Source organism: Streptomyces sp. UNOC14_S4, assembly GCF_020740835.1.
Lineage (GTDB): Bacteria > Actinomycetota > Actinomycetes > Streptomycetales > Streptomycetaceae > Streptomyces.
Map to the genome: position 1 here is coordinate 1 of NZ_JAINFC010000008.1, position 41,107 is coordinate 41,107.

Annotated in this window: 30 protein-coding genes, 1 tRNA gene and 3 pseudogenes; 22 read left to right on the forward strand and 12 right to left on the reverse strand. The window is 71.0% G+C overall.

Features of this window, described 5'->3' with window-relative positions; genetic code table 11:
- The first annotated feature begins 64 nt into the window (after window positions 1-64).
- Window positions 65-562, forward strand: a complete 498-nt coding sequence (locus tag K6I34_RS01575) for a sensor histidine kinase (protein ID WP_229322154.1) — start codon at window positions 65-67, stop codon at window positions 560-562.
- 65 nt (window positions 563-627) lie between these two features.
- Here K6I34_RS01575 and K6I34_RS01580 read toward each other — a convergent pair whose 3' ends face one another.
- The 3 genes from K6I34_RS01580 to K6I34_RS01590 form a co-directional block, all read right to left on the reverse strand.
- Window positions 628-1,263: a DNA-binding response regulator gene (locus tag K6I34_RS01580; protein ID WP_229322155.1), complete on the reverse strand. Its 636-nt coding sequence runs from the start codon at window positions 1,261-1,263 to the stop codon at window positions 628-630.
- A gap of 188 nt (window positions 1,264-1,451) precedes the next feature.
- Window positions 1,452-1,808, reverse strand: coding sequence for a toxin-antitoxin system YwqK family antitoxin (locus tag K6I34_RS01585; RefSeq protein WP_229322156.1), 357 nt, complete (start codon window positions 1,806-1,808; stop codon window positions 1,452-1,454).
- Window positions 1,809-1,952: 144 nt separating this feature from the next.
- Complete coding sequence (locus tag K6I34_RS01590; RefSeq protein WP_229322157.1) at window positions 1,953-4,343, reverse strand: glycoside hydrolase family 65 protein; 2,391 nt, start codon at window positions 4,341-4,343, stop codon at window positions 1,953-1,955.
- Between the two features lie 191 nt (window positions 4,344-4,534).
- Between K6I34_RS01590 and K6I34_RS01595 the strand changes: the two genes are divergently transcribed.
- From K6I34_RS01595 to hypE, 12 genes and pseudogenes are all read left to right on the forward strand, one after another.
- Window positions 4,535-5,050 carry a hydrogenase maturation protease gene (locus K6I34_RS01595; RefSeq protein WP_229322158.1) on the forward strand — a complete coding sequence of 172 codons (516 nt, stop codon included), beginning with the start codon at window positions 4,535-4,537 and terminating at the stop codon, window positions 5,048-5,050.
- Between the two features lie 71 nt (window positions 5,051-5,121).
- Window positions 5,122-7,437 carry a carbamoyltransferase HypF gene (hypF, locus tag K6I34_RS01600; RefSeq protein WP_229322181.1) on the forward strand — a complete coding sequence of 772 codons (2,316 nt, stop codon included), beginning with the start codon at window positions 5,122-5,124 and terminating at the stop codon, window positions 7,435-7,437.
- Window positions 7,438-7,442: 5 nt separating this feature from the next.
- Window positions 7,443-7,715: a HypC/HybG/HupF family hydrogenase formation chaperone gene (locus K6I34_RS01605; protein ID WP_229322182.1), complete on the forward strand. Its 273-nt coding sequence runs from the start codon at window positions 7,443-7,445 to the stop codon at window positions 7,713-7,715.
- 110 nt (window positions 7,716-7,825) lie between these two features.
- The gene (locus K6I34_RS01610; RefSeq protein WP_229322159.1) at window positions 7,826-10,528 is read left to right on the forward strand and encodes a bifunctional GNAT family N-acetyltransferase/acetate--CoA ligase family protein; all 2,703 of its coding nucleotides are present in this window, start codon (window positions 7,826-7,828) and stop codon (window positions 10,526-10,528) included.
- Between the two features lie 80 nt (window positions 10,529-10,608).
- Window positions 10,609-10,779: pseudogene (locus tag K6I34_RS38165) on the forward strand (BON domain-containing protein); the annotation flags it as partial.
- A gap of 108 nt (window positions 10,780-10,887) precedes the next feature.
- Entirely contained in the window at window positions 10,888-12,060 is a 1,173-nt protein-coding gene (locus K6I34_RS01620) for a 4Fe-4S dicluster domain-containing protein (protein WP_229322183.1), read from the forward strand.
- Entirely contained in the window at window positions 12,057-12,512 is a 456-nt protein-coding gene (locus K6I34_RS01625; protein ID WP_229322160.1) for a Crp/Fnr family transcriptional regulator, read from the forward strand. Before K6I34_RS01620 ends, K6I34_RS01625 begins: the two co-directional genes overlap by 4 nt.
- Window positions 12,509-13,315, forward strand: coding sequence for an FAD/NAD(P)-binding protein (locus K6I34_RS01630; protein WP_229322161.1), 807 nt, complete (start codon window positions 12,509-12,511; stop codon window positions 13,313-13,315). The genes K6I34_RS01625 and K6I34_RS01630 overlap by 4 nt, the downstream gene beginning before the upstream one ends.
- A 2-nt stretch (window positions 13,316-13,317) precedes the next feature.
- Window positions 13,318-14,139 carry an oxidoreductase gene (locus K6I34_RS01635; protein ID WP_229322162.1) on the forward strand — a complete coding sequence of 274 codons (822 nt, stop codon included), beginning with the start codon at window positions 13,318-13,320 and terminating at the stop codon, window positions 14,137-14,139.
- Window positions 14,136-15,458, forward strand: a complete 1,323-nt coding sequence (locus K6I34_RS01640) for a Ni/Fe hydrogenase subunit alpha (protein WP_229322163.1) — start codon at window positions 14,136-14,138, stop codon at window positions 15,456-15,458. The genes K6I34_RS01635 and K6I34_RS01640 overlap by 4 nt, the downstream gene beginning before the upstream one ends.
- A 10-nt stretch (window positions 15,459-15,468) precedes the next feature.
- Entirely contained in the window at window positions 15,469-16,596 is a 1,128-nt protein-coding gene (hypD, locus tag K6I34_RS01645; protein ID WP_229322164.1) for a hydrogenase formation protein HypD, read from the forward strand.
- Window positions 16,593-17,633 carry a hydrogenase expression/formation protein HypE gene (gene hypE / locus K6I34_RS01650; RefSeq protein ID WP_229322165.1) on the forward strand — a complete coding sequence of 347 codons (1,041 nt, stop codon included), beginning with the start codon at window positions 16,593-16,595 and terminating at the stop codon, window positions 17,631-17,633. Before hypD ends, hypE begins: the two co-directional genes overlap by 4 nt.
- Window positions 17,634-17,936: 303 nt before the next feature.
- Here the strand turns inward: hypE and K6I34_RS01655 are convergent, their stop codons facing one another.
- The 6 genes from K6I34_RS01655 to K6I34_RS01680 all read right to left on the reverse strand — a co-directional run bounded on the left by K6I34_RS01655 (window position 17,937) and on the right by K6I34_RS01680 (window position 31,101).
- Window positions 17,937-19,115, reverse strand: a complete 1,179-nt coding sequence (locus K6I34_RS01655) for an NAD(P)/FAD-dependent oxidoreductase (protein WP_229322166.1) — start codon at window positions 19,113-19,115, stop codon at window positions 17,937-17,939.
- Complete coding sequence (locus K6I34_RS01660; RefSeq protein WP_229322167.1) at window positions 19,112-26,329, reverse strand: non-ribosomal peptide synthetase; 7,218 nt, start codon at window positions 26,327-26,329, stop codon at window positions 19,112-19,114. The genes K6I34_RS01655 and K6I34_RS01660 overlap by 4 nt, the downstream gene beginning before the upstream one ends.
- A gap of 77 nt (window positions 26,330-26,406) precedes the next feature.
- On the reverse strand, window positions 26,407-27,507 hold the full coding sequence (locus K6I34_RS01665) for an SIS domain-containing protein (protein WP_229322168.1): 1,101 nt from the start codon (window positions 27,505-27,507) through the stop codon (window positions 26,407-26,409).
- Window positions 27,508-27,591: 84 nt separating this feature from the next.
- A complete protein-coding gene (locus tag K6I34_RS01670; protein WP_229322169.1) occupies window positions 27,592-28,338 on the reverse strand; it encodes an SDR family NAD(P)-dependent oxidoreductase in 747 nt (248 codons plus the stop codon).
- A gap of 517 nt (window positions 28,339-28,855) precedes the next feature.
- On the reverse strand, window positions 28,856-29,908 hold the full coding sequence (locus K6I34_RS01675) for an acetylserotonin O-methyltransferase (RefSeq protein ID WP_229322170.1): 1,053 nt from the start codon (window positions 29,906-29,908) through the stop codon (window positions 28,856-28,858).
- An 815-nt stretch (window positions 29,909-30,723) separates the two neighbouring features.
- Window positions 30,724-31,101, reverse strand: coding sequence for a nuclear transport factor 2 family protein (locus K6I34_RS01680; protein WP_229322171.1), 378 nt, complete (start codon window positions 31,099-31,101; stop codon window positions 30,724-30,726).
- Between the two features lie 258 nt (window positions 31,102-31,359).
- Here K6I34_RS01680 and K6I34_RS01685 point away from each other — a divergent pair, with 258 nt between their 5' ends.
- Window positions 31,360-32,085 (forward strand): dienelactone hydrolase family protein, encoded by a 726-nt coding sequence (locus tag K6I34_RS01685; protein WP_229322172.1) that lies wholly within the window; start codon window positions 31,360-31,362, stop codon window positions 32,083-32,085.
- A 200-nt stretch (window positions 32,086-32,285) separates the two neighbouring features.
- Here K6I34_RS01685 and K6I34_RS01690 read toward each other — a convergent pair whose 3' ends face one another.
- On the reverse strand, window positions 32,286-33,566 hold the full coding sequence (locus K6I34_RS01690) for a cytochrome P450 (RefSeq protein ID WP_308293950.1): 1,281 nt from the start codon (window positions 33,564-33,566) through the stop codon (window positions 32,286-32,288).
- 143 nt (window positions 33,567-33,709) lie between these two features.
- Window positions 33,710-33,862, reverse strand: a pseudogene (locus tag K6I34_RS01695) (DUF6193 family natural product biosynthesis protein); the annotation flags it as partial.
- 20 nt (window positions 33,863-33,882) lie between these two features.
- Here K6I34_RS01695 and K6I34_RS01700 point away from each other — a divergent pair.
- The 8 genes and pseudogenes from K6I34_RS01700 to K6I34_RS01735 form a co-directional block, all read left to right on the forward strand.
- Window positions 33,883-34,296 (forward strand): annotated as a pseudogene (locus K6I34_RS01700) (transposase); the annotation flags it as partial.
- Window positions 34,293-34,787 (forward strand): NUDIX hydrolase, encoded by a 495-nt coding sequence (locus tag K6I34_RS01705; protein WP_229322174.1) that lies wholly within the window; start codon window positions 34,293-34,295, stop codon window positions 34,785-34,787. The pseudogene K6I34_RS01700 and the gene K6I34_RS01705, both read left to right, overlap by 4 nt.
- 647 nt (window positions 34,788-35,434) lie before the next feature.
- Window positions 35,435-36,676, forward strand: a complete 1,242-nt coding sequence (locus K6I34_RS01710) for a helix-turn-helix domain-containing protein (protein WP_229322175.1) — start codon at window positions 35,435-35,437, stop codon at window positions 36,674-36,676.
- A 166-nt stretch (window positions 36,677-36,842) separates the two neighbouring features.
- Window positions 36,843-37,478, forward strand: a complete 636-nt coding sequence (locus K6I34_RS01715; protein ID WP_229322176.1) for a hypothetical protein — start codon at window positions 36,843-36,845, stop codon at window positions 37,476-37,478.
- 199 nt (window positions 37,479-37,677) lie between these two features.
- Window positions 37,678-37,947 carry a hypothetical protein gene (locus tag K6I34_RS01720; RefSeq protein ID WP_229322177.1) on the forward strand — a complete coding sequence of 90 codons (270 nt, stop codon included), beginning with the start codon at window positions 37,678-37,680 and terminating at the stop codon, window positions 37,945-37,947.
- Window positions 37,944-38,222, forward strand: a complete 279-nt coding sequence (locus K6I34_RS01725) for a hypothetical protein (protein ID WP_229322178.1) — start codon at window positions 37,944-37,946, stop codon at window positions 38,220-38,222. The genes K6I34_RS01720 and K6I34_RS01725 overlap by 4 nt, the downstream gene beginning before the upstream one ends.
- A gap of 318 nt (window positions 38,223-38,540) precedes the next feature.
- Entirely contained in the window at window positions 38,541-39,422 is an 882-nt protein-coding gene (locus K6I34_RS01730; RefSeq protein WP_229322179.1) for a radical SAM protein, read from the forward strand.
- 10 nt (window positions 39,423-39,432) lie between these two features.
- Window positions 39,433-40,563 (forward strand): methyltransferase domain-containing protein, encoded by a 1,131-nt coding sequence (locus K6I34_RS01735; protein ID WP_229322180.1) that lies wholly within the window; start codon window positions 39,433-39,435, stop codon window positions 40,561-40,563.
- Window positions 40,564-40,748: 185 nt separating this feature from the next.
- Here K6I34_RS01735 and K6I34_RS01740 read toward each other — a convergent pair.
- Window positions 40,749-40,822 (reverse strand) — tRNA-Pro (locus tag K6I34_RS01740).
- Between the last annotated feature and the right edge of the window lie 285 nt (window positions 40,823-41,107).

The window sequence follows — 41,107 nt, forward strand, 5'->3', positions numbered from 1 at the left end:
GAGGTGAGCGAGAGCATCCGGTATCCGTGGGCGACGCAGCGCATGTCGGCAGGCCCTCGCCGACATGCGCTGCGTCGCCCACGGATACCGGATGCTCTCGCTCACCTCCGAACTCGGCTCGGCCGCCCGGGTGCTGGAGTCCGCGGACATCGCCGTACGGATCCACGACGGCCGTCCGTCCCAGCGGGAGGAGACCGGCACCGTCCTGGCCACGGTGGTCCGGGAGGGGGTCACCAACATCCTGCGGCACAGCGCGGCACGCGAGTGCCGCATCACCGTCGTCCCGTCGGGAGAGCGGCTGGTGCTGACCCTGTGGAGCGACGGTGCGCCGACGGACGTACGACGCCGTATGGCCCGCCGGCGGGACGGCGGACTGGGCAACCTCGCCAGGCGGCTGGAGGAGGCGGGAGGAGTCTTCCACGCGGGCCCCGAGGGCCGGGGCCGGTTCCTCATCCGCGCGGAATGCCCGGCACCGCGCGCTCCCGGGGGACAACCCCCGACCCCCCGGCCGAAGGTCCAGGCCAGGCGCGCCCCCCGGACCGGCATCACCAAGGGAACATGAAAAGGGCACACGGGGGGAATGCGAGGAGAACGCGAAGGGAACGCGAGCCGACCGGCCCGGGACCCTCAGCGGATCCAGCCCTTCTCCTTCGCGATCCGGACGGCGTCCAGCCGATTCCGTGCGGTGAGTTTGGTGACGGCGGACGTCAGATAGTTCCGCACGGTGCCGGTCGACAAGTGCATGGCACGCGCTATTTCCTGGGCGGAATTGCCGTCGGCGGCGAGCTGCAGGACATCGGTCTCGCGCGCCGTCAGCGGGCAGTCCCTGTCGGGCCGGACGGCCGGCCCGTCGTCGTTCTCCCAGGCGACGGGAGGTATCCGGGAGTCGATCACCCGCCGCCCCGACACCACCGCCCGGATCGCGGCGGCGAGCTCGGCGGGCGGCGCGTCCTTGGGCAGGAAGCCCCTGACGTGGGCGTCGAGCGCCTTGCGGACGGTGCCCCGCTCCTCCAGGGCGGTCAGGATGACGACCTTGCAGTCGGGGGCCACCTCGTGCAACCGCCGGGCGGCGTCGAGGCCGTTGGCACCCGGCAGATGAATGTCGAGGACGGCGACATCCGGCCGCAGGGTCAGCACCGTGGGAATGATCCCTCTGCCGTCCGCGACCTCGGCGACCACCTCGAAGTCCGGTTCGAGACCGAGCAGCGCGACCAGCGCCCCCCGGACCATGTGCATGTCCTCAGCCAGCAGGATCCGGATCACCGTTCCCCCGTGATGCTCGTGCCCTTGGGCCGTGCTCCTCTTCCTCGAACGTGACCCGTTCGCCGCGAGTTCCAGCCTATGATTCCGGCACTCGAACAGGTATCGCTTTCTCGCCATGTTCCCCTGCGCACCCGCACGTTGCGGCCATCGCCTCGACCCGGCGGCCTGAGCGCCTCGGGACGCCCGGATCAGCCGGATCGGCGGGTCGCTTTGTCCAAGGTGATCTCACCGGCGGCGTTCCAGCGCTTTCTCGTCATCACCCGACCGTGCTCGTCCAGGACGACCAGCTCCGACAGGTGGCCGTTGGCGTGCCAGTACCGCCACTCGCCCACGGCGGCGCCCATCCTGGTGACGCCCTCGGTCCGCTTGGTCCCGTCCGGCCACCACCCCCGCTGCGGCCCGTGTTCGATGCCGTCGGCGTAGCTGAAGAGCATTATTAGTTGCCCGTTGTCCGCGTACTTCTCGACCTCGCCGGTGAAGAGCGCGTCCTCGTAACAGGTGCGCCCGTGCTCGTCCAGGTACGCCTGATCGTCGCTGATTCGCATCGTCCGCTCCGTCATGGGGTTCATGGGGGTCATGGCTGTCACGGCCCATGGTGCGAGGCCCGGCCCCTTCGCCGCCACCGCATTGCCGGCCCCTGGTCCGGCTCAGCGCATCGGGTTGCCCTGACCGGCTCCCTGCCGCTCCCTTCACCGCCGCAGCGTCAAAGTGACGGTCTTCCCCCGCGGGATCGTGGCCGAACGGCCGTGCAGCACGATCCTGAGCGCGGACTCCTCCGAGTCCGGCACGCTGATCGTCAGCCGGTCACCGCACAGGCGTACGCCGATCCCCCAGTGCCCGCGGTAGCGGATCGTGAAGCCGAACTCGGAGAGCTGGGGGAGTTCCACCGGGTCGAGCCAGAGGGCGTCCTCGCGGGTCTCCAGGCCGGTGAGGCCGCGCTGTACGAGGTCCAGGGTGCCGGCCATGGCCGCGAGGTGGACGCCTTCCGCGGTGGTGCCTCCCTGGACGTCCGCGACGTCCTCCTCGAGCGCTTCCCGGCAGTACCGCCAGGCGTCGGCGCGCCGGGCCCGGGCCAGTACCCAGCCGTGGACCAGACCGCTGAGGGTGGAGCCATGGCTGGTGCGCCGGAGGTAGTAGTCGACGGTGCGGCGCCAGGTCTCGTCGGTGAGTTCGTACCCCAGCCGCTCGAAGAGCGCGGAAAGCTCGGCGGGCGAGAAGAGGTAACCGAGCATCAGCACGTCCGCCTGCTTCGACGCCTGGTAGCGGTTGACCGAGTCGCCCTCGGCCTCCAGGACGCGGTCCAGCCGCCTGATGTCGCCGTACCGTTCGCGGTAGGCGGTCCAGTCCAGCTCGGCCAGTTCCCCGTAGCCCTCGAACTGGCTGATGACGCCCTGGTGAAAGGGCACGTGCAGGCGGCGGGAGACCTCCTCCCAGTGCGTGAGCTCCTCGACGTCCAGGCTCTCGCGCTCGAAGAGCTCCTGGCGGAGCCGGTCGGGCAGGCCCCGGACCAGGTCCAGCGCGCGGGTGAGGACCCACGCGGCGGTGACGTTCGTGTAGGCGTTGTCGTCGATGCCGGGTTCCCCGGCCTCCGGATAGGCGTCGTGGTATTCGTCGGGGCCGACGACTCCGCGGATCCGATATCGGCCGTTCGAGGCGTCGAAGACAGCGCCGCCGGTCCAGAAGCGGGCGATCTGCAGCAGCATGTCCGCGCCCTTGGTGTGCAGATACTTCGCGTCGCCGGTCGCCTGGCAGTACTGCCACACGTTGTAGGCGACGGCGGAGCCGACGTGGTGCTGGAGCCGGGAGCGGTCCGCGACCCAGCGGCCGGAGCGCGGGTTGAGGTGCAGCGTCTGGGTCTCGTCACGGCCGTCGCTGCCGCTCTGCCACGGGTATCTCGCCCCGGCCCGGCCCTCCTGCCGCGCGGCCAGGAGCGCCTTCGGCAGGCGCCGGTGGCGGTAGTTGAGCAGGGCCCGCGACACCTCCGGGAAGTGCAGGTTCAGGTACGGCAGGACGAACAGCTCGTCCCAGAAGACGTGGCCCCGGTACGCCTCGCCGTGCAGCCCCCGCGCCGGCACCCCCACGTCCAGGCCCGTCGTGTGCGGGGAGAGCGTCTGCAGCACGTGGAAGACGTGCAGACGCAGGACGCGCCCCGCCTCCCCCGGCACCCAGATGTCCGCCCGCCGCCACAGGTGTTCCCAGGCGACGGTGTGCGACCGCAGGAGCTCGGTGAAGTCCGGGGCCACCGCGACCCGTTCGCATGCCGCGGTGAAAGGGTCGCTGATCGCACGGTCACGGGAGGTGTGCAGCGCGACTGTCTTGTCCACGGTGACGGACCGGCCGTCGGACACGGCGAGCGCGAGGCGGTGGACGGCAAGACGGTCCACCGCGTCCTGTGACACGGACGTCGGCGCGCCTCCGGTGACCGTGGTGCGCTGGGCCATGGCGATGCCGATGTCCGACGTCCTGGTGCGGCAGCGCAGCCAGACCGTGTCCGGCTCGGCCGTACCGGTGTGGAACCCCGTGAGGTGGCGGCCGTCGAGGTCCCGGTAGCGGGCCACGTTGGCGTTGACGACGTCCCCGTCGAGACCGGACTCCACCTCGATCCGCCCGGACCAGCCCTCCGGGGTGAAGACGGTCCGCAGGGCTCCGATGTGCGGGTCGCGCATATGGACCAGCCGTCGCTGCTCCACCCTCAGCACCCGGCCGTCGGGCACCCGGTACCGGAACGTCCGGGTCAGCATCCCGCCGCGCAGATGGAGGACCAGCCGGTGATCGAGGACATCGCCGTCGTCCATCGTGAACCACGGCGTGCTGTCGGCCCCGGGCAGCCGGAAGCGCAGGAGCAGCCAGTTCGGGAGGTTGACGACGTCCTCGTTCTCGACCTCACGGCCGGCCACGGCCGAGACCAGCCGGTCGTAGCAGCCGGCCGCGTACGTGCCCGGGTAGTGGCCGTGCCCGGCCGGGCTCTCGGGCGCCGCGCCGCGGGTGGCGAAGTAGCCGTTGCCGAGCGTGCACAGCGCTTCGCGCAGCCCCTCGGTGGGCGGGTCGTAGCCTGCGTACTCCCAGGTCCAATCCGGCATGGCCGTCCTCGCTTCCAGTCCTCCCGTTCAGGAGACCAGATACCGCCGCCGGCCGGAGACGCCAGTCACCCAGGCGGGTCCGTGATACCCCGTCCGGACGCGCCCCTGCCCGCTCTGCCCGCTCACGGATCGTGCGGACGGCCCGTTCCGGAGATCATCGGAAGCGGGACGCCCAGGCAGGGAGTGACGACATGGCGGTCTCCACCCGCATCGCGGTCATCGGAGTCGGCAACGAGTTCCGGCGGGACGACGGCGTGGGCCCCGCGGTCGTCGCCCGGCTGCAGGCACACGCCGCGGACCGGCCGCTGCCGGCCGGAACCACGCTGTCGTCGAGCGACGGCGACCCGGGCCGCCTGATCGGGCTGTGGGAGAGCGCGGAGCTGGCCGTGGTCGTGGACGCCGCTCACGCGCATCCGGGACACCCCGGGCGGGTGCACCGGCTGGAGCTGGACAAGCACGAGACCTGGCAACCGGGAGCAGCCAGCACGCACGGGCTCGGACTCGGCGAAGCCGTCGAGCTGTCCCGATCGCTGGGCCGGATGCCCCGGCACATGATCGTGTACGCGGTCGAGGGCTCCGACAGCTCACTGGGGACAGGGCTCACCGAGGCCGTCGCCGCGGCGGTGGAACCGCTGGCGGAGCGTATCGAAGCGGACATCGCGCGGCACCGCGACGCCGCCGCCCGAGGCGAGGTCCCGGGCCGGTGAGCGGGCCGGTGAGCAGGCAGGTGAACGGGCAGGTCGCCCCGCGGGCGCAGCCGCCGGGCCCGGGGGATGCGATCGAAGGCGAGCGGGTCGCACGCGTGTTCACGGTGTACGGCAGGGTTCAGGGCGTGGGATTCCGCCCCTTCGTCCACCGTGTCGCCACGCGCCTGGGACTCGACGGGTGGGTTCTCAACGCCGGAGGCCATGTCGAGCTGTCCGTGGCCGGGTCGCCGCGGGCGCTGAGCACCCTGCTCAGGGCGCTGCGGGATGACGCCCCGCCCCTCGCCCGCGTGCGCCGCGTGGGAACGGCGGCGCTCGCGGAACCGTCCCCCGCCCCTGGCTCAGGGTTCACCGTGCGCGGCAGCTCGGACGCTCCGGGCCGGAGCGTGCCACGGGAGATCCCTCCGGACGCCGCCACGTGCGACGCCTGTGTGAGGGAGCTGTTCGACCCGGCTGACCGGCGTTTCCGCTATCCGTTCGTCAACTGCGCCGACTGCGGCCCCCGCGCGACCGTCATCGAGGACCTTCCGTACGACCGCGAGCGGACCACCATGCGGCACTTCGCGCTGTGCGCGCCCTGTGCCGCCGAATACGCGGACCCCGGCGACCGTCGGTTCCACGCCGAACCGGTCGCCTGTCCCGCCTGCGGGCCCCAGCTGTCCTGGGACGGGCTCTCCGACGAGGCAGCACTCCGCGCGGCCGTGACCGCGACAGGCGAAGGCGCCGTCATCGCCGTCAAGGGCCTCGGCGGCTACCAGCTGGTGTGCGATGCCACGAACGCCGATGCCGTCGCCCGGCTGCGCGAGCGCAAGCGGCGGCCGGCCAAGCCGTTCGCCGTGATGGTGCGCGACGTCGAGGCCGTCCACCGGCTGGCTCGTCTTCCGTCCGGCGCACGCACCACGCTGACATCACTGACATCACCCGCCCGGCCTGTCGTGCTGCTCACCGCCCGTCGCCGTTCCGGCGTCGTGCCCGCCGTCCACCCGGGCACCGACCACATCGGCCTGTTCCTTCCCACCACCGGCCTGCACCACCTGCTGCTGCACGACCTCGGCAGACCGCTCGTCGTCACCAGCGGCAACCGCTCCGGCGAACCCATCGCGATCGACGACGCGGCGGCCAGGAACGCCCTGGCCGACGTCACCGACGGCTTCCTCTCCCACGACCGGCCGATCCGCGCGCGCTACGACGACTCGGTGGTGCGCCCGGCGGGGCGTGCCGTCCTCACGGTGCGCCGTGCCCGCGGGCTCGCGCCCGCGCCGCTGCCGCTTCCCACAGCGGCCGCGGTGCCGCTCGTGGCGGCCGGCGCGCAGCTCAAGCACACCTTCGCCCTCGCGGAAGGGACGAGAGTTCTCCTCGGGCCGCACACCGGGGATCTGGAGGACGCGGGCACACTCGAAGCCTTCGAGGCGGCGTACGCCGACCTGGTCCGGCTGACCGGCATCGAGCCGCGCGCCGTGGCCCACGACCTGCACCCCGGCTACCTGTCCACCCAGTGGGCCCGGGCCCTCCCGGTGGAACGGCGGATCGCCGTGCAGCACCACCACGCGCACGTCGCGGCCTGCGCTGCCGAGCACGGGGTGCGCGGGCCGTTCATCGGGGTCGCCTACGACGGGCTGGGGTTCGGTGACGACGGGACTCTGTGGGGCGGGGAGATCCTCGTCGCCGATCTGGCCCGGTACCGGCGGGTGGGCCGGTTCGCCACGGCGCCGCTGCCCGGGGGCGCGGCGGCCGTGCGCCGGCCTGCGCGCATGGCAATGGGTTACCTCTACGGCGCCGAGCCGCTGGGCACGCTGCCCCCACCCGCCTCACTGATCCGTTCGTTCACGCAGCGCTTCGATCCGCGCGAGGTGCGCGCGGTCAGGACGATGGTCGAGCGCGGCGTCAACTGCCCACGGGCGTCCAGTGCGGGCCGGCTCTTCGACGCCGCGGCAAGCCTGCTCGGCTTCGGCGACGACGCGACGTACGAGGGCCAAGCGGCCGTCGCCCTCGAAACGGCCGCGGGAAACACGCGCGTCGAAGCGCTGCCTTGGCGACTGGTTCCGGTCGGCGGCGTGTGGGTGTACGACCCCGTGCCCACCCTCGTCGCCCTCCTCGAAAGAGCCGTCAGCGGCGAGCGGGCCAGCTGGCTCGCGGCCGCATTCCACAAGACGGTCGCCGAGGCGACCGGCGCCCTCGTGGAACGGGCCGTCCAGGCAGGAGCGCCGCGCACGGTGTGCCTGTCCGGCGGCTGCTTCCAGAACGTCCGCCTACTCACGGACATCACAACTCTGCTGCGTTCGCAAGGACTTCGCGTCCACGTCGGCAGTGCCGTACCCGTCAACGACGGCGGTATCAGCTACGGACAGGCGGCGGTCGCCGCCGTCCGCATCGGTGTCGAAGGAGAGTGAGCGCGATGTGTCTGGGCATTCCGGGCAAGGTCCTGGAGATCCACGACCGGGCCGGGCTGAGGGTGGCCACGGTCGACTTCGGCGGGGTCCGCCGCGAGGCGTGCCTCGCCTATACGCCCGAGGCGGAGGTCGGCATGTACGTCGTCGTCCACGTCGGATTCGCGATCACCACGGTCGACGAGGCCGAGGCGCAGCGCACCCTGGGCGTGCTGCGGGCCATGGCCGACGCCGTGGAGGGCGAGCTCGGCGAGCCGCTCCCGGTCACCGGACCCGAGTAGCCGGTGGCTCCTCGGGCTGGGCCGGTCGGCCCCACCTCGTGCCCGGTCGGCCCATCCGTCCGAGCCGGCCCCGGCCGACGCTGGAGGTGACCGAGAGAGGTGGCGGGAGGATGGAGAACACCCTGGAGCGGCCCTCACCGCCCGTGCACGCCCTGCTGACGGACGGTGCGACCGTGCGGGTCCGGCAGGCGGTGCCGGAGGATCACGCGGCCGTCCTGCGGATGTACCGGCGGATGTCTCCCGAGAGCCTGCGCCTGCGGTTCTTCTCGACGGGCTCCCGCAACGAGCAGCGAGCGGCCGACCGGGTGTGCACCGGCGGGCGGCCGGGCGAACGGGCGCTGCTCGCGGAAGCGGGCGGCGGCGAGATCGCGGGCATCGCCGAGTACCACGCCGACCCCGCGCTTCCGGCCCGGGCCGAGGTCGCCCTGGCCGTTGCCGACGAGTGGCACCACCGTGGCGTCGGCACCCTGCTGCTGGAGCACCTGGTGGATGCCGCCCGCTCGGACGGGCTGGAAGCCTTGACCGCTGAGGCGCTCAGCGAGAACTATCCGGTCCTCAGGGTCTTCGCGGATCTCGGCCTGCCGCTCACCCGGCGTTTCGACGGCCCGGAGGTCCACGTCACGGTCCGGCTGTCGCGGGACGAGGACTATCTGGCCGCCCTGGATGCCCGGGGCCGGACCGCCGACGTCGCCAGCATGGAGCCGCTGCTGCGCCCGAGGTCCGTGGTCGTCATCGGCGCGGGCCGCCGGCCGGGCTCGGTGGGGCGGGCGATCCTGCGCAACCTCCGCGCCGGCGGATTCACCGGCCGCGTACACGCCGTCAATCCGCACGCGCAGGTCATCGAGCGTCTCCCCTGCCACGCGGCCGTCTCGGACCTGCCCGGACCACCCGAGCTGGCCGTCGTCGCGGTGCCCTGCGCCGCGGTGCCGTCCGTCGCCGAGGAGTGCGGCCGGTGCGGCGTACGGGCGCTGCTCGTCGTGACCTCGGGGCTCGATGCCTCCCAGGCGGCGGCCCTGCGGGCGGCCTGCCGCCGGTACGGGATGCGGCTGGTCGGCCCCAACTGCCTCGGTCTGGCCAACACCGAGCAGGGCATCCGGCTGGACGCGACCTTCGCGGCCCGCGGCCCGCTGCCCGGCACGGCAGGCGTCGCCGCGCAGTCGGGCGGCGTGGGCATCGCCCTGCTCGGCGGCCTGTCCCGGCTCGGCATCGGCGTCTCCTCCTTCGTCTCGCTCGGCGACAAGTACGACGTCAGCGGCAACGACCTCCTCCAGTGGTGGGAGGGCGACGGGCGCACCGGCCTCGCCGTCCTGCATCTGGAGTCCTTCGGCAACCCCCGGGCCTTCTCCCGCACCGCCCGCCGGGTCGGCCACCGGATGCCGGTGCTCACCGTGGACGCCGGGCGCTCGGAAGCCGGCCGCCGCGCCGCGGCCTCGCACACGGCCGCGGCCGCCACGCCCACGATGACCCGGCAGGCGCTCTTCACCCAGGCGGGCATCATCGCCACCCGGAGCCTCGGTGAACTGCTCGATGCCATGGCGCTGTTGCACTCCCAGCCGCTGCCGACCGGCGACTCGGTGGTCGTGGTCACCAATGCCGGTGGTGCCGGCGTGCTGGCGGCCGACGCCTGCAGTGAAGCGGGACTGAGGATCCGGCCACCGGAACCCGGGCTGGCGGCCGACCTGGCAGCGGTGCTGCCCGACGGGGCCACCGTCGGCAACCCGGTCGACGCCACCGCGGCCGTCTCCGAGGAGGAGCTGCGCGCCTGCCTCGACCGGCTGGCGGCGCACCGCGACGTCGACGCCGTCCTGGGCGTGTTCGTGCCCACGGCCCTCGCGGCGGCCACCGGCGACGACCTGGTGCGGGCGCTCACCCACAGCCCGGGCCGCGCTTCCGTCACCACGGCGGCCGTGCTCCTCGAACAGCCCGCGCGGGTCGAGCTGCTGGCGGCCGACGCCGACGGCACCGTGCCGGCCTTCGCCGACCCGCAGGACGCCGCCCGCGCCCTGGCATACGCCGTCACCTACGCCCGGTGGCGCGCACGACCGCGGGCGGAGGCGGCGGAACCGCCCGGCGCCGACACCGGACGTGCCCGGGCCGAGGTGGCTTCCTGGCTCGCCGCGCACCCGGAGGGCGGCTGGCTGGACCCGACCGCGTGCGCGCGGCTCCTGGGGTACTACGGCATTCCGCAGATCGCCTGGGAGTGGGTGTGCGACGAGGACGCCGCCGTCGCGGCGGCACGGCGGCTCGCCGGGCCACGGGGCCGCGCCGTGCTGAAGGCGCACTGGCCGGGGCTGGTGCACAAGACGGCCGAGGGCGCCCTCCGCCTCGATCTCCAAGGCGACGACGAGGTACGGGGCGCCTACCGCGACCTCGCGGCCCGCTTCGGCGAAAAGCTCTCCGGAGTGGTCGTCCAGCCGCAGGCGTCCCCCGTGCTCGAACTGGTGGCCGGAGCGGTGCAGGACGAGGTCTTCGGCCCCCTCGTGCTCTTCGGCCAGGGCGGCACCGCGACCGACGTGCTGGCCGACCACGCCGCCCGGCTCGCCCCGCTCACCACCTACGACGTGGACGACCTGATCACTTCGCCGCGCTGCGCCCGCCTGCTGTCCGGCCACCCCGGCGCCGCCCCCGTCGACCTCGGCGCACTGGAGCAGTTGCTGCTGCGCCTGTCCCGGATGGCGTGCGACCTGCCGCAGCTCGCGGAGGCGGACCTCAACCCGGTGGTGGCGAGCCCGGACGGCGTCACGGCACTCGACGCCCGCATCCGGCTCGTGCCGCGCCACGCGCACGACCCGTACCTGCGGCGACTGCGCTGAGAACGCGGCACGGCCCGAGGGAAAGGCCACGATGACCATGAAGCGGAACAGAGCCGGAAAACCTGGGCATCCGCCGCGAGGTGATCGCCGACATCGTCGTGGGCACCATGTGGCTCACTCCCGCCACGTTCGACGTGCGGGTTCGGGACGGTGTGGTCACGCTGAGAGGACAGCTGGAACGGCGCGGCGAGGTCTCGGTGCTGCTGCGGCTGACGGAACAGGTCGACGGGGTCGCCCCGGTCGTCGACGAGCTGACGTACCGGGTCGACGACTCGCGTCCGCCCCGGCCGGCCGAGCGGACGCTGCTCGGCCTCGCCGGGGACCGATCCGCTGCCGCGCCCGACCGGACAGGAGAGACCATGGGTTCCGCGACCACGACGCACGACGTTGCGGGCCCGAAGGACACGGCCTGCGTCCTCGACCGTGCCGGGCTCGACGCACTCGTGCAGGTCCTCCGTGCGCGTGGCCGCACGGTGGTCGGCCCCACGCGGCGCGACGGCGCCATCGTCCTGGCCGAGCTGGAGTCCGCCGCCGAGCTTCCCTACGGCTGGGGCGTGGAGCTGGAGGGCGGTCACTACCGGGTGATCCGGCGCGGCGACGAGGCGGCGTTCGCCCACAGCGCCGGCCCCCAGTCCTGGAAGAACTTCCTGCTCCCGCAGCGCGTGCGCCAGTGGACCGCCGACCGCGGGCCCGACGGCGAGCTGACGGTACGGCCCGAGCGGCACGAGCCGGCCTCGTACGCCTTCCTGGGCGTACGGCCCTGCGATCTGCGCGCCATCGCCATCCAGGACCGGGTCCTGACCGGCGGGCGGCACAAGGACGACGCCTATCAGGCCCGGCGCGACGGCGCCTTCCTCATCGCCGTGGAGTGCGCCGAGCCCGGAGCCACCTGTTTCTGCGTCTCCATGGGCACCGGCCCGGCCGCCGGGCCCGGGTACGACATCGCGATGACGGAGGTGCTCGACGGTGCCGGGCACCGCTTCCTCGCCCGCGCCGGGACGCCCGAAGGGGCCGAGGTCCTGGCCGGATTGCCGCGCCGGGCCGCCGACTCCGTCACCCGCACCGCGGCCCGCGAGGCGGTCGAGGCCGCCGCGGGCCGCATGGGCCGCACCATGCCGGAGGTGGACCTGCGGGCGCTGCTGGCGGGAACACTGGACGCGGAGCGCTGGAACGACGTCGCCTCCCGCTGCCTGACCTGCGGCAACTGCACCATGGCCTGCCCCACCTGCTTCTGCACCACCACCGAGGACGTCACCGACCTCACCGGTGACCACGCGGAGCGCTGGAGCCGCTGGGAATCCTGCTACGACCTCGACTTCTCCCACCTCCAGGGCGGCCCCGTCCGGGCGTCCGGGCGCAGCCGCTACCGGCAGTGGCTCACCCACAAACTGGGCACCTGGTACGACCAGTTCGGCAGTTCGGGCTGCGTCGGGTGCGGCCGGTGCATCGTGTGGTGCCCGGTCGCCATCGACATCACCGAAGAGGCCCACGCCCTCCACCAGGAGGCCCTCGGCAAGGACGGCTCGTCATGATCAGGACCGGCCTCTTCTCGGCCATCCCCAAGGACCACCGCGACCGGCTGACGGCTCTCGGCCGTGAGGTGTCGTTCCCTGCCGGGACCCGCATTTTCGAGGAGGGGTCCAAGGCCGACCGCTTCTGGGTCGTCCACACCGGCGGCGTGGCCCTGGACCTGCACGTGCCCGGCCGGCAGCGGGCCGTCGTCGAGACCATCGGGTCCGGGGAACTGCTGGGCTGGTCCTGGGTGTGCCCGCCCCGGCAGTGGCATCTGGGTGCCGAGGCCGTCAGCCCGGTGCGTGCCTGGGAGTTCGACGCCCAGGAAGTCCTCGACCTGTGCGACCGCGACCCGGCGGTCGATCACGCGCTGCTCACCTACGTCGTCGGGACCATCGGCCACCGGCTGCGGTCCGCCCGTACGCGCCTGCTCGACCTGTACGGCCCGTACGGGAGCGGAGAACCGCGGTGACGGCGGTTCCCCTTCCCTACCGCGTGGTGGACACCCGTCCCGAGACCGCCGACACCGTCACCTTCCGCCTGGAGCCGGTGCACGAGGCGCTGTCGCCTTTCGCACCGGGCCAGTTCGCGATGATCTACGCGTTCGGCATCGGCGAGGCCCCGGTCTCCGTGGCGGGCATCCTCCCCGACGGCGGCCTGCTGCACACCGTCCGCGCGGTCGGCGCGGTCTCCCGCGCCCTGTACGGGCTGGGGCAGGGGGCCGTGGTCGGGATGCGCGGGCCGTTCGGCACCGGCTGGGACCTGCCGTCGGCCGCAGGGGACGACCTGCTCGTCGTCGCGGGCGGCATCGGTCTCGCTCCCCTGCGTCCTGTGGTGCACTCGGCTCTGGCCGCACCGCAGGGCCACGGACGGCTGAACGTCCTCGTCGGCGCCCGCACCCCCGATGACCTGCTCTACCGGGACGAGCTCGACGGCTGGGCCAGGCCGTACCGCGGCGTCACGGTCGACCGCCCGTCGGCGGACTGGCGAGGCCGGGTCGGCGTCGTCACCACCCTGCTCGACGACGCGCACTTCTCCCCCGCCGAAACCACGGCCTTCGTCTGCGGGCCCGAGGTCATGATCCGGGCCACCGCCCGCGAACTGCTCGCCCGCGGCCTGGCCCCCGACCGGATCCTGATCTCCCTCGAACGCAACATGCACTGCGCCACCGGCCACTGCGGCCATTGCCAGCTCGGTCCCCTGCTGCTGTGCCGCGACGGCCCCGTCGTCGGCTACGGGCGTGCCGAGCCCCTCCTCTCCGTGCGGGAGTTGTGACCATGGACGCCACAGCTCCGCGCCGCCCCCGGCTCGGCGTCTTCAAGTTCGCCTCCTGCGACGGCTGCCAGCTCACCCTGCTCGACTGCGAGGACGAGCTCCTCCCGCTGGCCGGGGAGATGGACATCGCCTACTTCCTGGAGGCGTCCAGCGCGGTCGAGCCGGGGCCGTACGACCTGTCGCTGGTCGAGGGGTCCGTCACCACGGCGGAGGACGCCGAACGCATCCGCCGCATCCGCGCCGAGTCCCGCACGCTCGTCACCATCGGCGCCTGCGCCACGGCCGGGGGCGTGCAGGCGCTGCGCAACTTCGCGGACGTCGACGAGTTCCGCGAGATCGTGTACGCCAGGCCCGAGTACGTCGACACCCTCGCCACCTCCACCCCCATCGCCGCCCACGTCCCCGTCGACCTCGAACTCCAGGGCTGCCCCATCGATCGCGGCCAGTTGCTGGAGGTCATCACCGCGTTCCTCGCCGGACGCAGGCCGGACATCCCCCGCCACAGCGTCTGCTTCGAATGCAAGCGGCGCGGCACCCCCTGCGTGACCGTCGCCCACGGCACCCCCTGCCTGGGGCCCGTCACCCACGCCGGGTGCGGCGCCCTGTGTCCGTCCTACCGGCGCGGCTGCTACGGCTGTTTCGGCCCGTCCGGCTCGGTCAACATGCCCGCGATGATCCCGCTGTTGCGCAGCGACGGCATGAGCGACGAGGACGTGCTGCGGATCCTCCACACGTTCAACGTCGCCAAGTTCGCCGAGATCGAGACCACGGAGGAAGCCCCGCACCGCTGGGCCGCTCCACGGCCGGACGGGGAGCAGCCGTGACACACCGTGGTTCGCGCGTCCTGCACGTCGGTTCCCTCGCCCGCGTCGAGGGCGAAGGAGCACTCCATCTGACCGTCGACGCCAACACCGTCACCGCGGCCCAGCTGAAGATCTACGAACCGCCCCGGTTCTTCGAGGCGTTCCTGCGCGGGCGCCGGCACACCGAACCGCCCGACATCACCTCCCGGGTCTGCGGCATCTGCCCGGTCGCCTACCAGATGAGCGCCTGCCGGGCGATCGAGGACGTCTGCGGTGTCACCGTCGACGGTCAACTGGCCGCACTGCGGCGCCTGCTGTACTGCGGCGAGTGGATCGAGAGCCAGACCCTGCACATCCACCTGCTGCACGCCCCCGACTTCCTCGGCTACGACAGTGCCATCCACCTCTCCCGCGACCGCCGCGCGGACGTCGAACGGGGCCTGCGGATCAAGCAGGCGGGCAACGCCATCCTGGAACTCCTGGGTGGCCGCTCCATCCACCCCGTCAACGTCCGCGTCGGCGGCTTCCACCGCACCCCCACCCGTTCCGAGCTGCGCCCGCTGGCCGAGCGGCTGCGACGGGCGCGTGACGACGCGGAGGAGACCGTCCGCTGGGTGGCGGGCTTCGACTTCCCCGACGCCGCATGCGACGCCGACCTGTTCGCACTCGCCGAACCCGGCACGTACGCCATCGACGGCGGCACCCCCACCGTCCTCCCCTACGGGGACGGGCAGGAGGCGCGCGCCTTCCCCGTAAGGGACTTCACCGCCCACGTGGTGGAGGAGCAGGTGCCGTATTCGACCGCGCTCCAGGCCCGGCTCGACGGCCGCCGGCACCTGACCGGCTCCCTCGCCCGGTACGCCATCAGCGGCCACCTGCTCCCGCCCTCCGTACGGGAAGCCGCCCGTGCCGCGGGCCTCGACGGTGTGTGCCGCAATCCCTTCCGCAGCATCGTCGTCCGGGCCGTGGAGGTGCTGTACGCGATCGAGGAGGCCCTGCGCCTGATCGACACCTACGAGCCGCCGCCACGCCCGGCCGTGGAAGTACCGCCGCGAGCCGGTACCGGCCACGGCGCGACCGAGGCCCCGCGCGGCACCCTCTACCACCGCTACGTCCTCGACGCGGACGGGATCGTCACCGACGCCCGCCTCGTCCCGCCCACCTCCCAGAACCAGGGCGCCATCGAGGAGGACCTGCGGCGGATCGTCCAGGACCGGCTCGCCCACGGCGACGCCACCGACGCCGGGCTGACCCGCCTGTGCGAACGCGCCATCCGCAACCACGACCCGTGCATCTCCTGCTCCGCCCACTTCCTCGACCTGACCGTCGAACGAGCGTGAGGACAACCGCGTGAAGTACCTCGACGAATACCGCGATCCGCTGCTCGCCCGGCGCCTGCTGGACGAGCTGCGCCGCACCGCCACCCGCCCCTGGCGGATCATGGAGGTCTGCGGCGGCCAGACGCACACCCTCGTCCGCCAGGGCATCGACGAACTCCTGCCCGCCGGCATGCGCATGGTGCACGGCCCCGGCTGCCCGGTCTGCGTCACCCCGCTGGAGACCCTCGACCGGGCCATGGCCGTCGCCGCCCGGCCGGGCGTGATCCTCACCAGCTTCGGCGACATGCTGCGCGTCCCCGGATCGCAGACCGACCTCCTCGCGCTGCGGGCACGCGGGGCGGACGTACGCGTCGTCTACTCCCCCATGGACGCGGTCAAGCTCGCCGAGGAGCACCCGGAGTCCGAAGTCGTCTTCCTCGCCGTCGGCTTCGAGACCACGGCGCCCGCCAACGCCATGGCCGTCCTGCACGCCGCCCGCCTCGGGCTGCGGAACTTCTCGATGCTGGTCAGCCACGTCCTCGTACCGCCCGCCATGACGGCCTTGCTGGACTCCCCCGAGTGCGAGGTCCAGGCGTTCCTCGCGGCGGGCCACGTGTGCGCGGTGATGGGCTGGACCGAGTACGAGCCCATCGTCGCCCGGTATCGCGTCCCCGTCGTCGTCACCGGATTCGAACCCCTCGACCTGCTGGAGGGCATCCTGATGGCCGTCCGGCAACTGGAAGAGGGCAGGGCCGAGGTCGAGAACCAGTACGTGCGCGCCGTACGCCGCACGGGGAACGACGAGGCGCAGTCCGCGGTCGCCCGGGTCTTCCAGGTCACCGACCGGGCCTGGCGGGGCGTCGGTGAACTTCCCCGCAGCGGCCTCGAACTCCGCCCGGAATTCGCCGCGTTCGATGCCGCCGGGCGCTACGCGGTCGACACCCTGCACTCCGCCGAACATCCCGAGTGCATCGCGGGCGGCATCCTCATCGGGGCCAAGCTCCCCACCGACTGCACCGCCTACGGCACCCGCTGCACTCCCCGCCGTCCCCTCGGCGCCCCGATGGTGTCGGCCGAGGGCACCTGCGCGGCCTTCCACGCCGCCGGACGAACCGCCGGGCGAACCGCCGCCGTGTCCGCGAAAGGCAGCCCGGCATGACCACCACATGTCCTCTGCCGTATGCGGAGAACGAACGCGTCCTGCTCGGCCACGGAGCCGGCGGGCGGCTGACCGCCGAGCTGCTGGAGTCCCTGGTCCTCCCCGTTCTCGGCGACGGCCGGGAGGGTCCGCTGGAGGACGCCGCCCTGCTGCCGGGCAGCGGGGACCTCGTCATGAGCACGGACGGCTTCGTCGTCAGCCCGCTCTTCTTCCCCGGCGGGGACATCGGCTCGCTGGCCGTCCACGGCACGGTCAACGACCTGGCGATGCGCGGAGCCGGACCCGTGGCCCTGTCCGTGGCACTGCTCCTGGAGGAGGGGCTGGAGTTCGGGGACCTGGAGGCCGTTCTCCGCTCGCTGGGCAAGGCGGCCCAGGAAGCCGGCGTGCCGGTGATCACGGGGGACACCAAGGTCGTCGGCCGGGGAGCGGCCGACAAGGTGTTCATCACCACGACCGGAATCGGCAGGCGCCTCCCCGGACTGTCCGTGTCCGCGGCGGCGGCCCGCCCCGGGGACGCCGTCCTGCTGTCCGGTCCCATCGGCCTGCACGGCACCGCCGTGCTCAGTACGCGCGAGGGGCTCGGTTTCGAAGCCGACATCGCTTCCGACACCCGTCCACTGCATCGCCTCGTAGCCGCGCTCGCCGGCCTGGGCGGCGAGGTGCACGCCCTGCGCGACCCCACACGGGGCGGACTCGCGGCCGCGCTCAACGAGATCGCCCACGCCTCGGGCGTGGCAGTGGAGATCGACGAAAGCGCCGTACCGGTCCCGGAACCGGTCGCGGCGGCCTGCGACATCCTCGGGCTCGACCCGCTGCACGTGGCCAACGAGGGCTGCATGGCCGCCTTCGTGTCGCCCGCCGTGGCCGACGAGGCACTGGCGGTCATGCGCTCCTTGCCCGAGGGCAGCGGAGCGATGAGGATCGGAGAGGTGGCACCTGCCGACGGGCACCCCGGACGCGTCGTCATGCGCACAGCCGTCGGCGCCCGTCGCGTGATCGACATGCCGGTCGGCGAACAGCTCCCTCGTATCTGCTGACCAGAGGCCGGAGGGACGGTGACACCTTCGGCATGGCGGAAGCCGCCCTCGTCCTCGCCGCCGTCGCCTCGCACTGGCGCCTCGTACCCGACCCGCATGCCCCTCCTGCCCGGCAGACCGTCAGCGCCACAATGATCCTCCGGTCCTTCCCGGTCATAGCTCTTCGCCGGCGCCCAGGTACCTCCTGAGCGGATGGGGCAGATCCATGATCTGCCCCTATGAAGAGCGGGGATACCGGCGCGGCCGCGGGTGGGCACGTGTATGCCCACCCGCGGGTCGGCCATCAGCGGTCGTGGGGTGGGGTCAGCCCAGTGGGGGCCAGGTGAGGACCGCTTCGTTCTGACCGGTGAGCTTGGACAGCGGTGCGAACCGGAAGTAGAGGTCGCGCGCCAGGGCGGGAAAGAGGCCCTCCAGCTGCTCGGTCCCGCTCAGCGCGCGGGCCGCGGCGACCAGCCCCTCCGTCCGCGGCCTGCGCTCGTCCTCGTAGCCGCGCAGCGCCGCGACCGGGTCCGCTGTCGCGCGCAGGTGCTGGGCGAGGACGACGGCGTCCTCGATGGCCAGCGCCGCCCCCTGGCCCAGACTCACGAGCATCGGGTGGGCCGCGTCGCCGAGCAGGGTCGTGCGTCCGGTGCCCCACCGCCGGAGGAACGGGCGGTCCTGGGCGGTGATGCGGACGATCGATTCCTCGGGGGTGGTACGGATCGCCTCCCGCACCTCGTCGGCCCAGCCCGCGAAGAGACCCGCGAGCCCTTCCTTGCCGCGCCGCAGGTGTCCGGAGGCGCCCGGGGGCACGTTCTTCGTCGCCCACCAGTAGGCGCGGCCACGGCCGATGTCGGCGAGGCCGAAACGCTGTCCACGCCCCCAGTAGTGCGCCGCGTAGCCCTTGCTCATCCGCGGGTGCGTGAAGGGCACCGTGGCCAGCCAGCACGCGTAGTTGCCGGGCCGCGGTCCGTCGGCGGCGCCCGCCACCTGCCTGCGAATCGCCGAGTTGAAGCCGTCCGCCCCGATCAGGAAGTCGCCCGAGGCGGTCCGGCCGTCCTCGAAGGTGACCTCGACCCCGTCCTCGCCGCTGACGAACTCGGCTGCCGTGGTGCCGAATTCGATGACGCTCTCGTCCCCGAGCGCGTCCAGCAGCGTCCGCTGGAGGTCGGCCCGGTGCACGGCGTAGTTCGAGGCCCCCAGCCGGTCCGAGACCTCACGGAACGGAAGGGCCCTGATCGGACGGCCGCGCCGGGTGAGGAACTTGAGCTCGTCGAAGACCTCGGCGCGCTTGTCGAGCCCCGGGGCGATGTCGATGTCGAGGGCGCGCAGCGCCAGGACCGCGTTGCACATCAACGACACCGCCGTGGTGCCCGGTCGCAGCTCGGGAGCCCGCTCGAAGACCCGCACCTCGACGCCTGCGCGGCGCAGTGTCGCGGCGGCCGCGAGGCCGCCGATGCCCGCTCCGATGACAAGAGCCTTGCGCGGGGGGTGCTGCGTCATTTCCCACTCCTCTGCGACGGCCGCCTCCGGCCCGGCCGGCCGGCCGTCATCACCTGAGCCATCTTCTCGGCGACGACGTTCACGTGCGGTTCCTCCAGGAGCACCAGGTGGTCACCGGGGACGTCGAGCACCTGGAGCCGTCCCGTGGTCAGGTCGCCCCAGCCGTTGGTGGGGTCCGTGTGCAGGCTCTGCGCGGCCCCGTGCATCGGCTGGAGGATCTCCGGCAGTTCCGAGGTCGCACGGAGCAGCACCACGTCCCCGTCGCCCGGTTCGGGCCGGTAGGTGAGGATCGCCCGCCAGTGCGCCTTGAACATCTCGAACAGGCGGCGCACGGTGGTGCGTGAGCTGCCCGCGGGCAGGACGCCCGCCTGTGTGGCGTGTCCGACGATGAAGTCGAACTTCGCCTCCTCCTCCAGGCCGTCCGGCAGCGGGACCACCGGTGCGGTGCCGCCGCGCTCCATCCACAGCAGCTCCCAGAAGAACCACTCCAGCAGCGAGTGGTCGGCGACGTCGGGCCGCTCCCCCTGCTTGACGGCGATCGGGTCGATCAGCACGGTGCCGTGCAGGGCGTCCGGGTCACTGCGCCGCAGCTGTCGCGCCATCTCGAAGGCGATGAAGCCGCCGAAGGACCACCCTCCGATCACGTAGGGCCCTTCGGGGCACACGCGCCGCACGGCTTCCAGGTAGCCCGCCGCCATCTCGGGGATCGAGCTGAGGGGCTCGGTGCCCGCCACGGTCCCCGACGCCTGGAGCGCGTAGACCGGCTGGTCCTGCGGCAGGTGACGGGCGAGGCGTACGTAGCACAGCACATGGCCGCCCAGCGGGTGGACCAGGAACAGCGGCGGCTTGTCGCCCTCGGTGCGGATCGGCACGACCGGGTCGAACCGGGCCGCGGAGCCGCTGCCCCGCAGGTGCTGTGCCAGACCGGCGACGGTCGGGGCGGCGACGAACGTGGAGAGCGGGACGTTGACGCCGTAGCGCTGCTCGATCGTCATCACCAGCCGCATCGCGGTCAGTGAGGTGCCCCCGATGTCGAAGAAATTGTCCCGCACGCCCACCGCGGGCAGTTCCAGCAGTTCCGCCAGGATGCCCACCAGTGCCTTCTCGTGCTCGTCGGCGGGCGGGGTGGCGTCCGACGACGGCGCGGCCAGCGGAATGCGGCGCAGCAGCGCGTCGTCCCGCTTGCCGCTGGGCGTCAGGGGCAGGCTCGCCAGCCACTCCAGGTGCGAGGGCATCATGTAGTCCGGCAGCACCGCGCGCAGTCGGCCGCGCACCTCGTCCAGGTCCACGACGTCGGCGTCGCCGACGAGGAACGCCGCGAGGAACGCGTCGCCACCCTCCCGGCGCCGCGCCACCACCGCCACCTCGCGGATACCGGACGCGGCCTGCTCCTCGGCGAGCTTGGCGATCGCGAGTTCCACCTCGGCAAGCTCGACCCGGAAGCCGCGCACCTTCACCTGGGAGTCGGCGCGGCCCAGCCATGCGAGGTTGCCGTCGGGCATGACCCTGGCCAGGTCGCCCGTACGGTACAGACGGGCGCCCGGCTCACCGGACGGGTCCGGTACGAACCGCTGCTCGGTCAGGTCGGGGCGGTTGCGGTAGCCGTGGGCCAGGCACACCCCTCCGACGTAGATCTCGCCCTTCGCGCCCGGCGGCACCGGCCGCATCAGGCCGTCGAGCAGGTGCAGCTCGATGCCGTCCACCGGCACGCCGACGGGCGGCAGGCCGGGGAAGAGGGCCGGGTCGCCGGTCATCGTGTGATGGGTCAGCAGGTGGGTCTCGGTGGGCCCGTACTGGTTCTCCAGGACCGTGTCCGGCCGCGCCGCGCAGAACCGGCGGATCTCGTCGGTGATCCTCAGCTGCTCTCCGGAGGAGATGACCACCCGCAGGGCGGCAGGGCGGATGCCCAGCGCCTGGGACGTCTCCGCGAGCTGCTGGAGCGCGACGTAGGGCATGAAGACCCGCTCCACCTCCTCGCGGTCCAGAAGCCGCAGCAGGGCCGGCATGTCCTTCCGCTCGTCCTCGGCGAGCAGTTGCAGGGTGCCGCCGCCGCACAGCGTGGAGTAGATCTCCTGGAACGCCACGTCGAAGCTCAGGGGGGCGAACTGGAGGGTCTTGCCGCCCGCCGCACCGCTGGCGGAGGGCACCTGCCAGCGCATGTAGTTGGCGAGCACCCGGTGCGGGAGTTCGACGCCCTTGGGCTCGCCGCTGGACCCGGAGGTGAACAGCAGGTAGGCGACGGTCTCGCCGGTGATCTCCGGCAATTCCGCGGCGCCGCCCGGGTCCGGTTCGGCCTCGAGCAGCCCGTCCACGTACAGCAGCCGGGAGAAGCCGTCGAAGAGCGGTGCGTGCGTCTCGTTGGTGACGATCCACAGCGGATCGGCCTGGGCGGTCATCGTCGCGAGCCGGGCCCGCGGGTAGCTGACGTCGAACGGCACGCAGGTGGCTCCGGCCTTCCCCACGCCCAGGACGGTCGCCAGGGTCTCGGGCGAGCGGTCCATGGCGATGCCGACGGTGGAACCGGTGCGCACTCCGGCGCCGACGAGGCCGTGGGCTATCCGGTTCGCGGCCGCGTCGAGCTGGGCGTACGTCCAGCTGCGCGCACCGCAGCTGACGGCCACCGCGTCGGGCGTACGGGCGACGTGCTCGCCGATCAGCCGGATGACGTCCGGGGGCGCCTCCCCCGCGAGCCGCGCGGCGGGTACGCGCCCGCCGCCCAGGAAGGCGAAGTCCACGTCCTCTTCGGGTTGCTCGGTGATCCGCCGGAGGATGGCGACGTACGTCTGTCCGATGCTCTCGGCCTGGGAGCGGGAGAAGGTGCGTCCGTCGCAGTCCATACGCAGCCACAGGCGCTCGTCCACCGGGTCGACCACGGCGTTGACCAGGAGCTTGAAGTTCGTCTCCTCCCAGGTCCTGAACTCGGTCAGCTCCATGCCGGTGCCCTCGAAGAGCGAGGTGAGCACGTGCGGGTGGACGTAGTTGAAGGCCGTGTCGAAGATGACGTCCCCGCCGCGGTCCTCCTGGATGGCGCTGAGCGGGTAGCGCCGGTGGGGATGGCTCTCCCGCTCCTGTGCGTACACCTCGCGCGCCGAGTCCAGCCAGGAACGCGGCTGGGCGTCCAGGCGCAGCGGCAGCGTCTCCAGGAACAGCCCGGTGATCCGTTCGGCGTCGGCCTGCTCCGGCCGTCCGCCGGTGACCAGGCCGGTGGTGATGTCCCGCAGGCCGGAGAACAGCCGCAGCGTCAGGCAGTGCGCGGCGAGCAGCAGGGACTTGACCGGCAGGTCGTGGGTGCGCGCCAGGCGGCCCACCCGGTCGGCCAGGCCGTCCGGCAGCTCCACCTGGTGCACGACGAGACCCGTGTCGCCCGCGGCCTCGTACGGCCGCAGGCCGTCGATCTGGGCCAGTTCGGCGCCGTCGAGCAGCCGCTGCCAGTACCGCTTGCTCTCCTCGGAGGCGAGGGCCCGGCGCTCCTCGCGTACGTACAGGGCCGGCGAGGGCAGCTCCTGCGACGGGACGGCGGCGACGGGCTGTCCGGCGTGGTGGAGGAAGTCCTGGAGCAGTTCGCGCACCAGCGTGGCTACGCTCCAGCCGTCGAGGATCGCGTGGTGGAAGCTGAACACCAGCTCCAGGCGGTCGCGCAGGACGTGCATGCGGAACAGGTACAGCGGCGGCCGGTCCAGGCGGTACTCGTGGTAGCGCCGTTCCTGGACGTGCCGGTCCACCTCGTCCTGCGCCTCCTGCTCGCCGCGGCCGCGCAGGTCCACGATCTGCAGTCCGCCGTCGGCCTGCCGGTGCACCAGCTGGAGCGGCTCGGAGTAGCCGCCGAGGTCGAAGGCGGAGCGCAGCACCGGATGGCGCCGTACCAGGCCGTCGAAGGCACGGCGCAGCGCCCGCTCGTCCCACGGCGACCTCAGCGAGTAGCGGAAGACGTCGTGGTAGACGGCCGACCTCTCGTGCTCCCGGCTGTGGTAGAGCAGGCCCAGGTGCAGCCGGGTGGCCGGGTAGGCGTCCGCCAGGCCGGTCAGCCGTGCCCGGTCGACGCCCGGGACCAGGGCGAACGGTGCCGGCGGTGCGTCCTCTTCCTCCCGCGGCGCGGTCGTCGCGGCCGCCGCGAGCGCGGCGACGGTGGGGTTGCGGACCATGTCGGCCAGGGTGAAGTGGACCCCCGCACGCCGTGCCTCCGCCTGGATGCGGAGCATCTGGATCGAGTCGCCGCCCAGGGAGTAGTAGTCCTGGTCGACGCCGACCGCGTCGGTTCCCAGTACGGCCGCCCAGGCCGCCGCGAGCTTCGCCTCGGTCTCGTTGGACGGCGTCTGCGCGCCGGTTTCCGTCTCCACCCTGGGAGCGGGCAGGCGCCGCCGGTCGGCCTTGCCGTTCGCGGTCAGCGGTATCCGGTCGATCCGCACGAAGTATGCCGGGATCATGAACTCCGGCAGGGAGTCCAGGAGTCGGGCCCGCAGGCCGGCCGCCCCCACCTCCTCGTCCGCCACGTAGTAGCCCACCAGGTGCACGCCGCGGCCGGGCGCGGTCCGGTCCACCACGAGGGCGTCCCGCACGCCCGGGCAGGCTGCCAGGCGGTTGCCCACCTCGCCCAGCTCCACGCGGTTGCCGCGGATCTTGACCTGGTCGTCCAGCCGGCCCAGGTACTCCAGGGTGCCGTCCGCCAGCCACCGCGCCCTGTCGCCGGTCCGGTACATGCGCCCGCCCGGCGTGAACGGGTCCGGCACGAACGCCGCGGCGTCCAGCTCGGGCCGGTCCAGGTAGCCGCGCGCCACGCCCACGCCCGCGATGCACAGCTCACCGGCGACGCCGGCGGGCTGAACGTCCCCGTGCGGCCCGACCACGTACAGCCGGATGTTGTCGATCGGCCGCCCGATCGGCACCCGGCGCACCTCCCCGTCCGTTCCGCCGGGGCAGTCGTAGTACGTGACGTCGACCGTGGCCTCGGTGGGACCGTAGAGGTTGACCAGCCGGGGAGCCGTGGCACCGGCGGCCGCGAACACGCGGTTGAAGCGGTTCACATGAGCGGGTGTCAGCGCCTCGCCGCTGCAGAACACCTGGCGCAGGGATGCCGCGTCCGCCACCCGGGCCGGGTCCTCCTCGACCAGGTCGAGGAAGGGACCGAGCATCGACGGCACGAAGTGGGCCACGCTCACCCGGTGTGCCCGTACGGTGCGCAGGATGGCTTCGGGGTCGCGCTCCCCCCGGGGCGGCAACAGCGCGAGGCCGGCCCCGGTGAGCGCCCACCAGAACAGCTCCCACACCGACACGTCGAAGGTCGCCGGCGTCTTCTGCAGCAGGACGTCCCCCTCGCCGACCGGGTAGCGGCGCTGCATCCACTCCAGCCGGTTCACCACGGAGCGGTGCTCGATCTGCACGCCCTTGGGCCGCCCGGTGGACCCGGAGGTGTAGATGACGTACGCGAGGTCCTGCGGTCCGCCCAGCGGGACGGGTGCGGCGGGCGCGGTGGACGCCGCGGCCTCCAGGCGCCGTACGGGCACGGCGTCGCCCACCAGGGCGGTGGGCACGGTGCTGCCCAGCAGCACCGCTGCCACCTTGCTGTCCGCCAGGACGAACCGGACCCGCTCCTCGGGGTGGCCCGGGTCGACGGGGACGTAGGCGGCGCCTGTCTTGAGGACGCCCAGGACCGCTGCGACGAGGTGCGGGCCGCGCTCGGCCACCACGGCGACCCGGTCACCCGTCCGCACGCCGTCCTCGCGCAGCTGGTGCGCGATGTGGTTGGCCCAGCCGTCGAGGCGGGCGAAGGTCAGCGACTGTGCGGGGGCGTCGCCGACGACGGCCACCCGGTCGGGCGTCCGTGCCGCCTGCTGCTCGAAGAGCGCGTGGACGGTGGCGCCCTCGGTGAAGGCACGCACCGGGCCGCTGCCGGTCGCGAGCAGGGCGGCCCGCTCCGCCTCGCCGATCATGGGGATCCGCGACAGCGGCAGGTCCGCCCCCGCGAGCGCGCCCTTGAGGATCGCGTCGATGTGGGTGGCCACCGACTCCACGGGAAAGTCCGCGTCGAACACGTCCAGGGCGTAGTCCATGTCGACCAGGACGTCACCGACGTCGTCCAGTTCGTTGACGACCACGGCCAGCACGTCGTCGTCGTGGGCACGCGCCTGCACGACGGTCTCGTACGCCACGCCCTGGACGTCCGGCGGACTGGGCCAGCGCAGATAGGCGATGGTGGTGTCGAACAGGCGCTTGGGACCGCTCTCCTGGAGCGGTACACAGCGCAGCAGGTCGCCCAGGGAGAAGCGTTCGTGGGGCTTGAGCGCCCGGGTCGAGGCCTGCACCTCGGCGACGAGCTCGCTCATCGTGCGGTCCCCGCCGGCCGCCACCCGCAGGGGCAGCGTGTTCGCGAAGTGGCCGACGGTCTGCTTCCGCAGGGCCGTGGGCCGGTTCAGCAGCGGTACGCCCAGGACGACCTCGTGGCTGCCGTGCACGCGCGAGAGGTAGACGGCGAAGGCTCCCGCGACGAACGCGAAGACCGAATGGCCGCGTTCGCGGATGCTCTCGATGACAGCGCGTTCGATCAGGAAACTGTGGCGGGCGCTGCCGCGGGAACCGGCCGGGGCCGACCGACGGAACAAGGCCGGTGATATGCCCCGCAACTGCTCCTGGAAATAGGCCCGGTCGTCCGCGTAGCCGTCCGATGCCCGGTAGCTGCCCTCCTCCTCGGTGAATTCCAGGTACGACGGCACGGACGGCTCTTCGAACTGCCCTGTCCGCCGCACCCGGTCGTAATCGGCCCGGACCTGGGACATGAAGAGGTTCAGGCCCCAGGCGTCCGCGACGATGTGGTGCACCTTGACGTAGGAATGGAGCACTCCCTCGCTCTCCTTGAGGACCGCGAGGGTGAAAAGCCGGTTGCGTTCCACCTCGAAAGGCACGTCGAACGCTTCCTTGATCCACGCCTCGCAGGCCGCCCGCGGCGAAGCGGTCCCGGAAAGGTCGATCGTCGGGATGTCGTAGGCCTCGTCCTCGGCCCACTGGCGCGGGGTCCCCTCCGCCGGGTCGATCCGGATCCGGAACGCGTCGTTGCGGGCGACCGCGCGGCGCAGGCACGCCTTGAGCAGGTCGACGTCCACGTCACCCGAGAACCGGTCGGTGATGAAGCAGTTGAACTGCGGGAGATCTGGAAAGAGGGAGTTCGCGGCCCAGATGTCCTGCTGATAGGCCGTGAGTGAACTATGCCCCCGTGGATTCACGATCGCTCCATTTTCCTCGGCTCTTGCCTTCGTTTCCTGAGCTGTGCACCCATCTCTTCCGACGCCGTGCGCCCGTGTCAGCCGGCGTCCTCCGCGGCAATGGTGCTGCTGTGGTACCAGGGGTTTCCGGCGGCTTCGGAGATGAGGTTGCGCGAACTCGTCTCCCGCGCCTTTCCCAGATCGAGGGCGAGGTACTGGACGAACTCCAGGGCGGTGAAGTACTGCCGGATGAAGGTCGGTTGGTCGAGTTCGATCTCGGTGACGGTGACATTCGCGTTCTGCGGGATCGGCGCGGTCAGCAACGACACCAGGTTCTTCCGCTTGGCCTGCGTGTACTCGTCCTCTTCCGGGTCGGTGAAGACGAGGATGCTGTGCCGCCGCTCGGGATCGGTGAGCGTGGCCACCTCGCTGTGGCAGAACTCGTGGAAGAAGTTCCGCGTCGCCGGCACCATGGCGATCTCGTTGAAGTGCATCTTGGCCAGCTTCAGCAGGCTCTCGTGCCACTTGGGCGAACCGAGCATGATGATATTGGCGTTCTCGCTCCGTACAGCGGCGTCCGCGGCCAGGGCGCGCAGTGCGGGGGTGAAGTCGCCCCGCAGGTCCTCGGCCAGGGCGCGGACCTCGGGTCCGTAGTCCTTCGTCAGCAGACCGATCTGCAGGAACATGTCGACCAGGATCGAGAAGTACTGGCCCACGTGGAACAGCGGGTACTCGCGATCCGGCTTGCTCAACGTCCACCGCGCGATGGAGACACCGTGCTCCTCGCCCAGCTCGCCGAGCCGGCCGCCCGAGGTGAGCAGCAGTACCCGGTCGTGCATGGGGCGCAGCGCGTGGAAGGCACGGACCGGCTCGTTGGAGTGGCCACTGTACGAGCTCAGGATGATCAGCGTGCGCTCGTCCTCGATCACCGTGCGCGGAATCAGGTACTCGAAGTCGTAGTCGTTGAAGACATGCACTTCGAGGTCGCTCCGGATCGAGTTGAAGAACACCTTGATCACGTCCGACACAATGGCCGAGCAGCCCATTCCGCTGAAGACGATGCGCGTGAAGTGACCGTCCTTCAGTCTCTTCAGCAGATCCGCGGAGATTCCGGATATGTCGTACTCATCAAACTTGGTGAAGCCGGTGCGGTACTCCTGCTCCAGGAACTCCTGGTAGCGCTCAAGACGTGATCGCATGGATTTTCTTTTTCCCTGAACGTTGAAGGAATGCTGGCGATTCCAGCGGTTGGCGGTGTGCGTCGCGGTGGCGCGCCGAGCGCTTCACCACATGAACTGGCCGCCGTCGACGATCAGTTTCTGCCCGGTGACGTACGTGGCACCCTCGCCCACAAGGTACTCCAGAGCGTCCGCCATCTCGTCGGTGGCGCCTATCCTGCGCTGCGGAATCTCGTTCAGCAGCGCCTCCATGTACTCCGGCTCGGCCAAGCGGTAGCGCGTACGCATCTCCTCGGTGTCGATCATCCCCGGAATAAGGCAGTTCACACGGATGCTCGGGGCGAGCTCCATGGCCAGGCACTTGGTCAGATGAAGCAGACCGGCTTTGCTCGAACAGTAGTTGGCGCCGTTCATCCGGGGCCGAATAGCAGTAGTCGCACCGATGTTGACGATGGAGCCGCCACCGGCCTCCAGCATGAGCGGCGCAAAGGCCCGTGTCATATAGAAGGGGCCGGAAAGGTTGGTATCCAGCACCCGGCGCCAGTCGGCGTCGGAGATTTCGAGGACCGGACGGTCGACATTCAGGCCGGCATTGTTGACCAGGACCTGCGGAACCCCGTGCTCGGACCGTACGAGTTCGGCGAGTTCAGCCACCCCGTCCGGGTCGGACACATCCGACCGTACGACCGAGAGCCCCTTTTCCACCTCTTGCACGGCACGGTTCGCCGATTCTTCGTCACTGCGAAACGTGGCGACCACCCGATATCCCAACCGGGTGAGCCGGTGGCTGAAAGCGAGACCGATTCCCTTGGTTCCGCCGGTAACGATAGCAAGCCGGTCAGGCGAATTCACTCAAGCTCCCTTTCATGGACACGGCGCCGAGGAAACGGGCAGGGCACACTGCCACCCCGCCCCAACACGGAGCTGTCGGCGGGCGGTTCGGGGTTACGGTGAAGGTAAAAGTGAAGGTGAGGAGGTACGGATGCGGTGACGGCTGCTCAGGGCAGGCGGCCCTCAGCGCTCCGGCCCGGACACGCGCGGACACGCGCGGACACGCGCGGACACGCGCGGACACGCGCGGACACGCGCGGATGCGTACGGAGCACGCAGCTGCGTGATGCGCAGGGAGAGTGGACGGACGCCTGCGTGGACGGACACATGCGTGGCCGCACCGTGCTTCTTTACGCGGATACGGGGTACGTGGGCGCGTAGCCGTGCGGCCCCGAAGGAAAGGATGTGACACGCGAGCGCAGGGCGCCATGGAAGTGGTGCGGCCGCGCTCTGACGGGCGGGCCGCGCCGTCAGGCGATCGCTGCCGCTGTGGCCCGCCTGACGGATCGGCAGTGAGGCGGGTGGAGCGCGCAGGGACTCAGCCGGCCAGGGGCTTGCGGGCGCGCAGGATGACGTCGAAGCGGCCGGGGTACTGGCGATCCATCGGCTCGAAGCCCGCCTCGGTGTACCACTGCTCGAACTCCTGCGCCGTGTAGATACGGCCCTCGGGCGACGCGATCGTCTGGACGTACGCCGCCATGAACGCGGCGTGGGCCGGGCCGGTCTCGTCGTCGTCCAGGGCGCACGCCACGATCACCATGTGACCGCCCGGCTCCAGAGCGCGGTACGTCTTCGCGAAGAGGTCGCGGACCTGCTCGGGCGACCAGATCTCCAGAAAGCGCGAGTAGACGACGCAGTCGTGGGAGGAGGGGAACTCGTCCTTCCAGATGTCGGTCCCGACCGCGGTGATGCGCTCGGAAAGGCCGGCTTCGGCGATCCGGGCAGTGGCCATCTCCGCCACGTTCGGAAGTTCGAGGATGGTCGCCCGAAGGTGCGGCCAGCGCTGCGCGAAACCTATGGAGTTGGTCCCGGTGCCACCGCCGACGTCCAGCACCTTCCGGTACGACGAGAAGTCCACTGCGTCGACGAGGTCCTCGACCACCGAGCGGCTCTGGTGATCCATCATGGCGGTGAACACCTGCTCGAGGTTCTTGTCCTCACCGAGGAGCTCGTAGAGCGTGGTCGCCGGGGTGTCGGCGAGCAGTTCACGATGCAGCCCCTCGTTCTCGTTGTTCACGAGCGACTCGTGGAGCCAGCCCATCGGCTGGTACAGCATCTCGTGGGTGTAGCGGACGATGACCGGCATGAACGCGTTCTGGTCGCCGGCCAGCAGGTCGGTGGCCGCGGTGTTGTGGTATCCGTTGCCCTCCTTGCGTACGAGGCCGAACGCACAACACCCGAGCAGCAGCACGTGTCCGGCACGCTCCTGCAGCCCAAGCTCGGTGGTGATCTCGTCGAGGGTGCTGCCCGGCCGGTCCTTCAGCAGGGTGAAGAGCTCAAGACGCAGAGCGGCATGCATGAACGGAAATCTGAAGCTGGTGTACACCAGATTCCACAGCTCGTCCAAGGCCGTCTCCGACGATTCCTTCATGGCGATCTCCTTCACGTTGTAGCGTGCCTTGAGCAAGCGCTTTCGGCTGTGTCGTGGTGAAGTTCTGCATCGTCCGGTTGCGCTCATTGACAATCGCCATGGAATAGCCGCACCTCGCCTTCAGCAGGCAAAGTCGGTTCAGCAGCGCACGCAATGCGGGAGGCATTCGCTTCCGCTCGGCGCCACACACTCAGGGGCGTGCTCATCCCTGGCGAATTCCTATCCCTGTTTCCCTGTTTTCAGCAACGCCGAAGCAGGCGGGAGGCTTCACCTCGCCACGGCCGTTCACATAGGTACTTTCTCGCCACAGATACAACACCAAACCCGGTGATCGCACAAGGTGTTCGAGGTTCTCGCACAGGCATCAGTGGCGTGAATCATGCGTCGCGGCCGAAAGTCGCCTGATGAAAACCCGGGCACCTGACGTCTCCACTCAACTCGGACATCGCGACAGGATTGATGACGAAAGAAGTGAATAAGCACTTCCAAAAACATGCCGGCGATCCACGGAAAGCTGCCGTCAAAGTTTCCGGAACACTCACGAATTCCGGGCATGCCAATGGGCCCGGCGAGATACTTCTTCGCTCGCGCCGGGCTCACGGTGTTCGGAATGGTGCGCAGCGCGCAGGGGGAACGGGAGGGGTCAGCGGACCCCGGCGAGCGAACGCGGGGTCACCACCTGGGTTCTGGACCGCTTCCCGGACCGGGGCCTCGCCTTCGACGAGTTCGGGCCGTTGGGGATCCGGCCCACCGCAGGCTCCGCCCAACGCGAGGAACGCGCCCGCATCCGCGGCGAGAAGCGACAGGAGGACGACTCAGGAGGCGGACGGCCCGATCTCCCCCGCAAAGACGATGACCTGGTCGATGAGGCCCCGCCGCAGATGGACGACATCCGTTCCCGCCAGGCGGGGGCCTCCATCCGGCGTGGTGAAGACCCACCGGTACCGGGCCCACTCGTCCGGCATGTCCACCGCCGAGCAGCGCACCATCGTGCCGGTCCCCGCCGGGTGGCGCCGGATGTCCAGCACGAACCGCTCGACCGCCTCGATTCCTTCACTGCGACCCAACGGCCCCCAGAAGACCACGTCCGAGGTCAGGGCCTGGGAGAGCAGGGCAGTCACATAGCTGTCGTCCGAGGCGTTGAACGCGGAGATGAACATGTCGATCGCGGAGCGCGCCGTCTCTTCCTGCATACCCCAGTAATACCAGCCGTTGCGCGTACGCTCGTCCCACGAGCCGCCTTCCGATCACGGCGGACCATCCGACCCCGCTGCCCCACCGTCCGAGTGACTGACTGTGCGTCAACATCGGTACGCCAGCGACACGGCGGACCGGTCGCCCCGCAGGCTGCGACCGGCGAAGGAAAGGCGCACGTCAGATGCGTACTGAGCCCGCGCCTGCGGTGGCAACAGCCGTCCGGACCACCTCTGCGGTCATTACAGTCTGTTCGCATGACGACGGTTACGACGCGCACGGTCACCTATCCGGCCGACGGCCTGACCATGGTCGGCCACCTCGCGCTCCCGCCTGGCGGCGGCCGTCGGCCCGCGGTCCTGATCGGCCCCGAGGGACCGGGGCTGAACGACTTCCAGCGGCGCCGCGCCGACGCCCTGGCCGAACTCGGCTATGTGGCACTCGCCTTCGACATCAACGGCGGACGCTGGTTCACCGACCCTGAGGAGATGCTGGCGCGCATCACCCCTCTGCTCCGCGCCCCGCGGAGGATGCGGGACATCGGCCACGCGGCGCTCGACGTCCTGCGCGCCGAACCGCGCACCGACCCCGACCGGATCGCCGCCGTCGGCTACGGCACCGGGGGCGCGATCGCGCTGGAACTCGGCCGTGACGGCGTCGACCTGCGGGCGATCGGCACAGTCAATGGACTCACCACCGGCCGGCCGGGCGAGGCGGCACGCATCCGGTGCCCGGTCTGGGCCGGGGTCGGATCGGAGGACCCGATCATGCCTCCGGCACAGCGCGAAGCGTTCGCCGCCGAGATACAGGGCGCGGGTGTCGACTGGCGTCTTGTGCTCTACGGCGGCGCCGTGCACGCCTTCCACCACCCTCCCGTCGACCAGGCGGTGGTCCCCGGCGTCGCCCACCACCCGCGGCACGCACAGCGCGCTTGGCGCGACGTCGTGGACCTGCTCACCGAGTGCTTGCCCTTGACGGAATGACGGGGCCGACTCTGTGCGGCGGTCGGTGGAACTCCATCGGATGGATTCAGCCGCGCAGGTCGAGGTGATCCTGCATCAACTGCCGCGGCAGTGAGCCTCCTCCCCCGCTGACCTGCGCGAGCGGCGCGCCGCGACCGCTCACCCGCCCGTCAGCCCGTCAGCCCGTCAGCCCGTCAGCCCGTCAGCCCGCGGCGGGCGTATCACCACCGCACCGGCAGCTCTCGCACCCCCCGGATCAGCATCCCCGGGAGCCACTCCCCCTGCTCCCCGTCCGCCGTCAGGTCCGGGCAGCGCTCCAGTAGCGAGCGCAGCGCCACCTCGCCCTCGAGGCGGGCGAGCGGGGCGCCCAGGCAGAAGTGGATCCCGTGTCCGAAGGAGAGATGGCCCCGGGCATCGTGCCGCCGTACGTCGAAGCGTTCCGGATCGGGGAAGCGCGCCGGGTCGTGGTCCGCGCCAGCCATGGCGATCAGCACGATGGCACCGCGCGGCACCCGTACGCCGCCGATCTCGGTCTCCTCCAGGGCGATGCGCGGCGTGGTGGTCTCCACCGGCCCGTCGTAGCGCAGCGTCTCCTCCACCAGCCCCGTCGCCAGCCCCGCCGGATCGGCCCGTACGGCCGCCAACTGCTCGGGGTGCGCGAAGAGCGCGCGCACCGCGTTGCCGATCGTGTTGACCGTCGTCTCGTGCCCGGCGACGAGCAGCAGGAAGGCCAACGAGACCAGCTCGTCCTCGGTGAGCCGGTCGCCGCCCTCGTCGACCGTGTGGACGAGGGCGCTGAGCAGGTCCTCCCCGGGGTTCTCGCGCTTGGCGGCGATGAGCCCCGTGAGATACGGCATGACCTGCTCGTACGCCTCCTTCTCCGCCTCGGGGCTGGTGGGCGCGAGGGTCTCGTTGGACCAGGCGTGGAAGGCGGCGCGGTCCAGGCCGGGGACGCCGAGCAGTTCGGCGATGACGATCATGGGGAGCGGGGAGGCGAACGCCTCGATGAGGTCGGCGCGGCGCGCTCCGTCCGCCGTCATGCGGTCCAGCAGTTCGTCGGTGATCTCCTGGACGCGGCCCCGCATCCCCTCGACCCGCCGGGCCGTGAACTCCCGCGCCACCAGCTTCCGCAGCCGGGTGTGGTGGGGCGGGTCGCTCATCAGCATGTTGGCGTTGCCGAGCATGTTCAGGGCATACGGCGGGGTCCAGCCGGTCTGCCGCCACTCGCGATGCCAGTCCCGGCTGAGCTGCGGGGCGCTGAAGGCCTCGCGCGCGGCCTCGTACCCGACCACGAGCCACACCACGCCCCTGTCGGGCGTCACCACCTGGTGCACCGGACCGCGCTCGCGCAGCCGCGCGTAGGCGACGTACGGGTCGGCGTCGAAGTCGGGGCTGAGCGAGGCGAGCACCTCGATCCCGCCGGGGCTGTCGGGCCGGCCGGTTCTGTCCGGTATCGCGGGATCGGCGGCGGCTGTCTCGATCTCGATCTCGGTCTCGGTCACGACGGAATTCCCTTCCCCCAGGCCCGTGTTACCGGCCCCCGCCGACCACTCCGAGCACGAACGATCACTCTAATCCCGCACCCCCACCCGCACAACTGTCCGCCTCCCTTGCCAACCTCGGGCTCTCATCCTGCGCTCGACTACTACTGCATTGCGGCTTCGTGGGCTGCGAGTTCTTCGGAGTTGCCTGCAAAGGCAGGACCGCAGCCCGCAGGCAAGAAGTGGAGTTCCATCATTCCGGTCCAGGGGAACAGCTGACGCAGGCGGGGTTCCGCGTAGGCCGCTTCCAAGAGTTCGGGCCGTACGCGTCCGTCATCGCCTGGGCCCTGCCGACGACATCGCCGAGATCACCGCCGCCCAAGTCCGCCGGGTGGTCACCGATCTGATCGAGATGGGCCGCCGACACGTGGGTGACCGCGACATCCTCGTCGTCCTCGACACCGGATACGACGCCCCGCGCATGGCCCACCTTCTGGCCGGGCTGCCGGTGGAGGTCCTGGGGCGGATGCGCGCGGACCGGGTCATGCGCCGTCCGCCGGGCCCCGCCCGATCGTCTCCGCACCGCGCGCTCACGGCCGTTGAGCGTGCGGTGCGGAGGCACCCGGCGCGTAGGCCGACGTCATGGGAGCATCCCCCGCCGGTCCGTTCCCTGGCATTCAGCCTCTGTTGCCCGGCTTCCTCACTCCCGGTGACAGCACCCCAGGCGCCTTTGAGATCGTGGGCGTCATGAGTGAGCTGGTGGAGCGTGTGGACGAGTGGGACCAGGTGGTGGGGGTTGTCGACCGGGGCGAGGCCATCCGCAGGAAGTGGCTGCACCGGGTGGCGACCGTCATCTGCCGTGATGCGGAGGGCCGGATACTCGTGCACCGGCGGCCGGAGAACGTTTCACGGTTCCCGGGCCGGTACAACTGGCTGCTCGGCGGCGCGGTGAACGCGGGTGAGACCTACGAGAATGCCGCTGCCCGGGAGCTGGAGGAGGAACTCGGTGTCCGTGCCCCGGTCCGGCTTGTCTTCACGTTTCTCTGCCGTGGGGTGATCAGCCCATACTGGCTCGGCGTGCACGAGGCCGTCATCGCAGAGGGCATGGCGCCCGACCGGTCGGAGATCGCCTGGCATGACTGGCTTCCCGAGGCTGCTCTCAGGGAGGCCCTGCAGCAGTGGCCGTTCGTTCCCGACTGCCGGGAAGCCTTCAGCAAGTACATCGCGCTCCCGGGACGGTAGCCCGCCGACACCCGCCTCTACGGCAAGGCCACCACCCGGGCCTGGGACAGCCTGGAAGCCGCCGACCGGTGGACGTGGCTCGTCCAGGACCTGCGGCACCCCTGGGAGAAGCCCGCCCCTCCTGAACGGCTCAGCCCGTTGGTCCCAAACTGGTCCCAGAGACCGCGCCCGTGCGGCACCTGCACTCGTCAGGTGAGCAACACAAAGAATCCTCTGACCTGCGATTTCCCGCCGATCAGAGGCTTCTTTCACCGTGTCCGGACGGCGGGATTTGAACCCATCCACGTGACCCATTTCACCTGCGATTTTCCCGGGAAACGGACATACACGGACGTTTGCATGCCGTTGAGTCCCGTTCCGTGCCGCCTGGAGCCTCCCTGTGTTGCACGTGCAACACGGCGCCCAAGGGCGATCGGCGCTTTCAGGCGAAGGGTCGCCGCCAACTCCTGACGCCGCGCCGGGGGTGAGCGGCCGGACATCAATGGTCACGCCGGAGGGGAACCGCCAGTTCGGACTGTGACGGCATTGCCGTCACTCTCTGTCGCCCTCGCTCTGCGCCCGAGGGGCCCTCTCCCTGAGCGCACCGACCACGTGGCGCGGGTACCGTTCAAGTAACCGGTACGTTCCAGAACGGAGTTGAGCGGCCCATGCAGTGGAGTGATTACACGACTGGTGAGCGAATCAAGATCCTTCGAGGCCAGGACATCAACCAGACCGGACTGGCGGAGATGACGGGGTTGTCCGTGGCCACGATCCAGAAGGCTGAACAGGACAAGCAGCTCACACTCAACACCCTCTTGAAGGTCGCCGACACGCTGGGGGTGGACACCTCCGTTGTCCTCGGGCAGCAGGCGCCGCGGCGAGCCATGGCGCATGCCGACCGTTCTGTGCTGAGGGCCCTGTCTCAGACCGTGCATGACACTGCGGCCGGTCTGCTCCCCGAAGGTGTGGAAGCGGAGGGCGCAGCGAGCCTTCGAACGGCAATCGACCGGTGCTGGGATTCCTACTGGAAGGGTCTCTACACGAACGCCGGAGCACTTGTTGCTCCCCTGCTACCCCGCGCCGCCGCACACCTGCACGGGCAACCCGTGGGAGCCCAGGGCGACGCCTGGGGGCTGCTGGCCGACGGCTACCGGCTCGCGGCATACGTGGCGAACTTGATGGGGGCCCGGGACCTGGCGTACGCAGCCATCGGGCACGCCCAGTCGGCCGCGAACCGGTCTGACGATGAGCTGCAACCGGCGCTCGTCGACTCGGGGCGGGCCTGGGTGTACCTCCGTGACGCCCGGCTCGGTGATGCTCTGACACTGGCGGAGAAGGCTGCTGCAGACATCGAGCCCCGGTTCTCCAGCGCCACACAGGAACAGCTCACGGTCTACGGCTCGCACATCAACTTCGCCGCCGTGGTGGCAAGCCGGATGCGGGACAAAGACCTGGTGAAGTCGTACCTGTCCCAGTCGACCGCCACTGGGGCCCGTATGGGCAGTGAGTACCGTGCCCGCGGGACGCTCTTCGGCCCCGTCACGGCCGACACCCAGGCGGTTGGCATCGCCGTTGCCCTGGGGCAGACAGGGAAGGCGCTGAGCTTGATCGATGACATCTCCGACGCCTCTTTGGGTGCACTCACCGAAGCGGCCCGCAACAGGTTCGCCATGGACAAAGCCATGGCTCAAGCGGACGCCAAGCAGTGGGACGCCTCACTCGACACGCTGGAAAAGACCTTGGTCGAAGCCCCCGCATGGGCCCGTCATCAGGCATTGCCCAGCGTGATCGTTCAGAAAGTCGGACACGCGTCGACAGCGCGGGTGCGTCGCGTGTCCGCACTGATCGGCGTGCGCCCCGGCATTGATGCCGGTTTCGCCCCCGCAACCAGTAAGACGGCCCTGTAACCCCGGCAGGCCGATGTCACACCAGGGCGCTCGCACGTGACGTACGAGCTGTGACACTTGATCCATCAACAGTCGTACACCACGGGAGAGTTGAAGCATGACGACTTCGCCGAGTCGTACATCTCATTTCTTCCAGGAATGCCCGGGGCAGAGCACGGTAAGTGCCATGAACCAGACGCCCCCGGACCCCCGGCGCCGCCGACTGGCGGATGCCGCAAGCGGCTTCCCCGAGCGGGTCGCGGTCGTGCTCTACACATGTTCTTGCGACGACCGCGACCCCGTGGACACCCTTGCCGCCCTGCGTAAGCATGCTGAGGCACGGGATTGGGTCGTGCACAGCGAGCTGTACGACACTGACCCGATCACCAAGACCCGGACCGACCGGAAGGCATGGCCGAACGCGGCACGCCTTCTCAAGAACCGGGACGTCGAGGGTCTCGTGGCCCCCGACGAAACGGAGATCGCCCTTTACCCGCGAGGGAAGGAGCGGTTGCGCGAGTGGCTCGCTTCTTTGCCTGCCTTCGCGAGGTATATCGGATCGCTTCCCTCCGGAGCGCCAGGGTGCGCCCCAGAGCCGATGAGCGACACGGCCACGCCCTGGGAGGGCTACCGCACCGGCGTGTTGGTAGCCGACAAGGAAACGGGGGTGCTCGGACTGACCACAGGCCGGAACGACCGGATCATCACCGTCAAGGGATTGGGTGGCACGGCGCAGTGGAGGGCGGACCTCTCCCGCCTGCGGATCGCCACCGACAAGGAACGCGCGGGCCTCGGGCTCGCTCCCCGGGACGTGGGCCTGTGATCTCCCTACTCCACTCCTCGGGCTCCGCGGGCACCGTCGTCGGCGGAGACACCGACCGGTGCGACGAGTGCGTGCGGCTGCGCGCAGAGCAGCATGCGGGATGGGCTTGCCGGGATTACCTTCGTGCGATCGCTGCCCAGCACCGCTCCCTCGACCACTTCGCCGCGGTGCACGCGTGTCAGCGGGCGGGGGCGACGTCGTGACGGACATGCCGAGACGCCTGGCTCGCGCGGCCGCCGACCTGCCCGTTGGGGAAGTGGTTTTCGACGCCCGTTACGGGCTGACGGGCATACTGACTCGCCTTGACGGTCCCGTGGCCTACATTTCCCGCCCCACCGGGTTCGACTGGTGCACCCGCCGTTCCCGCGTGCGCCCGGCGAGTGAGGAAGAGCGGCGGCGCTACGACGCACTGATCGAGATGCACGAGGCTCAGGTGCGATTCATCGAAGCGTCGGCGGCCGTCCGGTGATCGCCTACGTCAAGAAGTACCCCGACTGGGTGATCCTCTCGGACAGCGAGCGCCCCGATCAGTACAGCGTCGCTTGCCGTAAGTGCGGCGCTTCCGAGGACGTCGGCAGTTCCTCAGTGCTTGGTCATACGTGGGCCATCGAGCACACGGCTGCGACGGGTCACGAGAGCATCCTCCTCCGCGGCGCCCTCCCCTTGCTGGTCTGCCCGCCGGAGCCGGAGGACAGCAGCGAGGAGTCCCAGCCGGAGCGGCGCGGGCGGCACCCGCGGCCATAGGAGCCCCTGCCTTGCCGGGCCTCGCGACGCTGGTCGGCTCCGCCCGGTGTGCGGCCTGGGGTAGAGCTCTCCAGGTTTCGGAGGCGGGATACCGCCCGGCGAGGGTTGGTGAGCCCCTCGCCGGGCGGCCTCAAGCCCCTGCCCCTTCGGCGTCTCATCCCCCGAAACCCGGAGGGGCGGATTCAAACGCCCGCCCGGTCGGCGCACAGACTGCGTCTGCGGAGTCGGCCGGGCGGGTCGGCAAGTACACGACGGCACAGGGGCCGTCCCTGTGCCGTCTCAACCGGTACCAGGAGGGGAACGCTCGTGACCGTGTCCATGGAGACGATCAGCCCGGTACGGCTCAAAACCCTGGAGCTGGAAATCACAGGTGGGTGTCAGCTCGCGTGCACCCACTGCTACGCCTCGTCCAGCCCGCAGGGTACGCACGGCAGCATGACGCTCGCGGACTGGACTCGGGCCATCTCCGAGGCGGCAGGACTGGGCATTCCGCAGGTCCAGTTGATCGGGGGCGAGCCGACGCTTCACCCCCGGTGGGTCGAACTCGTCGACCACGCCCTGGGCCGGGGCCTCGCGGTGGAGATCTACAGCAATCTCTTCCATGTCGGCCGCCGCGCGTGGGACGTGTTCGCCCGCGACGGCGTGACGCTCGCGACGAGCTACTACAGCGACCGTGCCGAAGAGCACGACCGCATCACCACGCGTCCTGGCAGCCATGCGCGCACCCGCGCCAACATCGTTGAAGCCTGCCGCCGTGGCATCGTCGTCCGGGCCGGCGTCGTGGGCGTCCTCGACGGCCAGCGGGTACAGGAAGCCCGCGCCGAACTCGGCGCCATGGGCGTAGTGCACGTGCGGGTCGACCGGCAGCGTGCGTTCGGGCGCGCGGACGGCGGGGCGGTGCCGGACCCTGGGGAGTTGTGCGGAAGGTGTGGAACCGGGCGTGTGGCCGTGCTGTCGGACGGCAGCGTGTGCCCATGCGCGATCAGCCGTTTCATGGCCTGCGGCAACGTGAAAGACCAGTCTCTGGCCGACGTCCTCGCCAGTCCGGAATGGCGGGCGACGGTCAGCCGTGTCCCGGCGCGTGCCGGGGGCGACCCCTGCGACCCGGACTGTCTTCCGGCGCTGGACGGCGCGGACTGCGCGCCTGCCGAGCAGCAAGCATGTGACCCCGCGTACGCGGACATCCCCGACAAGAAGTGAGGCAGCGCTTGTGGACTGGAAACCGCACGCCCGGCGCTTGGCCGAGGAAGTCGCCGACCCTGTCTCGCGCTGGCGTCCTCTGATCGCCGAGACGGCCCGGCACGAGCTCGTGCCCCGATGGTGGTCGCGTAGCCAGGGCGGCTGGGTACTGCACAACGGCGCGGCCGATCCCGGGGCCTGGAGCCGCGCCGTGTACTCGGACCGGACGCTCGTGACCCGGGTCGGACCGCTCCACGCCGACCACGCCGAACCGGGGCGGACGGCCACCGGGCCCGCGACGTCGTCCTCGACGCTGCCCAGCCTGGTCATCCAGATGTACCGGCACGGACGGCTGTACCCGGGGGCGGACCTGCTCGACGTGGCCACGGGCTCCGGCTACGGCACGGCGCTCGCGGCCCGTCTCCTCGGCGACCGTCACGTCACGGCCATCGACGTCGACCCCTACCTGACCGAGGCCGCGCGGGACCGGCTCGACCGCATGGGCCTGCACCCGGGCCTCATCACCGGCGACGCCACCGGACCCCTCCCCGGCGACTACGACCGCATCGTCTCCATGGTGTCCGTCTGGCCCGTCCCCGCGTCGTGGCTCTCCGCGCTCCGGCCGGGCGGACGGCTGGTGACGACCATCGCGAACACGTCGATCGTCCTGACAGCCTGGAAGACCGACGACGGCCGCGCCGTCGGGAAGGTCGAACCCGACTGGGCCGGGTTCATGAGCACCCGGCACGGTGCCGACTGCCCGCCCGGGCCCGGCGACCGGTTCGACGCCGTCAAGGACGCGGACGGCGACAGCGTGACCCGGGGCAGATACCCGGTCGTGAACCTCTCGGACGCCTGGGAACTGCGCTCGATGCTCGAACTCGCCGCTCCCGGAGTCCAGACGTACTACCGGCAGGACGGCGAACAGCGCACGGCATGGCTGCTGCACCAGGACGGATCATGGGCTCGCGCGACAGCCCGGTTCATCGACCCGCCCGACGTCCACCAAGGCGGCCCCCGACAACTCTGGGACGTCCTCGAACGTATCCGCCACCGGCAGAACACCGAGGGCGGGCTACCGCTCCACGGCAGCCGCGTGGAGATCACCCCCGATGGCGCCTGCCATCTGTCCCGCGGACGCTGGACAGCCACCATCAGCTGAGAACAACCACCCGCCGCGCTTGCCGCCGTCACGCCAGAAAATCCGGAACCTGTCCTCGCCGCCGCCCATCCGCCGACACCGTACCGACGCCATATTGATCAGCGCAGGAGGATTCGTGCTGCAAGGACGGGAACACGAATCAGCCCCTGATCTACTTTCGTAGATCAGGGGCTGATTCCCCGGTGTCGGGACGGCGGGATTTGAACCCACGACCCCTTGACCCCCAGTCAAGTGCGCTACCAAACTGCGCCACGTCCCGGTGCTTGTCCGGCTCGGGCTTTTCCCCTCGCCGACCGCGCATGAGAACAATACCGCACTCCAGCGGGTGATCGCGCACGCCTTTCATCGAGGGACGGCTCGGGGTCGGGCGGGGCCGGGGCGGGCGGCTGGATTCCGTGATCCACGCCGAGTCGGCGCGCAGGTCCCAGCCGAGTCGGCGCAGCCCCCATCGAGCCGGCATAGCCCCCGAGCCGGCACAGGCCCCCCGAGCACGCGCGAGTACGTACGGGTACGCGCGAGCGCGCCGCCGCCGTCGGCCAGGGGG

Bases quoted from the DNA above. Each gene is read 5' to 3' on its own strand.
- K6I34_RS01575 (WP_229322154.1), top strand. From the start codon at position 65: ATGCGCTGCGTCGCCCACGGATACCGGATGCTCTCGCTCACCTCCGAA.
- K6I34_RS01585 (WP_229322156.1), bottom strand. From the start codon at position 1,808: ATGCGAATCAGCGACGATCAGGCGTACCTGGACGAGCACGGGCGCACC.
- K6I34_RS01590 (WP_229322157.1), bottom strand. From the start codon at position 4,343: ATGCCGGATTGGACCTGGGAGTACGCAGGCTACGACCCGCCCACCGAG.
- K6I34_RS01595 (WP_229322158.1), top strand. From the start codon at position 4,535: ATGGCGGTCTCCACCCGCATCGCGGTCATCGGAGTCGGCAACGAGTTC.
- K6I34_RS01605 (WP_229322182.1), top strand. From the start codon at position 7,443: ATGTGTCTGGGCATTCCGGGCAAGGTCCTGGAGATCCACGACCGGGCC.
- K6I34_RS01610 (WP_229322159.1), top strand. From the start codon at position 7,826: ATGGAGAACACCCTGGAGCGGCCCTCACCGCCCGTGCACGCCCTGCTG.
- K6I34_RS01620 (WP_229322183.1), top strand. From the start codon at position 10,888: ATGGGTTCCGCGACCACGACGCACGACGTTGCGGGCCCGAAGGACACG.
- K6I34_RS01625 (WP_229322160.1), top strand. From the start codon at position 12,057: ATGATCAGGACCGGCCTCTTCTCGGCCATCCCCAAGGACCACCGCGAC.
- K6I34_RS01635 (WP_229322162.1), top strand. From the start codon at position 13,318: ATGGACGCCACAGCTCCGCGCCGCCCCCGGCTCGGCGTCTTCAAGTTC.
- hypE (WP_229322165.1), top strand. From the start codon at position 16,593: ATGACCACCACATGTCCTCTGCCGTATGCGGAGAACGAACGCGTCCTG.
- K6I34_RS01655 (WP_229322166.1), bottom strand. From the start codon at position 19,115: ATGACGCAGCACCCCCCGCGCAAGGCTCTTGTCATCGGAGCGGGCATC.
- K6I34_RS01665 (WP_229322168.1), bottom strand. From the start codon at position 27,507: ATGCGATCACGTCTTGAGCGCTACCAGGAGTTCCTGGAGCAGGAGTAC.
- K6I34_RS01675 (WP_229322170.1), bottom strand. From the start codon at position 29,908: ATGAAGGAATCGTCGGAGACGGCCTTGGACGAGCTGTGGAATCTGGTG.
- K6I34_RS01680 (WP_229322171.1), bottom strand. From the start codon at position 31,101: ATGCAGGAAGAGACGGCGCGCTCCGCGATCGACATGTTCATCTCCGCG.
- K6I34_RS01685 (WP_229322172.1), top strand. From the start codon at position 31,360: ATGACGACGGTTACGACGCGCACGGTCACCTATCCGGCCGACGGCCTG.
- K6I34_RS01705 (WP_229322174.1), top strand. From the start codon at position 34,293: ATGAGTGAGCTGGTGGAGCGTGTGGACGAGTGGGACCAGGTGGTGGGG.
- K6I34_RS01710 (WP_229322175.1), top strand. From the start codon at position 35,435: ATGCAGTGGAGTGATTACACGACTGGTGAGCGAATCAAGATCCTTCGA.
- K6I34_RS01715 (WP_229322176.1), top strand. From the start codon at position 36,843: ATGAACCAGACGCCCCCGGACCCCCGGCGCCGCCGACTGGCGGATGCC.
- K6I34_RS01730 (WP_229322179.1), top strand. From the start codon at position 38,541: ATGGAGACGATCAGCCCGGTACGGCTCAAAACCCTGGAGCTGGAAATC.